50 protein-coding genes (2 of these 50 only partly in view) are annotated in these 57,671 nt (G+C 67.4%); 38 read left to right on the forward strand and 12 right to left on the reverse strand.

Translation table 11 applies throughout. The features are described 5' to 3' along the window. Positions 1–278 carry the end of a glycoside hydrolase family 94 protein gene (locus tag OVA13_RS15860; RefSeq protein WP_267791422.1) on the forward strand. 8,422 nt of this gene lie to the left of the window's left edge, so only the last 278 of its 8,700 coding nucleotides appear in the window; its start codon lies off the left edge, out of view; it ends in the stop codon at positions 276–278. Between the two features lie 258 nt (positions 279–536). Here OVA13_RS15860 and OVA13_RS15865 read toward each other — a convergent pair whose 3' ends face one another. Next, positions 537–1,355 (reverse strand): polysaccharide deacetylase family protein, encoded by an 819-nt coding sequence (locus OVA13_RS15865; protein WP_267791423.1) that lies wholly within the window; start codon positions 1,353–1,355, stop codon positions 537–539. An 11-nt stretch (positions 1,356–1,366) separates the two neighbouring features. Beyond that, positions 1,367–2,737, reverse strand: a complete 1,371-nt coding sequence (locus OVA13_RS15870) for a glycoside hydrolase family 30 protein (RefSeq protein ID WP_267793551.1) — start codon at positions 2,735–2,737, stop codon at positions 1,367–1,369. Between the two features lie 465 nt (positions 2,738–3,202). On the opposite strand from OVA13_RS15870, the gene OVA13_RS15875 reads away from it, so the two are divergent. The 5 genes from OVA13_RS15875 to OVA13_RS15895 all read left to right on the forward strand — a co-directional run bounded on the left by OVA13_RS15875 (position 3,203) and on the right by OVA13_RS15895 (position 10,927). Further along, the gene (locus OVA13_RS15875) at positions 3,203–4,213 is read left to right on the forward strand and encodes a LacI family DNA-binding transcriptional regulator (RefSeq protein WP_267791424.1); all 1,011 of its coding nucleotides are present in this window, start codon (positions 3,203–3,205) and stop codon (positions 4,211–4,213) included. Positions 4,214–4,569: 356 nt separating this feature from the next. Then, positions 4,570–7,554, forward strand: a complete 2,985-nt coding sequence (locus tag OVA13_RS15880; protein WP_267791425.1) for a TonB-dependent receptor — start codon at positions 4,570–4,572, stop codon at positions 7,552–7,554. Positions 7,555–7,699: 145 nt separating this feature from the next. Next, complete coding sequence (locus OVA13_RS15885) at positions 7,700–8,407, forward strand: SapC family protein (RefSeq protein WP_267791426.1); 708 nt, start codon at positions 7,700–7,702, stop codon at positions 8,405–8,407. Then, complete coding sequence (locus tag OVA13_RS15890) at positions 8,394–9,410, forward strand: cupin-like domain-containing protein (protein WP_267793552.1); 1,017 nt, start codon at positions 8,394–8,396, stop codon at positions 9,408–9,410. Before OVA13_RS15885 ends, OVA13_RS15890 begins: the two co-directional genes overlap by 14 nt. Before the next feature lie 11 nt (positions 9,411–9,421). Then, entirely contained in the window at positions 9,422–10,927 is a 1,506-nt protein-coding gene (locus OVA13_RS15895; RefSeq protein ID WP_267791427.1) for a tryptophan halogenase family protein, read from the forward strand. Between the two features lie 66 nt (positions 10,928–10,993). Here the strand turns inward: OVA13_RS15895 and OVA13_RS15900 are convergent, their stop codons facing one another. After that, the gene (locus OVA13_RS15900; protein WP_267791428.1) at positions 10,994–11,782 is read right to left on the reverse strand and encodes a hypothetical protein; all 789 of its coding nucleotides are present in this window, start codon (positions 11,780–11,782) and stop codon (positions 10,994–10,996) included. A gap of 200 nt (positions 11,783–11,982) precedes the next feature. On the opposite strand from OVA13_RS15900, the gene OVA13_RS15905 reads away from it, so the two are divergent. After that, entirely contained in the window at positions 11,983–12,528 is a 546-nt protein-coding gene (locus tag OVA13_RS15905) for a hypothetical protein (RefSeq protein WP_267791429.1), read from the forward strand. Positions 12,529–12,533: 5 nt separating this feature from the next. Here OVA13_RS15905 and OVA13_RS15910 read toward each other — a convergent pair whose 3' ends face one another. After that, on the reverse strand, positions 12,534–14,198 hold the full coding sequence (locus OVA13_RS15910; RefSeq protein ID WP_267791430.1) for an esterase/lipase family protein: 1,665 nt from the start codon (positions 14,196–14,198) through the stop codon (positions 12,534–12,536). A 133-nt stretch (positions 14,199–14,331) separates the two neighbouring features. On the opposite strand from OVA13_RS15910, the gene OVA13_RS15915 reads away from it, so the two are divergent. Continuing rightward, positions 14,332–15,165, forward strand: coding sequence for an NAD-dependent protein deacetylase (locus OVA13_RS15915; RefSeq protein ID WP_267791431.1), 834 nt, complete (start codon positions 14,332–14,334; stop codon positions 15,163–15,165). A gap of 63 nt (positions 15,166–15,228) precedes the next feature. On the opposite strand, the gene OVA13_RS15920 is transcribed toward OVA13_RS15915, so the two are convergent. Beyond that, complete coding sequence (locus OVA13_RS15920) at positions 15,229–17,430, reverse strand: sensor domain-containing protein (RefSeq protein ID WP_267791432.1); 2,202 nt, start codon at positions 17,428–17,430, stop codon at positions 15,229–15,231. A 329-nt stretch (positions 17,431–17,759) separates the two neighbouring features. Here OVA13_RS15920 and OVA13_RS15925 point away from each other — a divergent pair, with 329 nt between their 5' ends. From OVA13_RS15925 to hemC, 4 genes are all read left to right on the forward strand, one after another. Then, positions 17,760–18,740 (forward strand): energy transducer TonB, encoded by a 981-nt coding sequence (locus tag OVA13_RS15925; protein WP_267791433.1) that lies wholly within the window; start codon positions 17,760–17,762, stop codon positions 18,738–18,740. 36 nt (positions 18,741–18,776) lie between these two features. Beyond that, a complete protein-coding gene (locus tag OVA13_RS15930; RefSeq protein ID WP_267791434.1) occupies positions 18,777–19,463 on the forward strand; it encodes an alpha/beta hydrolase in 687 nt (228 codons plus the stop codon). A 94-nt stretch (positions 19,464–19,557) separates the two neighbouring features. Then, a complete protein-coding gene (locus OVA13_RS15935; protein WP_267791435.1) occupies positions 19,558–20,289 on the forward strand; it encodes a LytR/AlgR family response regulator transcription factor in 732 nt (243 codons plus the stop codon). Between the two features lie 38 nt (positions 20,290–20,327). Then, the gene (gene hemC / locus OVA13_RS15940; RefSeq protein WP_267791436.1) at positions 20,328–21,236 is read left to right on the forward strand and encodes a hydroxymethylbilane synthase; all 909 of its coding nucleotides are present in this window, start codon (positions 20,328–20,330) and stop codon (positions 21,234–21,236) included. A 33-nt stretch (positions 21,237–21,269) separates the two neighbouring features. On the opposite strand, the gene OVA13_RS15945 is transcribed toward hemC, so the two are convergent. Both OVA13_RS15945 and OVA13_RS15950 read right to left on the reverse strand, forming a co-directional pair. Continuing rightward, positions 21,270–22,181 carry a DUF481 domain-containing protein gene (locus OVA13_RS15945; protein WP_267791437.1) on the reverse strand — a complete coding sequence of 304 codons (912 nt, stop codon included), beginning with the start codon at positions 22,179–22,181 and terminating at the stop codon, positions 21,270–21,272. Between the two features lie 303 nt (positions 22,182–22,484). Then, a complete protein-coding gene (locus tag OVA13_RS15950) occupies positions 22,485–23,114 on the reverse strand; it encodes a hypothetical protein (RefSeq protein ID WP_267791438.1) in 630 nt (209 codons plus the stop codon). Positions 23,115–23,332: 218 nt separating this feature from the next. Between OVA13_RS15950 and OVA13_RS15955 the strand changes: the two genes are divergently transcribed. After that, positions 23,333–24,304 carry a helix-turn-helix transcriptional regulator gene (locus OVA13_RS15955; RefSeq protein WP_267791439.1) on the forward strand — a complete coding sequence of 324 codons (972 nt, stop codon included), beginning with the start codon at positions 23,333–23,335 and terminating at the stop codon, positions 24,302–24,304. A 171-nt stretch (positions 24,305–24,475) separates the two neighbouring features. On the opposite strand, the gene OVA13_RS15960 is transcribed toward OVA13_RS15955, so the two are convergent. Then, complete coding sequence (locus OVA13_RS15960; protein ID WP_267791440.1) at positions 24,476–25,060, reverse strand: lipocalin family protein; 585 nt, start codon at positions 25,058–25,060, stop codon at positions 24,476–24,478. 133 nt (positions 25,061–25,193) lie between these two features. Here OVA13_RS15960 and OVA13_RS15965 point away from each other — a divergent pair, with 133 nt between their 5' ends. The 13 genes from OVA13_RS15965 to OVA13_RS16025 all read left to right on the forward strand — a co-directional run bounded on the left by OVA13_RS15965 (position 25,194) and on the right by OVA13_RS16025 (position 37,775). Next, complete coding sequence (locus OVA13_RS15965) at positions 25,194–25,517, forward strand: hypothetical protein (protein ID WP_267791441.1); 324 nt, start codon at positions 25,194–25,196, stop codon at positions 25,515–25,517. Positions 25,518–25,593: 76 nt separating this feature from the next. Next, entirely contained in the window at positions 25,594–27,699 is a 2,106-nt protein-coding gene (locus OVA13_RS15970; RefSeq protein WP_267791442.1) for a prolyl oligopeptidase family serine peptidase, read from the forward strand. Between the two features lie 62 nt (positions 27,700–27,761). Then, a complete protein-coding gene (locus OVA13_RS15975) occupies positions 27,762–29,939 on the forward strand; it encodes a S9 family peptidase (protein WP_267791443.1) in 2,178 nt (725 codons plus the stop codon). A 215-nt stretch (positions 29,940–30,154) separates the two neighbouring features. Next, complete coding sequence (locus tag OVA13_RS15980) at positions 30,155–30,541, forward strand: YbaN family protein (RefSeq protein ID WP_267791444.1); 387 nt, start codon at positions 30,155–30,157, stop codon at positions 30,539–30,541. 58 nt (positions 30,542–30,599) lie between these two features. After that, a complete protein-coding gene (locus tag OVA13_RS15985) occupies positions 30,600–30,842 on the forward strand; it encodes an LPS translocon maturation chaperone LptM (RefSeq protein ID WP_267791445.1) in 243 nt (80 codons plus the stop codon). A gap of 25 nt (positions 30,843–30,867) precedes the next feature. Continuing rightward, the gene (gene dapF, locus OVA13_RS15990) at positions 30,868–31,698 is read left to right on the forward strand and encodes a diaminopimelate epimerase (protein WP_267791446.1); all 831 of its coding nucleotides are present in this window, start codon (positions 30,868–30,870) and stop codon (positions 31,696–31,698) included. Next, positions 31,695–32,369, forward strand: a complete 675-nt coding sequence (locus OVA13_RS15995; protein ID WP_267791447.1) for a DUF484 family protein — start codon at positions 31,695–31,697, stop codon at positions 32,367–32,369. The genes dapF and OVA13_RS15995 overlap by 4 nt, the downstream gene beginning before the upstream one ends. Positions 32,370–32,401: 32 nt before the next feature. After that, positions 32,402–33,280 (forward strand): tyrosine recombinase XerC, encoded by an 879-nt coding sequence (gene xerC, locus OVA13_RS16000; protein ID WP_267791448.1) that lies wholly within the window; start codon positions 32,402–32,404, stop codon positions 33,278–33,280. Between the two features lie 205 nt (positions 33,281–33,485). Continuing rightward, a complete protein-coding gene (gene hslV, locus OVA13_RS16005) occupies positions 33,486–34,037 on the forward strand; it encodes an ATP-dependent protease subunit HslV (RefSeq protein WP_267791449.1) in 552 nt (183 codons plus the stop codon). 87 nt (positions 34,038–34,124) lie between these two features. Then, complete coding sequence (gene hslU, locus OVA13_RS16010) at positions 34,125–35,516, forward strand: ATP-dependent protease ATPase subunit HslU (protein ID WP_267791450.1); 1,392 nt, start codon at positions 34,125–34,127, stop codon at positions 35,514–35,516. Between the two features lie 96 nt (positions 35,517–35,612). Next, positions 35,613–35,951 (forward strand): zinc ribbon domain-containing protein YjdM, encoded by a 339-nt coding sequence (locus OVA13_RS16015; RefSeq protein WP_267791451.1) that lies wholly within the window; start codon positions 35,613–35,615, stop codon positions 35,949–35,951. Positions 35,952–35,992: 41 nt separating this feature from the next. Beyond that, positions 35,993–37,309 (forward strand): SDR family oxidoreductase, encoded by a 1,317-nt coding sequence (locus OVA13_RS16020; protein WP_267791452.1) that lies wholly within the window; start codon positions 35,993–35,995, stop codon positions 37,307–37,309. 1 nt (position 37,310) lies between these two features. Further along, the gene (locus OVA13_RS16025; RefSeq protein WP_267791453.1) at positions 37,311–37,775 is read left to right on the forward strand and encodes a DUF2269 family protein; all 465 of its coding nucleotides are present in this window, start codon (positions 37,311–37,313) and stop codon (positions 37,773–37,775) included. 9 nt (positions 37,776–37,784) lie between these two features. On the opposite strand, the gene OVA13_RS16030 is transcribed toward OVA13_RS16025, so the two are convergent. Continuing rightward, complete coding sequence (locus OVA13_RS16030) at positions 37,785–38,915, reverse strand: hypothetical protein (protein ID WP_267791454.1); 1,131 nt, start codon at positions 38,913–38,915, stop codon at positions 37,785–37,787. 131 nt (positions 38,916–39,046) lie between these two features. Next, positions 39,047–39,502 (reverse strand): nucleoside deaminase, encoded by a 456-nt coding sequence (locus tag OVA13_RS16035; protein WP_267791455.1) that lies wholly within the window; start codon positions 39,500–39,502, stop codon positions 39,047–39,049. A 214-nt stretch (positions 39,503–39,716) separates the two neighbouring features. Between OVA13_RS16035 and OVA13_RS16040 the strand changes: the two genes are divergently transcribed. The 6 genes from OVA13_RS16040 to OVA13_RS16065 all read left to right on the forward strand — a co-directional run bounded on the left by OVA13_RS16040 (position 39,717) and on the right by OVA13_RS16065 (position 47,794). Then, a complete protein-coding gene (locus OVA13_RS16040; protein ID WP_267791456.1) occupies positions 39,717–41,282 on the forward strand; it encodes a metallopeptidase domain-containing protein in 1,566 nt (521 codons plus the stop codon). Between the two features lie 337 nt (positions 41,283–41,619). Beyond that, complete coding sequence (locus OVA13_RS16045; RefSeq protein ID WP_267791457.1) at positions 41,620–43,095, forward strand: metallopeptidase domain-containing protein; 1,476 nt, start codon at positions 41,620–41,622, stop codon at positions 43,093–43,095. A 75-nt stretch (positions 43,096–43,170) separates the two neighbouring features. Beyond that, positions 43,171–43,932, forward strand: a complete 762-nt coding sequence (gene ubiE, locus OVA13_RS16050) for a bifunctional demethylmenaquinone methyltransferase/2-methoxy-6-polyprenyl-1,4-benzoquinol methylase UbiE (RefSeq protein ID WP_267791458.1) — start codon at positions 43,171–43,173, stop codon at positions 43,930–43,932. Between the two features lie 170 nt (positions 43,933–44,102). After that, positions 44,103–46,019 carry a M1 family metallopeptidase gene (locus OVA13_RS16055; RefSeq protein ID WP_267791459.1) on the forward strand — a complete coding sequence of 639 codons (1,917 nt, stop codon included), beginning with the start codon at positions 44,103–44,105 and terminating at the stop codon, positions 46,017–46,019. Positions 46,020–46,022: 3 nt separating this feature from the next. Further along, on the forward strand, positions 46,023–47,000 hold the full coding sequence (locus OVA13_RS16060) for an alpha/beta fold hydrolase (protein WP_267791460.1): 978 nt from the start codon (positions 46,023–46,025) through the stop codon (positions 46,998–47,000). A 65-nt stretch (positions 47,001–47,065) separates the two neighbouring features. Next, positions 47,066–47,794, forward strand: a complete 729-nt coding sequence (locus OVA13_RS16065) for a hypothetical protein (RefSeq protein ID WP_267793553.1) — start codon at positions 47,066–47,068, stop codon at positions 47,792–47,794. 28 nt (positions 47,795–47,822) lie between these two features. On the opposite strand, the gene OVA13_RS16070 is transcribed toward OVA13_RS16065, so the two are convergent. Beyond that, positions 47,823–49,292, reverse strand: coding sequence for a GGDEF domain-containing protein (locus OVA13_RS16070; RefSeq protein WP_267791461.1), 1,470 nt, complete (start codon positions 49,290–49,292; stop codon positions 47,823–47,825). Between the two features lie 241 nt (positions 49,293–49,533). Next, the gene (locus tag OVA13_RS16075) at positions 49,534–50,466 is read right to left on the reverse strand and encodes a carbohydrate kinase family protein (protein WP_267791462.1); all 933 of its coding nucleotides are present in this window, start codon (positions 50,464–50,466) and stop codon (positions 49,534–49,536) included. A 318-nt stretch (positions 50,467–50,784) separates the two neighbouring features. On the opposite strand from OVA13_RS16075, the gene OVA13_RS16080 reads away from it, so the two are divergent. The 6 genes from OVA13_RS16080 to mltB form a co-directional block, all read left to right on the forward strand. Then, positions 50,785–51,831 (forward strand): rod shape-determining protein, encoded by a 1,047-nt coding sequence (locus tag OVA13_RS16080; protein WP_267791463.1) that lies wholly within the window; start codon positions 50,785–50,787, stop codon positions 51,829–51,831. Positions 51,832–51,950: 119 nt separating this feature from the next. Continuing rightward, complete coding sequence (gene mreC / locus OVA13_RS16085) at positions 51,951–53,084, forward strand: rod shape-determining protein MreC (protein ID WP_267791464.1); 1,134 nt, start codon at positions 51,951–51,953, stop codon at positions 53,082–53,084. Continuing rightward, positions 53,081–53,566 (forward strand): rod shape-determining protein MreD, encoded by a 486-nt coding sequence (mreD, locus tag OVA13_RS16090; RefSeq protein ID WP_267791465.1) that lies wholly within the window; start codon positions 53,081–53,083, stop codon positions 53,564–53,566. Before mreC ends, mreD begins: the two co-directional genes overlap by 4 nt. Before the next feature lie 6 nt (positions 53,567–53,572). Continuing rightward, on the forward strand, positions 53,573–55,576 hold the full coding sequence (gene mrdA / locus OVA13_RS16095) for a penicillin-binding protein 2 (RefSeq protein ID WP_324288292.1): 2,004 nt from the start codon (positions 53,573–53,575) through the stop codon (positions 55,574–55,576). Next, positions 55,573–56,709, forward strand: a complete 1,137-nt coding sequence (rodA, locus tag OVA13_RS16100) for a rod shape-determining protein RodA (RefSeq protein WP_267791466.1) — start codon at positions 55,573–55,575, stop codon at positions 56,707–56,709. The genes mrdA and rodA overlap by 4 nt, the downstream gene beginning before the upstream one ends. Positions 56,710–56,811: 102 nt before the next feature. Next, on the forward strand, positions 56,812–57,671 hold the 5' portion of the coding sequence (gene mltB / locus OVA13_RS16105) for a lytic murein transglycosylase B (RefSeq protein ID WP_267791467.1). The gene runs 274 nt beyond the window's last position; only the first 860 of its 1,134 coding nucleotides appear in the window; its start codon is at positions 56,812–56,814; the stop codon falls past the right edge of the window.

Consider the following 57,671-nt stretch of genomic DNA (forward strand, 5'->3'; position numbering starts at 1 on the left):
CCGGCTGGATGTATCGACTGCTGACGGAATCGCTGCTGGGCCTGCAGCGGCTCGGCGATGAACTGCTGCTCACCCCTTGCCTGCCCGCGGACTGGCCCGGATACACGCTTCGCTACCGCTTCGGCACCAGCCTGTATGCGATCCAGGTCAGCCAGCATGACGCGGGCCCGATGCGCGTCGAGGTGGATGGCGTCGCGCTGCCCGGGCCGCGCATCCCGCTGGTCGACGACGGCAGCGTGCACCATGTGCGGGTGGCGTGGCCGCGGGCCGTCGCGTGAACACGCGGGCGTCGCTGGATCGCGAACTGGACCGGTTGGCCGGCATGTTGTCGCCGTGGCTGTCGAGGCTGCGCCATCCGGCCCAGTTCTGGCCTCAGTTCAACGCGCTCGCCGACCGGATAGGCGAGGGCGCGTCCGCGGCAGACCGCAGGCACGTCGCGCAGCGGCTGCAAGCCATGCTGGCTGCGCATGGCATGGACAGGCGGGACGATCCCGCGTCCTGCGCCGACGATGCTGTTGCGTCCCCGGGAGTTGCGGTCAGCGTTGCCGGGAATCGGCGCGCTGATCCCGCACGTGGCGCATCAGGTTGACGAACGTGTCCACCCAGTAGCGGTCGCGGTGGCGCGCGAGGTAGGCAAGCAGCGCTTCGTGCGCTTCGTTGGACACGGCCAGGTGGTCGCCGCCGATGCCATGGAAGGTGAAGTTGACCATCGTGCCGCGCTTCGCCGCTTCCTCGACATGCGCGATGAGCTGCGCACCGGTGACACCCACGGGGACCATGACAGGCACGGCATGCAGGTCGAGCGTACGCATGTCGCCGATGACGTCCGCGTTGCCCAGCTTGATGGCGACGAACTGGTCGGCGACCAGGTCGATGTAGTTACCGTCGCGCGCCATCACGTCGCCGCAGGGAACGGTCAGGGTGCGTTCGCGCTGGCCGTCGATGGCGGCGAGCATGACGTTGGCGACCAGCACCTGGTCCTTCATCTGGGCGGCGGTGGTGGTGTCCAGGTCGCGCTGCGGTTCCACCCAGCCGCGGTCCGGCAGCGATGCCGAACACTGGTGGAACAAGGTGTGGTTGCCCAACTCATGCCCTTGCCGTGCCGCGTGGCGCCAGTCTTCCATCCGCAGGCGCACCGTGTCGCTTGAGAGTTGCAGGTAGAAACTGCCCTTCAGCCCATGGCGGTCGAGCGCGGGTATCGCGTTGTCCAGCTGCGAGTCCAGCGCATCGTCGTAGGCCAGGCTGACCGCTGCGATCTTCCCGTCCGGCCACGGGTAGGGGGTCGTCTGTGCCCGCGCCGGCGGGCCGGCCAGCACCCCGAGCAGCAGCAATCCGGTCGGCACGAGACGTCGCACTGCCGGGCGCCTCAGTGCTGCAGCGTCTGGATGGCATGCGCCGGGATGGTCACCTGCGCCGACCGGTCGCCCACGTAGAAGTTGTACGTGATGGGCTGGTCGGTACGGTTCATGACCACCGTGGCGAGCCGGTTGTCGCGGTTGAGGAAGGCGGTGGTGAGCAGGGTGCTGCGGCTGCTGACCGCGCTGACGCGCCGTGCTTCCGGACGGATGAACTTGGAAAAGTGGCCGATGTAGTAATAGCTGGGCGTGTAGATCAGTTCGCCGGTGGTGGTGTCGCCGTGGATGGGCGAGAAGCAGAAGTTGCCCACGTGGTTGGGGCCGCCGTGCTGGTCCAGCAGGATGTTCCAGTCGGTCCAGCCCTCCGCGCCATTGTTGAGGTCGTTGATGATGGCGGTGCCGTAGCGCTCGGCGTTCGGCCAGTGCTGGTAGCGGGCAGGGTCGAACTTCTCCACCGTGGCCTCGGTCAGCAGCAGGTGCTTGTCGGGATAGGCCTGCGCAACCGCGGCCACGTTGCCGAACATCGGGTCGAAGCCGGCCCAGGTTTCGTACCAGTGGAAACCCATGCCCCATGCGTACTTCGAGGCCTCAGGGTCGTCGAAGATGACGCGCGCCCGGTGCACCATCATGTCGCGGTTGTGGTCCCACACGATGATCTTCTTGTCCGCGTAGCCGGCGCGGTGCATCGTCGGGCCGAGGTGGTTCTTCAGGAAATCGCGTTCCTCCTCGGCGGTGAACAGCATGGACTCCCACGTCTGCTTGGCCATGGGTTCGTTCTGCAGGGTGATGCCCCAGATCGGGATGCCTTCCGCCTCGTACGCCTGGATGAACCTGGTGAAGTAGCGCGCCCAGGCATCGTTGTATTCCGGCAGCAACGCGCCACCGCGCAGCATGTGCCCGTTGGTCTTCATGAAGGCGGGCGCGCTCCAGGGGCTCGCATAGGTGGTCAGCTTGCCCCCGGCGGCTTCGATGGCGCGCTTGATCATGGGGATGCGCGCCTTGCGGTCGTGGTCGATCGAGAACGTCGACAAGGCCTTGTCGCCTTCGTCGATGTAGGTATAGCTGGATGAGCTGAAGTCGGAGCTGTGGATGGTGGTGCGCAGCAGCGTGTAGCCGATGCCTTCGCGCGGGTCGTAATAGGCCTTCAGGAACTCCGCCTGCGTGGCGGGCGACAGCGCGGCGAATACTTCCGCGCTGGAATCGGTGATGGCGCCGCCGATCCCCAGCATCGGCTGGAAGCGCTTGCCCGGATTGACGAACACCGACGTCTCCGCCTCCGTGAGCGGGTGGCCGGGCTTCAACGTCACCTCGCCGCTGTGTCCCAGCCGCTGGTCGGTGCCCTGCGCGGTGGTGAAGATGGTGACGGTATCCGAGGTATTCATGACGCTTTCCTTGGTGCCGGCATCCTTTGCGGAACAGGGCAGGCTTGCGAGCAGGGCGCCCAGCGTGGCGACGGCGAAGAAGGAGCGGTGGTTCATGGATGGACCTCGCGTTGTTCGAATGAGCGGCGCGGAAAATTTCACCCCGCCCTTTTGTGCGGACAGATAACGTGCGATTCTGACAGCGCTGTCATACATTCGACATGCCGAAGCTGTCAAACGCACGGTGTTCCGGCGGGCGTCAGCGCCGCGAAGCAGCGCGGAAGTGCGTCGCGTGGCGGAAACGTGTTGCCATGCAGCATGCCGGTTGCGCAGTCGGAGGCAGGGCGGCAAGGGCAAAGCCATCGACGTGCCTGTCCGCCGGCGCGATGGCGTCGGGATGGGAACGGGCGGTACACAAGCACTGGCGGCGCTGTCAGAATCTGCCGCACCCGCGGGCCGTGTCGAATCTGGAGCAGGAACTGCACTATGCGTAGTCGTATCGAGGATGTGGCTGCAGCAGCGGGTGTATCGATGAAGACGGTCTCGCGCGTGCTCAACAACGAGCCGAACGTGCGCGATGAAATGCGCCAGCGGGTCATGAAGGCCGTCGAGAAGCTGCAGTACCGGCCCAACCTGTCCGCACGAAGCCTGGCCGGCCAGCGCTCCTATGTCATCGCGCTGGTCTACAACAATCCGTCGCGCAACTACCTGATGGAAATCCAGAGCGGCATGCTGGATGCCTGCCGCGACAGCCATTACAACCTGGTGCTGGCACCGGTCGGCACGCCGAAGCAGCGCAAGGCGGACGACCTGAAGGTGGTGTTCGAACACTTCGCACCCGATGGCGTGGTGCTGATCCCGCCGCTGACGGACGATCCGGCCGTGATCGGGTTCCTCGAAGCGCAGGACGTGCCTTTCTCCTGCATCGCGCCCAAGCATGGCGAAGGCCGCATCGGCGTGATGATGGATGAGACCGCCGCCGTGCTGGAGCTGATGCAGGGCCTGATCGGCCAGGGGCATCGCCGCATCGGCCATATCAAGGGGCCACCGTCCCACGGCGCGTGCCATTGGCGCCACAAGGGCTACAAGGACGCACTTCGCAAGGCGGGCATCGCCTTCGACCCGGACCTCGTCGTGCAGGGTGCGTTCTCGTTCGAATCCGGCATCGAAGCCGCCAACGCGCTGCTGGATCTTCCGCGGCCACCCACGGCGATCTTCGCAGCCAACGACGACATGGCGGCGGGCGTCATCCGCGCCGCGTGCCAGCGCGGCCTGGTGGTGCCCGACGATGTTTCCGTCTGCGGATTCGACGACACGCCCATCGCCCGGCATATCTATCCGGCACTGACCACGGTGCGCCAGCCGACCTCGGAGATGGGCAAGCTTGCGACGCTTGAGCTGCTGGCCCGCATCCGCACGCAGGGTGGCGGGGCGATGGTGCATGTCGAGCACCAGGTGCTGTTCCGCGAATCCACGCGCGCACCCGACCCTGCGTGACGTCGACGGCGACGGCGCGTTTCCCGCGCGTCCGCTTCGCATGAAGTGAACAATGGACGACGTGCCGGCCGGCCCCGTCGCGTGACGTTGCGCGGCTCCGCCCGAGCGTCACGGGAAAAAATCCGTGCGAGAAATTTTCGGGTGCGAAAAAGCGAGAAAACGGTTTCAGCTGCGATGCAACATGAGCTCCGCAGCTGAAAACAAGGGATTTTTCTCCGATCACGACTTTCTGGCTGAAAAGTTGACAACGCTGTCAATCGGGCGTCCAATGCCGCCCAATGTGCGAGGAGAGGCCTCGAACGCGTTCCACAACTTCAAAAACTTGATTTCGTGAATTTCCGGAGAGGGGAAAATCCATGAAGAAACTGCAGTCCGTTCCCAGGAAGCGGGTGCTGACATCCGCGTTGCTGTTCGCCATGGCCGGTCCCGCATGGGCCCAGCAGTCAGCACAGGAAACCACCACCAGCACGCAGACCGCCGCTCCGCAGGCCGATGCCACCGAGCTGGACACGATCGTCGTGACCGGCATCCGGGCGAGCCTTGATGCGTCGATGAATCTCAAGCGGGATTCGCAGGGCGTGGTCGACGGCATCGTCGCCGAGGACATCGGCAAGTTCCCGGACACCAACCTGGCCGAATCGCTGCAGCGCATCAGTGGTGTGTCGATCGACCGCACGTCCAGCGGCGAGGGCTCCAAGGTCACCGTGCGCGGCATGGGTCCGGACTACAACCTGGTGCTGTTCAACGGCCGCCAGATGCCGGCATCCAACCTCGGCAGCGGTGGCGCGGGTTCGTCCACCTCGCGCTCGTTCGACTTCGCCAACGTGGCCAGTGAAGCGATTTCGGAGATCCGCGTCTTCAAGACCGGTCGTGCCGACAACCCCACGGGCGGCATCGGTGCCACCATCGACGTCAGGACGGCGCGTCCGCTGGAGGCCGATCCGGTCGCGACGTTCGGCCTGAAGGCGGTCAACGACAGCTCCAACGACAACCTGCCGAAGACCTTGCAGGGCAGCGATTTCACCGGTGAGATGTCGGGCATCTTCAGCCAGACCTATGCCGACGGCCGATTCGGCATCGCGCTGAGCGGCAGCTACCAGGAACGCGACTCCGGCTTCAACCAGGCGTCGGTGGCCGATGGCTGGCTGACGTTCTACGGCGACAACTCGAACAGCTGGCAGCGCCTGCCGCTGCCGGGCGAGACCTACTACGACCGCATCGATAACCGTCCCGGTCCGGATGACGTCTATGCGCGTCCGCAGAACACCGGCTACAGCGTCAACGGCGTGCAGCGCCAGCGCACCAACGGCCAGGTGACCCTGCAGTGGGCACCGACCGACAACGTGACCACCACGCTGGATTACAGCTACGTCGAGAACAAGGTGCAGCAGCAGCGCAGCGAGTTGTCGGTGTGGTTCAACTACGGACCGGGCGACAGCTCGTGGACCGATGGTCCCGTCGCCGCCCCGATCATCTATTCGGAAGACATGACGGGCGCCGACCTGTCGATGGGCGGCATGCAGCTGGCGACCAAGACCCAGGGCGATTCGCTTGGCTTCAACGTCGAGTGGGAAGTCACCGACAACTTCAACCTGGAATTCGACTACCACAACTCCAGCTCCGAATCGAAGCCGGACAGTCCGCTCGGGTCGGCCGGCGTGCTCGGCGTGGCCGCCTACGTGCGCGGCACCACCACGGTGGACTACAGCGGCGAGATCCCGATCGTCAACGTCGTGCTGCCGCCGGGCCAGACCGAGGTGCTTGCATCCCAGGCACTGGTCACCGGTTCGGTGTTCCAGAACAGCTACAACAAATCCGAGGTCGAGCAGCTGCAGGCCAATGGCCGCTTCGAGTTCGGCGAGTACTCCGGGCTGGATTTCGGCGTGTCGGCCATCGACGTGCAGAACCGCTCGGCATCGGCGGTGATGCAGCGCGACACGTGGGGCGGCGTGGGTACGCCGGCCGACTACGACGACAGCATCTGGTACACCGACCACATGTCGCGCTACTTCGAGGCGTTCGGCAACCACAACAACCCCAACTGGACCGATGCCTTCCTGGTGTTCGACTTTGAACGCCTGCGCCAGGCGGCGATCGCCGAATCCGGCTGTGCAAGCTGCTACCAGATGCCCACCGAGTTCACCGACGACATGCGCACGACCGAGAAGTCGAAGAGCGCGTACGTGCAGTGGACGACGATGTTCGACTGGTCCATGCCGCTGCACGTGGCGCTGGGCGTCCGTTACGAGAAGACGGAAGTCGTCTCCACCGCGCTCGAGCGCGTGGGCGAGACCATCTCCTGGGTGGCGGCGAACGAGCTGTACGTCAACTACGCCGCTGAGCAGACTTTCGGCCGGCGCGAGGGCGACTACGACTACTTCCTGCCGAACCTGGACCTGAAGCTGGATCTCAGCGACAGCATGGTGCTGCGCGGCAGCTACAGCCAGACCATCGGCCGCCCCGGCTGGGGTGCGATCCGAGGCGGCCAGCAGCTGGCCAACGTCGTGCGCATCACCGGCGGCGACGGCAGCCGTGGCGACCCGGCGCTGGAGCCGCTGCTGTCGGACAACTTCGACCTGTCGTTCGAGTGGTACTACAGCGAGGGCAGCTACTTCTCGGTGGGCTACTTCCGCAAGGACATCGAGAACTTCATCAGCGACACCATCGTGCGTGAAGAGCCGTTCTCGCTGCGTACGCCGGTGGGCGGTACCTACTGGAACAACGCGCTTGCGGCCGGCTGCCTGCCGACCGACGGCGACTGCATCCGGACCTACATCTTCGCCAACCATGCCGGTGATCCTGGCGTTGACGTGGCGGCAGGCACCATCACGGGCCAGCCGGGCGATCCGGTCGCGGGCTTCAACATCACCGTGCCGGCCAACCAGCGCTCGGATACGCTCGATGGTTGGGAAATCAACATCCAGCACCTGTTCTGGGACAGCGGCTTCGGCCTGGCGGCGAACTACACCAAGGTCGATTCGGGCCTGACGTTCGACAACACCGATCTGGGCGACCAGTACCCGCTGGTGGGCCTGAGCGACTCGGCCAACCTGGTGGCGTTCTACGACAAGGGGCCGTGGCAGATCCGTGCGGCATACAACTGGCGCGACGAGTTCTTCAACGGCGTGGGCGGGCAGGGCAACAACCCGAACTACGTCGAGGAGTACGGCCAGCTCGACATGAACGTCAGCTACCAGGTCACGCCGCAGCTCACCCTCAGCCTGGAAGGCATCAACCTGACCGACGAGACGATGCGCACGCACGCCCGCCACGAGAACATGGTGCGGTTCGCCACGCAGACGGGTCCACGCTACATGTTCGGCCTGCGCTACCGCTTCTGAGGCCTGCAACGCCGTAAACCGCCCACTGCTCTCCGGGGCGGCGGAAGGGCCGCTGGGAATACCAGCGGCCCTTCTTTCCTTGCAAACCGCGATCAGGCACGATGCGCTTGCCTGTCGCCCCCCGTCCGGAATGCGTCGATAGCGAATGAGCAACCACGTCCTGTTGAGCAACGTCGAGCACATGCACCTGCGGGTGGACGCTGGCCACGGGGCGGCCCTCGGCGATGAGGTGATGCAGGCGCTGACGTTCCCGGACGAGTTCCGCAACGTGCAGGCGCACTATCCCATCGTGTTCCGTCGCGATGCAGGCGGGGGCTTCCAGCCGCTGGCCCTGTTCGGCCTGCACGAAGGTGCCAATCTTTTCCTGCAGGGCGACCGCTGGGATGCGACCTACATTCCGCTGTCGGTGCAGCGGCAACCGTTCCTGATCGGCATCGCCGGCGAGGAACGCCTGATCCACATCGACCTGGACCATCCGCGCGTGCGCAGCGGCCAGGGCGAGGTGTTGTTCCGCGAGTACGGCGGAACCACCGAGTTCCTCGAGCGCATCAAGTCGGTGCTGTCGGGCCTGCATGACGGTGTCGTCGCCACGCCGTCCTTCATCGAAGCGCTGCTGCGGCACCAGTTGCTGGAGTCGTTCGTGCTGGATGTCCAGCTGGACGACGGGTCGCACAACCGGCTGGTCGGTTTCCATACCATCGACGAGGCACGGCTGCAGGCACTGGACGGCGCGGCGCTGGAATGCCTCGCGCGCGATGGGCACCTGTTGCCGATCTACATGGTGCTGGCCTCTGTGTCGCGTTTCCGCGACCTGATCGAGCGGATGAACCGCCGCCGTGCTGCCGGCCATTGAACCCATCGAGGAGGTCACCGGCATCGATCCGGGATCGTTGCCGGAGGAGCTGCTGCGTTCCTCCCGCCCCAGGGTGCTGCGTGGACTGGTGGCGCAATGGCCGATGGTGCAGGCCGCCCGCGCGTCGGCAAGCGCGGCCATCGATTATCTGAAGCGTTTCGACCATGGCGGCATGCCGGTGGTGGCGACGATCGCGCCACCCGAGGCCGCGGGCCGCGTGTTCTACAACGAGGACCTGAGCGGCTTCAATTTCCGCCGCGAACAGGTACCGCTGGCCGTCGCGCTGGACACGCTGCGCAAGTACCTGGAGGCCACGGCGCCGCCGTCCATCTACGTGGCTTCGACCACGCTGGATACGTTCCTGCCCGGTTTCCGCGACGAGAACAAGGTCGATCTTGGCGGGCGCGACCCGCTCGCCAGCATCTGGATCGGCAACCGCAGCCGCATCGCGGCCCACCAGGACGTGCCGGACAACCTGGCCTGCGTGGTGGCGGGACATCGGCGGGTGACCCTGTTCCCGCCGGAACAGTTGAAGAACCTCTATGTCGGCCCGCTCGACCACACGCCCGCCGGGCAGGCGGTGAGCCTGGTGGATTTCGCGGCGCCGGACCACGTGCGTTTCCCGCGCTTCGCCGAAGCCCTGCGACACGCAAGGGGTGCGTTGCTGGCGCCCGGCGATGCCGTGTTCATCCCGAGCATGTGGTGGCACCACATGGAGGGCCTGGATGCGTTCAACGTGCTGGTCAACTACTGGTGGCGGCAGTCGCCATCGTGGATGGACACGCCGATGAACGCGCTGATGCTCGCCATCATGAGTGTGCGCGACCTGCCGCCCGCCGAACGCGCCATCTGGAAGGACGTCTTCGCACACTACGTCTTCGACTACGACGAGGCCGAGGACGCAGGCCACATCCCCGCATCCGCGCGCCGCGTGCTCTCGCCCATCGACGAGGCCCGCGCCCGCCACCTTCGCGCGCTGCTGCTGCAGCGCCTCAACCGCTGAGTACGTCCCGCATGCAGAACCACGACACCGCCGTCAGTCCCCGCCCCGTCAAGCGCGTCGTCATCGCCGGCGGCGGGACGGCGGGCTGGATGGCGGCGGCTGCCCTGTCGAAGACATTGGGCAAGACCCTGGACATCACCCTGGTGGAGTCCGAGGAAATCGGCACCGTCGGCGTGGGCGAAGCCACCATCCCCACCTTGGTGGTCTTCCACCGGCTGCTGGACATCAAGGAGCAGGATTTCATGGCGGCCGTGCAGGGCACGGTGAAGCTGGGCATCTCCTTCGAGAACTGGAAGGACGTCGACCACCGCTACATCCACTCTTTCGGCATCAGCGGCAAGGACCACTGGTCCGCGGGCTTCCAGCATTTCTGGCTGCGCGGGCGGCAGGAGGGGCTGGCAAGCGAGTACAGCGACTACTGCATCGAACTGCAGGCCGCGCTGCAGGATCGTTTCTCCCATCTGCCGCGCTACCACGTCAACTACGCGTACCACATGGATGCGGCGCTGTATGCACGCTTCCTGCGCGATTTCAGCCAACGCCATGGCTGCAGGCGCATCGAAGGCAAGATCGTGGATGTGGCCAAGGACGAGCACGGTGGCGTCGCGTCGATCCGGCTGGAGCGCGGCGAGGTGATCGAAGGCGATCTCTTCATCGACTGCACCGGCTTCCGCGCGCTGCTGATCGGGCAGGCACTGGGCGTGGGCTACACGGATTGGTCGCAGTGGCTCTTCAACGACAGCGCGCTGGCCACGCAGACGACGGCGGTGCGCGACGCGGTGCCCTACACGCGAGCGATCGCCGGCACGGCGGGCTGGCAATGGCGCATCCCGCTGCAGCACCGCGTGGGCAATGGCATCGTCTATTCCAGCCGCTACATGAGCGATGACGAAGCGCGCGAGCAGTTCCTGTCCAGCGTGGAAGGCGAGGTCATCAAGCAGCCGTGGCCGATCCGCTTCAAGCCCGGCCAGCGCCAGCAGTGCTGGGCGAAGAACGTGGTGGCCCTGGGCCTGGCTGGCAGCTTCATCGAGCCGCTGGAATCGACCACCATCCACCTGATCCAGCGCGGCATCGTGCGCCTGCTGCAGACCTTCCCGCGCGTGATCACCCAGCCGGCGATCGACGAATACAACGCCCGGCTGGATGAGGAGCTCCAGCACGTGCGCGATTTCGTCGTGATGCACTACTGCGTCAGCGACCGTCGCGACACGCCGTACTGGCGCGACATCGCGGCGATGGAGATTCCCGCAACGCTGCGTCATCGCATCGAGCTGTTCCGCGAAACGGGGACGGTGTTCCACGTACCCGGCGAACTGTTCGGCGAGAACTCCTGGATCCAGGTGATGATGGGGCAGGGCATCGTGCCGCGGCAGCATCATCCGACCGCGGACGTCATGGCACGGGACGACCTGAAGCGCTTCCTCGACGACATCCGTGCCAACGTGCTCGGCACGGTGCGGCAGATGCCGGCCCACATGGACTACCTGCGCGCGTACTGTCCCGCCCCCAGGCCCTGACGCACGGCCGGGGAGCGAGATGTACCGGCCCGCCCCTGCGCACGGAGGCGGGCCGGCTGCGTAGTGTCAGAAATCGAAGCGCGCGGCCACCGACACCGGGACCGAGACCCGGCTGCCCGTGTCATTGATGGAGCCCAGGCCCAGGCCACCGATCGCACTGTCGTCGCCTTCCAGGTCCGCCACGTAACGGACGCCGGCCTGCGCGGTGATGCTGAAGCGCTCGCCGACCGGGATCAGCACGCCGACATCGACGCCGGCACTGGCAGCCCACTTCTTCTCGGTGAAGGGGACGTTCTCGATGGCGATCGCCGCATCGGGAATCTCGAATGTGGCGCGGATGTCATCGGTCTGGGTGGCACCCAGGCGGCCGGCGATGAAGGGGCGCGTCGCGCCGGGTTGCATGAAGTAATGCCGGTAACCGACTTCAACGGTCAACGCCTTGTACTTGCTGAAAGTGCCGTACACCGGCAACTCGGTGTTGAGCGCGGGAACGAAGGCGCCGCCGACCTGGACCGTACCATCGTCGGTCTCGGTATAGCGCAGCTGTCCGAACACCTCGGAGCGGTCACTCAGTCCATAGGCGAATTCCAGGCCGTAGCCGGTGGCGAGGTCATAGATCTCGTCGTGCCCGCGCGACTGGATGCGCAGTTCGGCACTGACGCCGGCCAGGGCGGGATTCAACGGACCCAGGTCCGGTACCGGCGCGATCGCACCGTCATGCACGTCGCCGCTGGCGGGTGCATCGATGCCGCCGAACACGGACAGCGAAAGTTTTCCCGGCTGTGGTCCTGCCGCGAGCGCAGCAGGGCTGGCGAGTGCAAGCGAGAGGGCGGCGACGATCGACAGTTTCTTCATGATGTCCTCCAGGGATTGGTGGTGATGCGGCGCGGGGGCGCCGACCCACGCATACGCGCGTAAACACGCGTCGGATGCACCGCGGCGACAATCGGCGCGCGGTTGCATCCGGTGCGGCATGGTCTTCGTATGGAAAGGGACGAACACTTTCACATGCGCTTCACGCGTAGCGCTGCGCGTGGGCGCATCCCCGCCCAGGAATGCCTGTCATGAAGAAGAGAGTGCTGTTGCTGGCGGCATGTTGGCTGATAGGTCCCGCTGCATTGGCGGCCCACGATCCCGCACCGGGTGAGATGCTTTCGGCAATCGAGGGGACATGGGAAGGACGGTTGTCGTATCGCGACTACCAGCCGCCGCACGCGATGGTGGAGCTGCCCACGCGACTGTTCGTGGCAGCGGAAGCCGCCGATTCTCTGGTGCTGCATTTCGTGTACGAGGATGGTCCCGGCAAGATCGTCCACGGTTATCAGCAGATGCGCTTCGACCTGGAAGGCGGCACGCTGGCGTGGCGCAGTGGTTCGGTGACACCGGAAAGCGTCACCTGTGCGATTGAAGAGTTCGAACAAGCCGGCGGTCGCTGGACGGTGTCTTTCAAATGCCCGCCGCCGCCCGGGGAAGACGGCGGCCCATCGCGCCACCGGATGGAAGCATCGGCGGGTGCGTGGACGCTGCAGAAGCAGGAGAGGACGACGGAAGGCGCGTGGCTGCTGCGCAACCGTTACGAATTCCGTCGCGGTCCCGGATGAACCTGCTAGTCCTGCGCCGCGAGGTCCTCGCGCAGGATGCGCAGCACTTCCGCGATCGCGGCCTCGGATTGGTACAGGTCATGTCCTGATGCCACCACCCTTGTCGAGGCGGCGCCCGGGATGATGGCGCTGGCGAGCGGCACCACGCCGTCGCCTTCCGGCACGCGCCCCGGCAACCTGCCGGCGATGGTGTGGTAGGGAATGTGCGCGGCGGGCATCAGGTGTTCGCCCGCACGACGGACCGGTTGTGCGGTCTGCAGCGTGGCGATGCTGTTCAGCCGCGCCTGCTGGTAGGTTTCGCGCACCTCCTCCCGGACGGCCTGCGGATGCTCGCGCGCCACGCGCTGCAGGGATTGGATCTCCGGCGTGCGCCGCCCCACCAGCGAGCGCATCAGTCGCCCATACCAGCGATCAGCACTGGGACTGCCAAGATGGGGTGCGGCCAGGAAGATGGCGCGCGAGACGCCCGGATACGGCGCGAAGCGGAACGTCGTATCGATGATCGCCACATCCGCGGCGTTCCCGGGCAGTTGCCCGGGCGGCACGGCGAATGCCGCCGACCAGAGCACGTCGCCGCTTTCCACGCACAGCAGCCGCGACAGCACGCCTCCCATGCTGTGGCCGATCAGCACCATGCCCTCGCGCGCGGGATCGTCCTGTTCCGGATCCAGCGTGGCCCAGGCGGCATCCAGATAGGCCTGCACGCGCCGGCGCGTGACCAGCAGCGGTGCGTTGGTCTGGTACACCACGTGCCAGACCTGGAAATGCCGGCGCAACGCGGGATCGGCCCAGATGTCGTTGGACAGTCTGGCCCAGGCCAACGGACTGCTGCCCAGGCCATGCAGCATCACGATGGGGCGCTTGTCGGGATCGTAGTCCTCGAGCAGGTAGAGCCCGGCGCGCCGGCCGACTTCATCGCCACCCAGCAATCCCCAGATCCCCAGCCGCTTCAGCGACGAGCTGCCGGCGCCATGGGCGTAAAACGCGGACGTATCCGCGGCGAGCGCCAATGTCCGCGTTCCCACCATGACGTGCGCGCTGCGCAGCGGATTGCCGACTACCAGGCGCGGAGGCGACGCCGGCTCGCCATCCCACTCGATCCAGGCGGTGGCGGGCCGGAACACGCCTTCCGGCGGTTGCAGCTCGCACAGGGGCTGGTGCGTGCAGCGCGGGGTGATGGCGGCCAACGGAATGCCCCAGCCATCGGTGACGTGCCGCGTGCCGCCGTAGAGCTGCGCGGACACGTCGGCGGCACGAACCAGCGTGAGCGGTGGATTGAAATACGGCGACAGGTCGCGGAACTCCACCTGCACCGTGCCGCGCGAGAGGGTCAGCGGACCCGCGCGCCAGGCAGGCGTGGTCTGGAGCATCTGCGCCAGCCACGCATCGGTGCAGTGATTGGACAGCGCGGTGATGTCATCGAGCGGTACCTGGCCCGACGCGGCCGCACGGTAGGCGTATTGCGCGCAGCGCAGCCAATGCGGCGCGGCGCGCGCACCCGCTTGCCGCCGGGCCTGCTGGGCCGATGCCAGGGCGCGTGCGGGCCAATCCTCCGCGGCAGGGGGCCCTGCGGACGCCCGGTCGGCATCGTCGGCGGGCAGCGTGCGACACCCGGCCAGTGCGAGCAACGACAGGAGGGCGATGCCGGCGGGGAACAGGCGACGGTGCATGAGGACTCCGTGGCATGGGGCGGCGACGCGTCGCCTTCGCGCATTATCCCGGGTCCTGGTGGCGATGCCATGCATCCGCGTGCCCCACCCCCTCGCTGTCCGCGCCGGCATGCCGCTGGACTATGCTTGATGGATGATCGACGAGCGACTGGAAAGTTTCATCACCACCCACCGGCGCATCTTCGTGCTGACCGGCGCGGGCTGCAGCACCGATTCCGGCATCCCGGATTACCGCGACGCCGAAGGCGGCTGGAAGCGCGCGCAACCGGTGACCTACCAGGCTTTCATGGGCGAGGCCGCCACCCGCCGGCGCTACTGGGCGCGCAGCCTGGTCGGCTGGCCACGCATCGCGTCGGCGCGGCCCAACGTCGCGCACCGCGCCCTCGCGCAGCTGGAAGAGCGGGGCCAGTGCGAGCTGCTGCTGACGCAGAACGTCGATGGCCTGCACCAGGCTGCCGGCAGCCATGCGGTCGTGGATCTGCACGGCCGGCTGGACATGGTGCGTTGCATGGCCTGCGAACAGCGCACGCCGCGCGCCGACCTGCAGCGGCGGCTGGTGGAGCGCAATCCGGCCTGGGCCGCTCTCGTCGCGGACACCGCACCGGATGGCGACGCCGACCTGGAGGGCCGCGACTTCGATGCCTTCGATGTTCCCGAATGCGAGGCCTGTGGCGGCGTGCTGAAGCCGGACGTGGTGTTCTTCGGTGAGAACGTGCCGCAGGAACGGGTGAGAACCGCGATGGACCACCTGCAGCAGGCCGACGCGATGCTGGTGGTCGGGTCCTCGCTGATGGTCTGGTCGGGGTTCCGCTTCGTGCACGCGGCGGTGCGGGAAGGCATCCCGGTGGGGGCGGTCAACCTGGGGCGCACACGCGGGGATGACCTGCTCCGCTTCCGGGTCGCCGCGCCGTGCGGGCCGGCGTTGTCGTTCCTGCTGGAGGCGGCGGCCAGCGCACCCGCGCGATGACGCCCGACCCGTTGGCGGGTGGGCGCGACGGGCAGCGGCAGGCATACACGCCTGCCGTGCACGTCATTCGGTGCTGTTGAGACTGATCCAGCGCTCGAGCGAATGCGGCGAGAGCGGACGCGAGACGAAGTAGCCCTGCAGCACCGCGCAGTTAAGCGACGCCAGTACCGCGCGCTGGGCTTCGTTCTCGACGCCTTCGGCCACCACCTTCAGCGACAGGCTTTCGCCGATGCGCAGCACCGACGTGGTCAGCGAACGTGCCGCCGCACTGTGCTCCAGGTCGCGCACGAAACTCATGTCCAGCTTGACCTCGCTGACCGGCAGGCGGTGCAGGTGGCTGAGGCTGGAATAGCCGGTGCCGAAGTCGTCGATGGACAGCGGCACGCCCATCCGGTGCAGGGCATCGATATTGCCGAGCACCTCGGGCTTCTCCGCCAGCATCACGCTCTCGGTGACCTCGATCATCAGTTCCGCCGGCGTCAGGCCCGACTTGCCCAGCACGTTGCCGATGAAGGCGGGCAGGTCCTGCTGTTCGAAGTTGATCGCGGAGAGGTTCACCGACACGCGCGGCACGGCCACGCCGCGTCGCCGCCAGTCGGCCATCTGCGTGCAGGCTTCCTCCAGCGTCCAGCGGCCCAGCTCATCGATCAGTCCGCATTCTTCGGCCATCGGCACGAAGGTGCTCGGCGAGATCTCGCCGATTTCCGGGTGGCGCCAGCGCAGCAGCGCTTCCACGCCATGCAGCCTGGTGTCCGGGCCCATCTCCACCTGCGGCTGGTAGTGCAGCCGCAGCTGACCACTGCGCACGGCGTCGCGAAGTGCGGATTCCAGCGCCAACCGTTCCTGCATGGCCTGGTTCATTTCCAGGCTGTAGAACACGATGCGACTGCCGCCTTCCGATTTGGCGCGGTACATGGCGATGTCGGCATGGCGCACCAGCGAATCCACGTCCCAGCCATCGCCGGGGAACATCGCCACGCCCACGCTGGCCTGGGGCGTCATCATCATGCGGCCGGCGTTGACGGGTTGCGAGAGTCGCGCCAGCAGGCGGTCGGCCAGGTTGGCGGCCTCTTCGGCGCTGCATTCGGGCAGGGCGATGATGAACTCGTCGCCGGCCAGGCGCGCCACCACGTCGCCGTCGCCGAGCTCAGCGCCCAGGCGCCTGGCCAGTTCGCGCAGCAGCGCGTCGCCGGCGGCGTGTCCCTGCGTGTCGTTGACGATCTTGAAGCGGTCGATGTCGATGAACAGCACTGCGGCCGTCGCGTCGTGCCGCGCGGCCGTCAGCAGCATCTGCTCGGCCTTGTTGTTGAAGAGCATGCGGTTGGGCAAGCCGGTCAGCGTGTCGTAGAACGACAGCTTGTGCATGTGGGCGCGCGTGCGCTCGCGCTCCAGTGCCAGGGCGCACAGGTGCAGGCAGACGTCGGCCACGCGCTGGTGGAAATCGTCCGGTGCGCGGTTTTCCCAGTAGTACAGCGCGAACGTACCGAGCACGCGGCCGTCGTGCGCCTTGATGGGGCTTGACCAGCACGCGCGGATGCCGAGTTTCAGGAACGGCGCCTTGTAGGCCTGCCAGCGCGGATCGCGTTCGATGTCCGTGCTCAGCACCGGCTGCCCGCTCCACGCGGCGCTTCCGCAGGCACCGACCATCGGGCCCGCCATCTCGCCTTCGATCACCGCGGCGATCTCGTCCGGCAGGCTGGGGGCGGCGAGCGGATGCAGGCGCCCGTAGTCGTCCAGCCCGATCACCGTGGCCACGGCCTCCGGCATGATCTTTTCCACTTCGCGGCAGACCTGCGTCAGCACCTCGCCGATCGGCTGTTCGCGGACGATCGCGCCCAGTACCTTGCGGTGCAGCTCTTCGTGCAGCTTGCTGTGGGTGATGTCGGTGTAGATGCCGAGGATGTTGCGCACCTTGCGTTCGGCGTCGTAGACCGGATTGACCACCGCCGAGATCCACAGCGGCACGCCGCTCTTCGCATAGGCCAGCAGCTCGGTGCGGTATCCCTGCTGCGAGTGCAGTTGTCCGCGCACCCATTCCAGCGTGTCCGGATCGGTGTGCGGGCCCACCAGGAAATCGCTGGGCCGGCGGCCGATGACTTCGTCGGGCGTATAGCCCAGCATCCGCACGAAACCCTGGTTGACGTAAGTGATGCGGGCGGCGTCGTCGCAGACGACCACGGCGTTGTCGCTGTGGTCGACGACCATCAGCGCGTCCTGCACGGACGTCGGAACGAGCGGCTCGATGACAGCTGCGGTTGGCCTCACGGTTACGACTTCCCCAGGATCGGTCCGGACAGATAGAAAGAAACCGCCGCAGCTCGCGCCACCGCGGAAATCCCCTGATACATGTAGCGATACGTTGCCGTATCGGCCCCCAATCGAAGCACTTTACCCGAACTGCCGGCGCATCGGCGCCGCTGCGCGCATGCAAGCGATTACAGGGCAGGCGCACGCTTGAAGCGTGATGCGCGTCACGCTGTCCGGTGGCCTTGTCCGGGCAATCCAGGGCTGCAAACCTGCGCAACACCGCTGACGCATCACCGTCATCCCGTCTCCGTAAGCTGCGGCCCGCACTTCAGGGGGCTGTAGACAAGATGAAGCGAACGACGCAGGTGGCCATCGTGTTGGCCATCTCCATGCTGCTGGTTGCCTGCGGGGAGCAGGCACCGCAGCCCGGCATAACGGCATCGCCTGCGGTCGACGCGGATTCGCTGCCCGAACCGGTGGGCGACGATGACGCGGGATCCCTGCACGAGCGCGCCGCGCAGGCATTGGCCGACCATCGCATGGTGTCGCCGGCGGGGCGCAATGCGGTGGAGTACTACCTGGCCGCCCGCCAGGAAGAGGCGGCTGATGGCCGCGCGCAGGCCGCCCTGCTGGAACTGCAGCCCTATCTGCTGATCGCGGTGGAGCAGGCATTGGGGCGCGGGGATGCCCCCGAGGCCGCCCGCCTGCTGTCGCTGGTCGCGCGCATCGACACGCATGCCCCTGCCTTGCCACGCTTGAAAGCGGCGCTGGCCGGCCTGCAGCTTGAGCAGATGGAGAAGGCGCAGCGCGAAGCCACGGCGGATGCGCCATCGCCAACGCTTCCCGCAGCGGGGCTTGCACCTGTACCCGCTCCCGTCAGCGCCACTACCGCCGTGACCACCTCACCTGCGCAGAGCGCCCCGCTGTCGGCCGCGCCGCGCGAGGCAGCCAGCGTGGATGCCGTACCCGCAACAGCGGCGCCCGCATCGCCGGCGCGTGCGCCAGACGTCGGCGCCAGTGCCGCGCCCGCCGTGACGCCCCGCGCCGTGGCGACGCGTACGCCGCGCCTGCTGCAGGATGTGCCGCCGCGCTATCCGTTGCCGGCCCTGCGCGCCGGCATGGAAGGCCAGGCCGAAGTGGCCTTCACCATCCAGCCCGACGGCAGTGTGCGCAACGTGCAGCTGGTGTCTTCCACACCGCCCGGCGTGTTCGATGCCTCCGCCGTGGCGGTGGCGCAGCGCTGGCGCTTTGAAGCCACCGGACAGGTGCATGCGCTCCGCCGCACCGTGCTGTTCCGCCTGCCCGCCGGTGAAGCCGGCGGCGGCTGATTGGTGTCCGCCGCCGGATGCGGCGAGAATGGCGGCATGAACGACATCACTGCTGCTTCCCTGCTGGACACGGTCGAACAGGAAACCGGCCCCTCACCGCAATGGTCGGTGTTGTGGCTGCATGGCCTGGGCGCGGACGGACACGATTTCGCCCCGCTGGTGCCGGAACTGGTACGCCCCGGCTGGCCCGCGCTGCGCTTCGTGTTCCCGCACGCACCCGTGCGCGCGGTGACCATCAACAATGGCGTGCGCATGCGCGCCTGGTACGACATCGTGGGCATGGATTTCCCGACCCGCGCCGACAGTGCCGGCATCGAGGAATCCATCGTGCAGGTGGAGGCGTTGATCGCGCGCGAACAGGCGCGCGGCATCGCCCCCGAACGCCTGCTGCTGGCGGGCTTCTCGCAGGGTGGCGCCATCACGCTGGCGGCCGGCCTGCGCAGGCAGGTGCCGCTGGCGGGCCTGATCGCGTTGTCCACCTACCTGCCCGCTGCGGGCAGTGCCGCCGCACACCTGGCACAGGGCGCCAACACGCAGCCGGTCTTCATGGCCCACGGCACGGGTGATCCCGTGATCCCGCTGATGTATGCCGAACAGAGCGCGCAGGCGCTCAAAGGGCTCGGTTTCGATACGCAATGGCAGCGGTATCCGATGGCCCACCAGGTCTGCGCGGAGGAAATCCGTGACCTGGGTGACTGGATGCAGCGGCGTTTTGCGTTGTAATCCACCAGGACTCCCCGGCAGGTGACGCACGGCCGTGGCCGTGGTTACCATGCGCCCGGGGGATCACGCCAACGTTCAACGAGGACGAACTGCCGTGAAAGTGGTCATTGCCGACGACGAACCCCTGGCCCGCGAACGCCTGCGCGCGCTGCTTGCCGAGCACGACGGCGTCGAACTGGTGGCGGAGGCCGAGAACGGCCTGGATGCGCTGCAGGCCTGCGCCGAACACCGCCCTGACATGGTGCTGCTGGACATCGCCATGCCAGGCGTGGACGGGCTGGAAGCCGCGCGTCACCTGGCGGCGTTCGATCCGCGCCCGGCGGTGGTGTTCTGCACGGCGTACGACGCGCATGCGCTGTCGGCCTTCGAAGCCGCGGCCATCGACTACCTGATGAAGCCGATCCGCGCCGAGCGCCTGGCCGCCGCGCTGGAGCGTGCGCGCACCTTCATCGCCGGCCGCGAGAGCCAGGCCCCGGCCTCGCCCAGTTCGCAGCCGCGCACGCACCTGTGTGCCCGCCTGCGCGGCAGCCTGCGGCTGATCCCGGTCGACGAGGTGCATTACCTGCAGGCGGAAGAAAAGTACGTGGTGGTGCACCACGCGCGCGGCGAGGACCTCATCGAAGAGTCGCTGAAGTCGCTGGAAGAAGAGTTCAACGGCCGCTTCGTGCGCATCCACCGCAACTGCCTGGTCGCGCGCCATGAACTGGTGGAGATCAAGCGCGTCGGCGACGGCCACGTGCAGGCGATCCTGCGGCATGGCAAGGCACCCCTGGAGGTCAGCCGCCGTTGCGTGGCCGGCCTGCGCGAAACGGTGAAGATGCTCTGACGCTGCCGCCCGCGGCCGCCATGCGGGATAATGCCCGCATGACCACGCTGCGCATCGCCACCCGCAAAAGCCCGCTTGCCCTGTGGCAGAGCGAACACGTCGCCGACCTGCTGCGCGCGGCACACCCGGCGCTGTCGGTCGAACTGGTGCCGATGAGTACCCGCGGCGACGAAGTGCTGGACCGCTCGCTGGCGGCCATCGGCGGCAAGGGCCTGTTCCTCAAGGAACTGGAACTGGCGATGCTGCGCGGCGAAGCGGACTGCGCGGTGCATTCGCTGAAGGATGTGCCGATGGAGCTTGAGGGCCCGTTCGCACTGGCCGCCATCCTGGAGCGCGCGGACCCCGCGGACGCCTTCGTGTCCAACCATTACGACGACATCGCCGCGCTGCCGCAGGGCGCGCGCGTCGGCACCTCGTCGCTGCGGCGGCAGGCGCAATTGCAAGCGCTGCGTCCCGATCTGGAACTGCTGGACCTGCGCGGCAACGTCAACACGCGCCTGGCCAAGCTGGACGCGGGCGACTACGACGCCATCGTGCTGGCCTGCGCCGGCCTGCAGCGCTTGGGGTTCGATGCGCGCATCAGGGCCAGGCTGGACGCGCCGCACTGGCTGCCCGCGCCGGCACAGGGTGCCATCGCGGTGGAATGCCGTGCGGAAGACCCGGCCACGCACGCACTCTTCGCCGTGCTGGACCATGCCGACACGCGCCGGTGCGTGGAGGCCGAGCGCGCGATGAACCGCGCGCTGCATGGCAGCTGCCATGTGCCCGTGGCGGCTTTCGCGCGCCTGCACGGGAGCATGTTGTCGTTGTCTGGCCTGGTGGGTTCGGCGGCCGAAGGACTGGCGATCCGCGCTGAAAGCGACGGGCCGGCAGCCGATCCGGAATCGCTCGGCCGCGCCGTGGCCAAGCAGCTGCTGGAGCAGGGCGCGGGCGAATTCCTCGCCTGAGGCGGCGCACCGTGTGCGCCGGCCCGCGGCCGCTTACTTGAACCGGTAGACCACGTTCATCGTGGTCAGGGTGTCAGTCTTCTTGATGTCGGGCGCCACGTCGCTGTTGTGGCGTGCCTGCCAGCCGGCCTTCAGCGCCAGGTGCGAATTCATCGTGACCGAGACGCCCAGGTCGTTCTGGGCGAAGGTGTTGTATTCGCCGGATTCGATCAGCAGCTTGTTGACGATGTCGGTGTTCTCGCTGAGCGAATAGCGCAGGTCGATCAGGCCGCGACCGATCAGGCTGGCCTCGGTGCGGTTGTCCAGCGTGTCGTGCGCGCGGCGGTAGCCCGGCCCCACCTGCAGGTCCAGGTGCGCGCGTTCGCTCTCGATCACCCGGTTGCCGTAGCTGACGCTGACCGACTGCTGGCGGCTGTAGGTGCCGAAGTCGTCCTCCTCATGGCGGAGCGCGGTGTTGATGGTGCCGCGTTCGTCCATCAGGTAGGCGCTGTTGGCATTGATCGTGTAGCGGTTGGCGGTGGTGCGGCGATCGCGCACGACGCTGCCGTCTTCCCGCGTCTCGCTGTACTCCGAACGCGAGCGCAGACCGAACAGGTTGGCGCTGTGCCGCCACGCGCCGCCTTCGGCGTAGGTCAGGTCCAGCCGGCCGTTGAAGCTCTCGGTATTGCTGTTGCCATGCGAGGAAGCGAAGCCGACTTCGCCACCCCCCGTCAGCTTCGGCGGGGGCGGGACCACCGGTGGCGGCGGCGGCGGGGGCGGGCGGACGGCGATGGAGGCGACGGGGGCCGCCGCTCCCTCCTCCTTGCTCAAGGCCTTCGCGGCCGCAGGCTTGGCCAGCGGCACGTCGAGCTTGTCATTGCGGGGCAGGGCATTCATGGCCTGCGCAGCGGGCACCGCAGCGATCAGGGCAACAGCGAGCAGGGACGGCATAAGGGGGCGGGGCATGGGGGGCCTCGAAACGACGAATCAGGATGTAACCGGTTACATGGTAGATGGCCCATGTGACAGCTACAACCCAAGTGGTTGTTTGTATTCAGGTTTGCGACATGGATTCTGCCATGGAAGCGCCGGCATTCAAGCAGGGCGGTCACGTCGGCAGCGCTTCCTGTCCAAGGCCATTCCCATCCAGCGGCCACCGGCCGTCATTCCACGACCATGGCAACGCGTCTGCCCGCCGTCCCTGCCTCATGCGGTGACACCGCATGCCATCGGAAGGATCAACTCGCCCACGGATCGAACGGCATCCGCTCAGCGCGGAACATCGATGGTGATGGTCGGGTCGTTGTAGCGCGAGTAGGTCTGCAGCACGGTGTAGGGCTGACCGTCGTCACCAGTGCCGGCGTGGCGCAGCTGAAGCGGCAGTCCGTCGGTGCCGATCCAGTAGTCGAAGACGACGGATTCCGGCAGGGCGTGCCGCACGCGGTACCGCGTGGCGGCCTGGCCATCGATCGTATCGGTACCGATGCGTTCGGCCGACAGGCCCGCCTGCGATTGCTGGAGCTTCAAAGGGTCGCGCCAGGGGGCGAGCGTTTCCTTCGGCAGGGGCACCTGGGTCACGCGCCCCTGCACCTGCATGTACAAGGTGTCGCCGATGACCGTCTGGGTGCCCACCGGCAACAGGATGCGGTAGCGGTCGGGCGCCACGTAATCCATCTCGCTGGTCATCGGCCTGCTGCCTTCCACTGCCATGCGGGCATGGAAGCTGCGCGCGGACAGGAAACGGTTCATCGATGCCTTCACCTCCTGCACGGCATCCGCGGTGGGTGCGGGAGACGTGGCGGTGGGCGCGGGAGTGGCCGGTGCGGGTGGCGCCTCGGGCTGGCAGGCGGCCAGCAGGCACAGCGCGGCAACGGAAAACGCAGGAAGGCGACGCTTCATCGTGGGGTTCCCGGGGGAAGGAACGCGGCACGCCGACGGCTTGGGTCCGTGCGTTGGGGGTGCTGCAGCGGCGAGACACGCCGCGGCACCTGGCACCGCACGGGCCCAAGCCACCGGCGTACGGCAGGGCTTGTTTCCTTGTCCAACGCAGGACGGGCGGTGAAAACGGCCAGCACTCGGCGATAATCCGGCCACGCCCCGCCGTTGCCGCAGCCCCCATGGACAAGATCGAACGCATCACTGCCCTGCACCGCATCCTGAAGGCGGCGCGCTACCCGGTGACGGTGAAGCGCCTGCAGGAAGAACTGGGCTGCTCGCGCGCCACGGTCTATCGCGATCTTGCCTACCTGCGCGATGCCCTGATGGCGCCGATCGAAGGCGACGGCGAAGCCGGCTTCCGCTATCACGCGGCGGAGAGCGACCGCTTCGAACTGCCCGGCCTGTGGCTGAGTTCGGAAGAACTGTATGCCTTGCTCGCCGCCCAGCAGCTGCTGGTGCGCACGGGTGGGGGCGTGCTGTCGGGTGCGCTGGCGCCGCTGCAGAAGCGCATCGAAGGCCTGCTGGCCGATCATGCCGGCGTCGACCACTGGCCGGTTGACCGCGTTCGCGTCATTCCGCACCGCGGCCGCAAGCTGGATGAGGCGAGCTTCCGCACCGTCGCCTCGGCGGTGCTGGAGCGCAAGCAACTGCAGTTCGAATACCGCGCGCGCTCCACCGACGAGCGCACGCGCCGCACGGTGTCGCCGCAGCGCATCACCCACTACCGCGATAACTGGTACCTGGATGCGTGGGACCACGAGCGCAATGGGCTGCGCAGCTTCGCGGTGGACCGCATCGGCGGCGCACGGCTGGGCGAGGAGCCTGCGCGCGACCTGCCCAACGAAGAACTCAACCAGCACCTGGCGTCCAGCTACGGCATCTTCTCGGGGGAGCCGAAGGGTTGGGCGACCATCCTGTTCAGCGCCAAGGCCGCGCGCTGGGTGGCCGACGAGCAGTGGCATTCCAAGCAGCAGGGCCGCCATCTGCCGGATGGCCGTTACGAGCTGAAGATTCCCTACAGCGTCTCGCGCGAACTGCTGATGGACATCCTGCACTACGGCGCCGACGCCGAGATCATCGAGCCGGCCGTGCTGCGGGAGCAGGCCAAGTCGCTGCTGGAACTGGCGCTGTCGAACTACGACAAGAACTAGCGACCTGCCCGGTGGGAGCGACGTGAGTCGCGACCGCAGGCGGAAAGGTTCGCCTGGCCGTTTGAACAACTGCGACGCAGCATCGCGAATGGCGTGACGGCACGGCAGAAGCGACCTGCGAATGCTGTCGCGACTTGCGTCGCTCCACCCAGCGTCCAGCCCGCGGATCACTCACGGCACTTTCGGCGGTGCGAATCCTTCCTTGCCCACCTGTTCCGGCACCTGCGGCACGCGGACCAGTTGGCGCGCGTTGACGCCGTGGTCGCGCATCTTCTTGACCAGTTCCGCATACAGGGCGTCGTCCATCACGGGTTCGCGGCCGAAGATCCAGCCCATGTCGCGACCGGGATAGTCGATCAGCGCCCACGAGTAGTCGGGTGCCACTTCCAGGATCCGCAGCTTGGCGGGGATCACGGCGTAGAAGCGCAGCGTCCACTCGCGGTTGCCGGTACCCGCCTTCACCGAGCCCCGCGACTCCAGTTCCTGCACCGGCTCGTTGAACCCTTCCTGGTACACGTAGCGCACGGCGATCTTGTCGCTGTCGCGCAGGGTGTATTCCTCGCGGCTGGCGACGTGCCCGCGTTCGGCGAAATACGGGATGTGGGCGATCACGTGCCAGGTACCCATGAAGCGGGGCAGGTCCACCGCGTTGCGCGTGGCAACGGTGGGCTGGCTGGCGCAGGCGGCCAGCACCAGCAGCGCCACGCCCGCGATCACCACACGGAAGAATGTTCGAACAGGGCGTGGCATGGACATGCGGGGTTCCTTCTCCCTTGGCATCGGCGACAGGCTACTGGTGAGTGTGCGAGCGGGATGTTAACCGGGGATGTCGCAATCGGTGAGATGGGGGTGCGCCAGTGTGACGGGCAACCACAACGGAGCCCGCCCCATGTCGATCCCCAGCGTTCATGTCTCGTCCCCCGCGCGGCACGCACCTGCGCCGCAGCTCGACCACGCACTGCGCAGCCTGCTGCTGGCCGGCCTGGCGCTGGTGCTGCTGTTGCCCGTCGCGCGGGCCAGTACCGCGTGGCTGGGCTGGATGCCGTTGTGGCTGGTGGGCATGCCCGCGGTGGCGTGGTGGGCGCTGCATCGCTTCCGCCTGCCGGCCTGGCCGGCGCGGGCAGGCGGCGTGTCCGGCCGTCGCCGCCGCGGCCAGGCGCAGGCGCGCCGCCGGGCCCGGCCGGCGCGCATCGCCCTGGCACGGGCGGCCTGACCTTCGGCAGGGGGTGCCCTCCGGGCCTTGTGCTAGGTTTGCAGGCTGATGAATTGCATCCCCGGAGCCGTATTCGATGTCCAAACTCGCCCATGCCTGCCTGGCGGCAGGCCTCGCCGTTGCCGGCGCCGTGTCAGCCCCCGCCCACGCCAAGGAGAACGACGTGGCGCATGACCCGTACGCATGGCTGGAAGAGGTGGAAGGCCAGAAGCCACTGGACTGGGTGAAGTCCCTGAATGCGAAATCCGAGGCCGAGATCGCCTCCACGCCGGCGTTCAAGCAGCTGGAGTCGGACATCCGCGCCATCCTCGATTCGGACGCCAAGATCCCCGGCGTGCAGAAGATCGGCGACTACTACTACAACTTCTGGAAGGACAAGCAGCACGAACGCGGCCTGTGGCGCCGCACCACGCTGGCCGAGTACCGCAAGGCGCAGCCGCAGTGGGAAACGGTCCTCGACCTGGACGCGCTGAACAAGGCCGAAGGCAAGAACTGGGTCTGGCACGGCGCCGATTGCCGCAAGCCCGACTACACCCGCTGCCTGATCGCGCTGTCGCGCGGCGGCGCCGATGCCGACGAGACCCGCGAGTTCGACCTGGTCAACAAGAAGTTCCTGGCCGACGGCTTCTATCGTCCGGAAGCCAAGGGCGGGCTGGGCTGGAAGGACGCCGACACCGTCTACGTGTACAGCGACTTCGGCGCCGGCAGCATGACCAGCTCCGGCTATCCGCGCATCGTCAAGGAATGGAAGCGCGGCACCCCGCTGGCCGAGGCCAGGGTGGTGTACGAAGGCAAGCCGGACGACATGTACATCGCTGCCTACCACGACGACGAGCCGGGCTATCCGCGCGACTTCGTCAGCCGCACGCTGGCCTTCTACAACGACGAGCTGTACCTGCGCGCCGCCGACGGCACGCTCACCAAGATCGATGCCCCCAATTCCGCCAACAAGGGCGTGCACAAGGAATGGCTGACGCTGGAGTTGCGCGAGCCGTGGACCGTGGGCGGGAAGACCTACCCGGCCGGCTCGCTGCTGGCGGCGAACTTCGATGCCTACATGGCCGGTGAGCGGAAGTTCGACGTGCTGTTCGCGCCGACCGAGAAAACCTCGCTGGCGGGTTTCAGCTGGACCAGGAACCACCTGGTCCTGAACGTGCTGGAAGACGTCAAGAACAAGCTGAGCGTGCTGACCCCGTCGGCAGGCGGCTGGAAGACCAGCGCTTTCACCGGCGCGCCTTCGTTCGGCACCATCGGCATCGGCGCGGTGGACAGCGACGAAAGCGATGCGGTCTGGCTGACCGTCACCGACTACCTGACCCCGACCACGCTGTCGCTGGCCGAGATCGGCAAGCAGCCGGAACAGCTCAAGGCGATGCCGGCCTTCTTCAATGCGGAAGGCAAGGTCATCGAACAGCACTTCGCCACGTCGAAGGACGGCACCAAGGTGCCGTACTTCCTCGTGCGCCCGGAAGGCCTGAAGTACGACGGCAGCACCCCGACGCTGCTTTACGGCTACGGCGGCTTCGAGATCTCGCTGACCCCCGGCTATTCCGGCGGCGTCGGCAAGGGCTGGCTGGAGAAGGGCGGTGTCTACGCGGTGGCCAACATCCGCGGCGGTGGCGAGTACGGTCCGCGCTGGCACCAGGCCGCGCTGAAGGCCAACCGCCACAAGGCGTACGAGGACTTCGCCGCGGTCGCCCAGGACCTGGTGGCCCGCAAGATCACCTCGCCGAAGCACCTGGGCATCCAGGGTGGAAGCAACGGCGGCCTGCTCACCGGCAACATGCTGACGCAGTACCCGGAGCTGTTCGGCGCCGTGGTCGTGCAGGTGCCGCTGCTGGACATGAAGCGCTACAGCCACCTGCTGGCCGGCGCCTCGTGGATGGCGGAATACGGCAATCCCGACACCGCCGACTGGGAATTCATCAAGACCTTCTCGCCGTACCACCTGTTCGACGCGCAGCAGGACTATCCGCCGACCCTGTTCATGACTTCGACCCGTGATGACCGCGTCCACCCCGGCCATGCCCGCAAGATGGCCGCCAGGATGCTGGAAGCCGGCAAGGACGTGCGCTACTACGAGAACATCGAAGGGGGCCACGGTGGCGCGGCCAACAACGCCCAGGCCGCGCACATGAGCGCGCTGGCCTACACCTTCCTCTGGCAGCAGCTCGCCAGGTAAGCGTCCGACGCCCCTCTCCGGAGGGGCGTCGCCATTGCATCCCGCGTTACCGGACCCCATCCATGAGACCGACTTCCCTTTTTCTTGCCGCGACCGTCCTGATGAGCGCCCCCACTGTTTCCGCCCTTGCCGCCACCGCCACGCCGCCCGATGCGGCCAGGAAGCCGCACGTGGTGAAGGCGCCGCACGGCGCCGAGCGCAACGATGAGTACTACTGGCTGCGCGACGACAAGCGCGAGGACAAGGAGATGCTGGCCTACCTCAACGCCGAGAACGCCTACACCGACACGGTGATGGCGCCGCTGAAGCCGGTCGAGGAGGCGCTGTACAACGAGGTCGTCGCGCGCATCAAGCAGGACGACAGCAGCGTGCCCTACCGCGAACGCGGCTGGTGGTACTACTCGCGTTTCGTGGCCGGCAAGGATTACCCGGTGCACGCGCGCCGCAAGGATGGCGCGGGCATCGATGCCACCTCCATCCAGAAGGCCAACGAGGCCGGCGACTTCACCGGCGAGCAGGTGCTGCTGGACGTCAACGCGCTGGGCGCGGGCAAGGATTACTACAACGTCGGCGATTACGAGGTCAGCCAGGACAACCGTCTGCTGGCCTATGCCGACGACACCAACGGCCGTCGCCAGTACACGATCCGCTTCAAGAATCTCGAGACCGGCGAAGTGCTGGCGGACACGATCACCAACGCCGAGCCGAACCTGGTCTGGTCCGATGACGGCCGCACCCTGTTCTACGTGGACAAGGATCCGGAAACGCTGCTCAGCAAGCGCGTGAAGTCGCACGTGCTGGGGACGCCGTCCAGCCAGGACAAGCTGGTCTACGAAGAGGAAGACGACAGCTTCTACATGGGCATCGGCCGCTCCCGCGACGATGCTTTCATCTGCATCACGGTGGAAAGCACCGTGTCGTCGGAAATGCGCTGCAGCCCGGCCGCCAGCCCGGGGGTGTTCACCGTGCTGGCGCCGCGCGAGCGTGACGTGGAATACCAGGCTGACCACCTGGGCGGCCGCTGGGTCATCCGCACCAATGCCGACGGCGCGACCAACTTCAAGCTGGTCACTGCGCCCAGCAATGCCACCTCCCGCAAGGAGTGGAAGGACTGGGTCGCCCACCGCGACGACGTGTTCGTCGAAGGCTTCGAGCTGTTCGACGGCTTCAGCGTGGTGGCCGAGCGCGCCAACGCGCTGGAAAGCCTGCGCGTGCTGAAGGCCGATGGGAGCAGCGAGTACGTGAAGGCCGACGAGCCGGCGTATTCCATGGGTCTGGCCGCCAATCCCGAGACCGGCACCGACTGGCTGCGTTACACGTATACCTCCATGACCACGCCGGCCACGACCTACGAAATCAACACGAAGACCGGCGAGCGTCGCCAGCTGAAGCAGCAGCCCGTGCCCGGTTACGACCCGTCGCAGTACGTCACCGAGCGCGTGTGGGCGCCGGCGCGTGATGGCCGCACGAAGATCCCGGTGACGCTGGTGTACAAGAAAGGGGTGCAGCGCAACGGCAAGGCACCGCTGCTGCAGTACGCCTACGGCAGCTACGGCGCCTCGATGGATCCCAACTTCAGCATCACCAACGTCAGCCTGCTGGACCGGGGCGTGGTCTATGCGCTCGCGCATATCCGCGGGGGCCAGGAGATGGGCCGCAAGTGGTACGACGACGGCAAGCTGTACAACAAGATCAACACCTTCACCGACTACATCGATGTCACCGACTACCTGGTGAAGGAAGGCTACGCGGCACCGGATCGCGTGGCCGGCTTCGGCGGCAGCGCCGGTGGCCTGCTGATGGGTGCGGTATCGAACATGGCGCCGGAGAAGTACAAGGTCATCCTGACGCTGGTGCCCTTCGTCGACGTGGTCACCACCATGCTGGACCCCAGCATTCCGCTGACCACCAATGAATACGACGAGTGGGGCAATCCGGAAGAAAAGGGCTACTACGACTACATGCTGACGTATTCCCCCTACGACAACCTGCAGGCCAAGGCCTATCCGTCGATGTTCGTCGGCACGGGCCTGTGGGATTCGCAGGTGCAGTACTGGGAGCCGGCCAAATACGTCGCCCGGTTGCGCGACCTCAACACCGGCAAGGGTCCGGTGGTGTTCCGTACCAACATGGAAGCCGGTCACGGCGGCAAGTCCGGCCGCTTCCGCCAGTACCGCGAGCGGGCCGAGATGTTCGCCTTCATGCTGGACCAGCTGGGCGTGGCGCCGGCCGCCAGGTAAGTCGCCGCACGCAGCGTGGATCGGAAGGAGCCGGGGAAACCCGGCTCTTTTCATGTTGGCGTGCGTATGAGCGGGATCACCATCGCATGCGATTCCTCCCGCGACCATCGTGGATGCGACGATTCGTCGCCCCGTCGCGACTTACGTCGCTCCCACGATTAGGGTAAAACGACGGCGTGGAAGCCCCCCGCCCATCCCATCGCCCGCCGCCGCCGATGCGCAGCCGCTTCCGCTGGGCGTGGTGGCTGCTCGCCTACGTCAGCCTCGGGATCGGCATCGTGGGCGTGTTCGTGCCGGGATTGCCGACCACCGTCTTCATCCTGGTGGCGGCCTTCGCCGCCTCGCGTGGTTCCGAGCGCCTGCATCGTTATCTGATGACGCATCCCCGCTTCGGGCCGGCGATCCAGGACTGGCAGCGCAACGGCGCGGTGTCGCGTCGCGGCAAGTGGGCCGCCACATGGACCATGCTGTTCTGCGCCGCCGTGCTGCTGGGGATCATGGTGTGGACAGGCTCGCATCGCTGGTGGATGGCGGCCCTGCCCATTGCCTGCATGACCCTGGTGGCCCTCTGGCTCTGGTCCCGTCCCGAACCTCGGCGTTGAACGCCACCCACAAGGCCGCGGCCGTTCGTGTTCATCGCGGTCTGGCTATACTGCCGCCATGAGCCAGAACGCACGCCTTCTTACTGCCGCCGCCCTGATGGCGGTCCTCTCCGCCTGCGGTGCCAAGGGGCCGTTGTTCCTGCCGGAAAAGCCGGTCGAAGCGCAGGCCGCGCCAATCGAGCCCGCCGCGCCGGAAACGCCGGAGCCTGCCACCGACGGCACCGCTCCCGTCGACGCACCGCTCCCGGCCGAGCCGCCGATTGATCCGGCCACGGTGCCGTCCAGCACCGGGAATGGCTGACGCCACCGCAACGAGGGCCACCCCGATGCGTTTCACCAAGATGCAGGGCGCCGGCAACGACTTCGTCGTGCTGGACCTGCGCGATGGGCGTCGCCCGCCTGACGCGGCCTTGGCCGCACGGCTGGCGGACCGTCATTTCGGCGTGGGTTGCGACCAGATCCTGACCATCGAGCCGCCGCGCGATGCGCAGTCGGTGGCGGCCTATCGCATCTGGAATTCCGACGGGTCGCAGTCGCAGCAGTGCGGCAACGGCGCGCGCTGCGTGGCTGCGTGGCTGGTGCGCGATGGCGCGGCCACGGGCGATGCGTTCCGGGTGGACAGCCCGCTGGCGACGCATGAGGTTGCGCGCCTGGGCGAGGACCGTTACGCCATCGCGATGGGGGTTCCCGAGTTCACGCCGGCGAGCATCCCGCTGCAGGGTTTCGCCCATGCGCAGGACGAGTACGAAGCCGATGTCGATGAAGGCGTGCGCCTGCGCTTCGGTGCCGTGTCGATGGGCAATCCGCATGCGGTCATCGAGATGCCGTCGGTCGCCAACGCACCGGTCGCCCACTACGGCACGCTGCTGCAGCAGTCGCCGCACTTCCCGCAGTCGGCCAACATCGGCTTCGCCGAGGTGCTGTCGCGCGGGCACGTGCGCCTGCGGGTGTTCGAGCGCGGGGTCGGCGAAACACTGGCCTGCGGCAGTGGCGCGTGCGCCGCGGCGGCGGTGCTCATCCGGCGCGGCCGCATCGACCGCGACGTGGTCATTTCGCTGCCGGGCGGCGACCTGCATATCCGCTGGCCGGATGATCGCGCGCAGGTCATCATGGCCGGGCCGGCGGCATTCGTATTCGAAGGGGAATGGAAGGCATGAGCGAGACACTGGAAAAAACGGGCGCCCACGAGATCGCCGCCTGGCTGCGCCGCCATCCCACGTTCCTGAAGCAGTTCCCCGACCTGGCGCTGAGCCTGGTGGTGCCACGCGACGAAGGCCCCACCGCCTCGCTCGCCAGCTACCAGCTGGACGTCCTGCGGGACAAGAACCGCGAACTGTCCAAGCGCCTCAATGACCTGTTCGCCAACGCCCAGGAGAACGAACGCCTGGCCGTGCGCACGCACCAGTTGGCGCTGGCCCTGATGAAGCAGGACAGTGCGGCCGACACGCTGCGCGCGATGGCGGCGTCGCTGGCCGAGGATTTCAACGGCGACCGCGTCAGCATCGTGATGCTGGCCCCGGTGCTAGGCCTGGAAGAAGGCGAGTGGCTGCAGTACGTCGCGCCGGACAGCCCGCACCTGGCCTCGTTCCGCGACTGCCTGCGCGATGGCGAACCCATCTGCGGCCGCCTGCAGCCGGAAAAGAACGCACTGCTCTATGGCGCGCGCGCCGACGAGATCGCCTCCACCGCCTTGTTGCCGTTGCCGGGCGTGGGCCTGGTGGCCGTGGGCAGCCGGGACGGCAACCGCTTCTATCCGGGCATGGGCACGCTGTTCCTGCGCATGGTGGGTGATGCGCTGGTGACAGCCCTGAAGCGGTTCGATGCCTGACGGCATGCCGGCCGCGATGACGGATCGCCCGCATGCAGGCCGTCGATGACTTCCTCGCCTATCTTGAAGTGGAGCGCCGCGTGTCGGCGCATACGCTGGATGCGTATCGTCGCGACCTGACCGCGTTGTCGGCGTGGGCCGATGCGCAGGAGATCGCCGACCTGGCCGATGTGCAGGCCGAGCAGCTGCGCAGCTTCGTGGCCAGCGAACATCGTCGTGGCCTGTCGCCGAAGAGCCTGCAGCGGCGGCTGTCCGCGTGCCGCAGTTTCTACCAGTGGCTGCTCAAGCATGGCAGGATCACCGCCAGTCCCGCCGCCGTGCTGCGCGCGCCCAAGGCGCCGCGCAAGTTGCCCCAGGTACTGGACGCCGACGAGGCGGTCAGGCTGGTCGAAGTGCCGACCGACGCACCGCTGGGCCTGCGTGACCGCGCACTGTTGGAACTGTTCTATTCCTCCGGTCTCCGCCTCAGCGAACTGTGCGCGCTGCGCTGGCGGGACCTGGACCTGGCCAGCGGCTTCGTCACCGTGCTGGGCAAGGGCAACAAGGAGCGCAAGGTGCCGGTGGGCTCGCATGCACGCAATGCGTTGCAGGCCTGGCGACAGGAACGCCCCGCGGGCAACGAAGCGTTCGTGTTCCCGGGACGGGGTGAAGGTGCATTGTCGCAGCGCGCGGTGCAGATACGGTTGAAGCAGCTGGCGCAGCGGCAGGGGCTGTTCAAGCACGTGCATCCGCACATGCTGCGGCACAGTTTCGCCAGCCATATCCTGGAGTCCTCCGGCGACCTGCGCGGTGTGCAGGAACTGCTCGGCCATGCCGACATCGCCACCACGCAGATCTACACCCATCTGGATTTCCAGCACCTGGCGAAGGTGTACGACGCGGCGCATCCCAGAGCGAAGCGCAAACGCTGAGCCGCCTGTAGGAGCGACGTGAGTCGCGACCGGGATCCCCTAGCCACCGGGCACCCACCGCAAGGTCACACCTGATGTGGCCATCCTGTTTATGCGGACGTGCGGTCGCGACTCACGTCGATCCTACGGCGAGCCAGTCAAGCCGAAAGTCATGCTTGAACCGTGAATCGGCGTCCCCACCTCTGAGGAACACCCCGGAGGCCCCATGGACCCCAGCCAGAATCCCAACGTTTTCCACGCCACCACCATCATTTCCGTGCGCCGCGACGGCCATGTCGCCGTTGCCGGCGATGGCCAGGTGACCCTGGGCCACACCGTGATGAAGGGCAACGCGCGCAAGGTGCGCCGGCTCGGCCGCGATGGCCAGGTGCTGGCGGGATTCGCGGGCGCGGCGGCCGATGCGTTCACCCTGTTCGAGCTGTTCGAAGCCAAGCTGGAAAAGCACGGCCAGCTGCAGCGCGCCGCCGTGGAGCTGGCCAAGGATTGGCGCACCGAGCGCCGTCTGGGCAAGCTGGAGGCGCTGCTCGCGGTCGCCGACCGGGAGACCTCGCTGATCATCAGCGGCACCGGCGACGTCATCGAACCCGAGGACGGCATCATCGCCATCGGCTCCGGCGGCTCCTATGCGCTCTCCGCGGCGCGTGCGCTGCTGGCGCACACCGCGATGGATGCGAAATCCATCGCCGTCGAAGCGCTCAACATCGCCGGCGACATCTGCATCTACACCAACCGCAACGTGGTGGTCGAAGAGCTCTGAGGGTGATCCGCGACGGCTGATGCGCGTAGCGCAACCCGGCCGAGCCTTCCCCAGCCATCAACGCCACTCCCAACGAATCCCCATCCCATGAGCAAGCACAGCCCCACATCGTCTTCCATGACCCCGCGCGAGATCGTGCAGGAGCTCGATCGCCACATCGTCGGCCAGCAGGCCGCCAAGCGCGCGGTCGCCATCGCGCTGCGCAACCGCTGGCGCCGCATGCAGCTGGACGAGGACCTGCGCAACGAAGTCATGCCGAAGAACATCCTGCTGATCGGCCCGACCGGCGTGGGCAAGACCGAGATCGCGCGCCGCCTGGCCACGCTGGCCAACGCGCCGTTCGTGAAGGTGGAGGCCACGCGCTTCACCGAGGTCGGCTATGTCGGCAAGGACGTCGAGCAGATCGTCCGTGACCTGGCCGACACGGCCGTGAAGATGTATCGCGAGCAGGCCAAGGTGCGCGTGCGCACGCAGGCGGAAGAGCGTGCCGAGGACCGCATCGTGGATGCGCTGCTGCCGCGCCGCGAGGCATCGGGCGGCGGCTTCGGCTTCGGCAGCGCGTCGACCACGGTCGATATCGGCGCCGATCCCTCTTCGCAGGAATCCGAGACGCGGCAGAAGCTGCGCCGGCAGCTGCGCAAGGGCGAGCTGGACGAGCGCGAGATCGAGCTCGAACTGGCCGCCAATGTCGGCGTGGACATCATGACGCCGCCCGGCATGGAAGAGATGGGCCAGCAGCTGCGGCAGATGTTCTCCAATCTCGGCGGCGGCAAGACCCACAAGCGCACCGTGACCATCAAGGCAGCGCGCCCGCAGCTGATCGAGGAAGAGGCCGCCAAGCTGGTCAACGAGGACGACATCCGCGCGGCGGCGATCGAGGCCTGCGAACAGCACGGCATCGTCTTCATCGACGAGATCGACAAGGTCGCCAAGCGCGGCGACAACATCGGCGGTGGCGACGTCTCGCGTGAAGGCGTGCAGCGCGACCTGCTGCCGCTGGTGGAAGGCAGCAACGTGTCCACCAAGTACGGCACGGTGAAGACCGACCACATCCTGTTCATCGCCTCCGGTGCGTTCCACCTGGCCAAGCCCAGTGACCTGATCCCGGAACTGCAGGGCCGCTTCCCGATCCGCGTGGAGCTGTCGGCGCTGAGCAAGGAGGATTTCATCCGCATCCTCACCGAGCCGCGCGCCGCGCTGGTCAAGCAGTACGAAGCCCTGATGAAGACCGAAGGCGTGGAACTGGCCTTCACCGCGGATGCGGTCGAACGCCTCGCCGCGATCGCCGCCCAGGTCAACGAGCGGCAGGAGAACATCGGTGCGCGTCGCCTGCACACCGTGCTGGAGCGCCTGCTCGACACGTTGAGCTACGAAGCGCCGGACCGCGATGGCCAGCGCCTCAGCATCGACCGGGCCTACGTCGACACGCACCTGGGCGAACTGGTGCAGGACCCCGACCTCAGCCGCTACATCCTGTAACCCGTGGAGCCCGCCGCAAGGCGGGTTCTTCGTTTCCGGGCGATGGGGACGCGTCGGCTACAATCGCACCATATCCCGCACCTCGCCTTCGCTTCCATGAGCATGCTGCCCCCCTGCCCGCAATGCGCCTCCGCCTACACCTACGAGGACGGCGCGCAGTTCGTCTGCCCCGAGTGCGGCCACGAATGGTCGGCCGAGCCAGCGGTGGCCGGCGATGACGCACGCGTCATCAGGGATTCGAACGGCAACCTGCTGCAGGACGGCGACACCGTCACCGTCATCAAGGACCTGAAGGTCAAGGGGTCTTCGCTGGTGGTGAAGGTCGGTACCAAGGTGAAGAACATCCGGCTGGTCGACGGCGACCACGACATCGACTGCAGGATCGACGGCATCGGCGCGATGAAGCTCAAGTCGGAGTTCGTCCGGAAAGCATAGGCCTGCGTTTCCCATCCCCTCCACGGACAAGGAACGACCGCATGGAAATCCCTTTGCAAAACTCACCGGTGGGCGACGCACGAACGGTGCTGGTGGTGGGGGGCGCTGGCTTCGTCGGCGGCTATCTGGTCGCGGCGCTCCGCCGCCATGGCTGGCACGTGTTGCGTGCGGTGCGAGCGAAGGAGCGCCAGCTTGCGGCCGATGAGCGCGCCTGTGATCTGAAGACGATGCTGCTTCCGGAGGATTGGGTGCCGCTGCTGGATGGCGTCGATGCGGTGGTGAATGCAGCGGGCATCCTGCGCGAGCAGGAAGGACAGACATTCGAAGCGGTGCACGTCGCAGCGCCGCTCGCATTGGCGCAGGCTTGCGCGACCCGGGGCGTGGCGCGTTTCGTGCAGGTCTCCGCGCTTGGCCTGCCCGAGGACGGACCCTTCATCGCCTCCAAGCATCGCTTCGACGAACAACTTTGCGATGTCGCGGTGTCCTCCGTCGTGCTGCGTCCTTCGGTCGTCTACTCCGTCAGCGGTTCCTACGGCGGCACGTCACTGCTGCGCGCACTGGCGGGCTTACCCGGCGCGCAATGGCTGCCCGGCGAGGGCCGATGGCAAGTGCAGCCCGTCGCGGCGGAAGATCTAGGCGAACTGGTGGCGCGTGCCGCGGCCAGCACCACGACCGGCATCTACGAGGTCGGCGGTCCAGTCCCGATGACACTTCGCGAGTACCAACGGCAGTGGCGGCGCTGGCTCCGCATTCCCGGTGATCGCGTGGTGGCGGTACCGGCAAGCTTGGTTTCGTTCGCGGTGGCAGTGATGGAAGCGCTGGGCCGTGGACCGGTAGGGCGGACAATGTGGCGCATGCTGCAACGTGGCAACACGACCGCGACGGATGCCGCCGATCGCCTGCATGCCGACTTCGGCCTGCGGCCGCAGGCGCTTGCCGAAGCATTGCAGCAGGCACCCAGCCAGGTGCAGGACCGTTGGCAGGCGCAGCTCTACTTCCTCGCACCCGTTCTGCATTGGGCCGTGGTGGCACTGTGGCTACTGTCGGCGCTGGCCGGTTTCATGACGCCAGCGGATGACATCCTGCGTTTGGCGAGTGGCACGCCGCTGGTGACCTGGGATCCGGTGATGCTGGCGCGCGCGGGTGGCGGGGCTGATCTCGTGCTCGGCCTGTGGCTGGCCTGTGGCTGGCAACCCCGCGCTGCTGTCGGGGCAATGGTGGTTCTGCTGTTGGCGTACACGCTGGTGCTCGGCGGTATGGTGCCATCGCTGTGGTGGGATCCGCTGGGCGGACTGGCGAAGAACCTGGTGTTGCTGCCAGCGCTGGCGGTGCTGTGGGTCCTGGCGGATCGACGCTGAGATGACGTACCTGTGGGTGAAGTGGGTCCACATCCTGGCTTCCACGCTGTTGTTCGGCACCGGGCTGGGCATCGCGTTCTTCATGTGGCTGGCGCACCTGCGCGGCGATGCACGCGTGATCGCGTCGACCGCGCGCACCGTGGTCATCGCTGACACCTGCTTCACCGCGCCAGCCGTCGCGATGCAACTGGGCACCGGACTTTGGCTGACGCACCTGCTCGGCCTGCCGCTGGATGTCTTCTGGTTGAAGTCGGCGCTGCTGCTGTTCTTCGTGGTCGGTGCGTGCTGGCTGCCGGTGCTGTGGCTGCAGATCCGTGCACGTGACCTGGCCGTGCAGGCCGTGGCGACAGCGCAGCCGCTGCCACCGGCCTACTACCGTGCCATGCGCTGGTGGTTCTGGCTCGGATGGCCAGCCTTCATCAGCGTGATCGCGATCTTCTGGCTGATGGTGATGAAGCCGGGCTGATGGCGCCTCTCAGCGCGCAGTTGCCACCTTGAGCCGGGTGGCAGCAAGGTTCTGCTCAATGGCGGTCCGGTGCTGCGCGTACAGGGTGTCGAAGTCTTCGGTCATCACCACGGTCACCACTTCCAGCATGTCCTTGTCCAGCATCCGCATCATCACCACGTTGCGGCCGCCCTTGTCACCCATGGCGTGTGAATAGACCCGGTAGCCGGGTGCCTGGATGTCTTCGAAGGGCGCGAAGGTCGTCACGTCCACGCCCGTATCGCCCAGGCGCTCCAGGAATGGCGGCAGGTAATCATCCAGGTTGTCCACGGGTTGACCGAACTCCTGCACCAGCAGGTCGATCTCGAACCTCATGCCCATGCGGTAGCGCAGGTCGGTGCGGGGCTCGAGGACGCTGGCGTAACGGGAGTTCATCTTCGTCTGCTTCCAGCCATCGACAGGCTTGAAGGTGTAAGTGAAGCGATCCTCGTTCTGCTTGAGTATCGTGGATACGTTGGGCACTTCACCGCCGCGGCCGATCGAGGTCGCCATGGCGTGCAGCGTATCGGTGCGGAAAAGATTGCCCACGAGCTGCGTCGCGATTCCCTGGGCGATCTGCGGATAGGCATCCACGAACAGCGCACGGTCCCCGGGAGCCTGGGCGATGTGCTTCTTGGTCATCCCGTTCTGCGCCGCCATGCCCTTCAACAACTGTTTGCGACTGTTGGCCTCGTACACGCGATAGCGGATGTTCACCATCGGCGCAACGTCATCGCTCCGGGTCGCCATCAGGTTGAGCATCGACAGGCCGCTAAATACCTCTTCGATGGTGATGACATACCGGTAGCCCGCCTGTGCGGCGGCCGTCCCCAACTGTTCGCCGGGCAGGAAGCGGGCAGCATCGGTGGTGGCTTCGACCGTGAACATCGGCGAGCGCTGGCCGAAACTCTTGCGCAAGGCTTCTTCGAGGACCGCGTAGCGGTCGTAACCCGCCAGCGTGGCGTCGAGCTGCGCACCCAGCGTGTCGCTGCGCTTGCGGAGGTTGGCGCTGTTGGCGATGGCAGCGAAGGGGATCAGCAGTCCGCGGCTGAACTCGCCATCGGTTGCGAAGTACACCTTCGACGGCGTGGGGGTCTCCGGGAATACCACGAGCACCTTCACGTCCTTGCTCTCATCCTGGGCACACACCGCGCCGGGCAGAAATACAAGAAAAATGGCGAGGAGCGCGCCGAGGAGGGCAGGGAAGCGCGTCATGAGAGTCCTTTCAAAGTAAGGGTGGTGACAGAGGCAGGTCAATCCTCGCCGATGTCCTCGTTCCACACCTCGGGATTGGCGCGGATGTAGTCGCCGAGCATCGTGATGCATTCCTCGCTCTGCATGTCGATGACATCGACGCCGGACTCGCGCAGCCAGTCGATGCCGCCCTGGAACGTCACCGATTCGCCGACCACCACGGTGCCGATGTTGAACTGGCGCACCAGGCCGCTGCAGTACCAGCAGGGGGCCAGCGTGGTGACCATGATGGTGTCGCGGTAACGACGCTGGCGGCCGGCCTTGCGGAAGGCATCGGTCTCGCCATGCACGGACGGATCCCCTTCCTGCACGCGACGGTTGTGGCCGCAGCCGAGCAGGCGACCGTCCTGATGGTAGAGCGCCGCGCCGATGGGAATGCCGCCTTCGGCCAGCCCCTTCCGGGCTTCGGCGATGGCGGTTTCGAGGAGTGCACGGTAGTCGGGGCGATCGCTCATGGGCTTCTTCGAAGATGCGCAGCGTGACGCTGCTCAAGGAAATCAGCATCACACATCATCGAGTGTGATGCCACTCACGGCGCGTCGTGCGCGTACCCACTAGAAGACACCTGTGGCACGCCGTGCGTGCCGGCAACCGATGGAGCTTCAGGGGAGCATGAGGATGGAAAAGGGCGCAGCGGCGCGGTGTGTGTTGGCGATCGTCGCATGGGCAATGTGGGGAGTCGCGGGCATCGATGGTGCGCATGCGCAGACCATCGAACAGGGCCTGCTGCAGCTGGAATGGGGTGATCCGCCGCGCGTGTCGCCAGGCCAGCCGCGGTTGTCGCCGCGTTTCAACGCGCACCTGGTGAAGGATGACGGTACCCGCATCGTGCTGGATCCCGCGCAGGCGCGGCTGGCGGCGGGTGACCTGTATGCGCTGGCCAACCGGCGGGTGGCGGTGTCGTTCGACGCGCCAGGCCGGGTGATGTCGGCCGCGCCGGCGATCAAAGCGATCGTGCCGGCCGACCGCGTGGTGCAGGGTGCGCCGGCGATGGCGGCCAGCGGTCGCGTGATGGCCTCCGCGCCCGTCAGTGGCAACACCCGCTGGGTGACGCTGATGTGCAAGTTCGGCGACATCGCCACGGAACAGAAAGCTCTGGCGTTCTTCCAGTCGCAGTACGGGGAAGCCGTCGGCCAGCTGGGGCATTACTGGCGCGAAGTGTCGTACGGCAAGATCGACCTGTCGGGCAGCAGCGCCTATGGCTGGTTCACCCTGCCGCAACCTCGCAGCTATTACGTCACCCAGGAGAACGGCAAGGACAAGGCAGACCTGAAGAAGCTGTTCGCCGATTGCGGCGCGGCGGCGGATGCGACGGTCGATTTCGGCAGCGTGCAGGGCGTCAACATGATGTTCAACGGCGACCTGGATGGCTTTGCCTGGGGCGGCAGCAGCTGCGCGCCGCTGGAGGGCAGGACCAACTTCTGCACGCGCGTCACCTGGAATCCGCCGTGGTCCTTCAACAACCTGGCGCCGCTGGCGCACGAGATGGGGCACGGCTACGGGCTGCCGCACTCGAACAATTCCGATGGCGACGACGACACCTACGACAACCCGTGGGACGTGATGAGCGATGGCTGGAGCAACGCCGTGCGCGACGCTACCTATGGCGCGCGACCCAAGCACATCAACATCTTCCAGCGCCATCGCCTGAGCTGGGTGAATGCCGCGCGCCAGCTGGTCATCCCGTACGGCAATACGGCGACGCGACAGGTCGACCTGGATTTCGCGCACCTGCCGGGCTCGGTCAATACGCAGATGCTGGTGCTCTCGCTGTCGCCCCAGCCTGATCCCTATGCCACCGTGGTGTACACGCTGGAAGCGCGCAAGCCCGAAGGGGCTTACGAAGGCGCGCTGGCCGGCACCGCGGTGATCCTGCACAAGCTGGAGCGCTCCGGCACCGCCTACAGCATCGATGCGGATACGCCGGCGGCAAACACATCGAACAACGAAGGATCGATGTTCAAGGTAGGAGAGCGCTGGGTCACGCCGGACGGGTCGCATGCGATCCGGGTGGACGCAGTGACCGCCACGGGATTCCGCCTGACGGTGGGTCCCGGGGCGCCGCCCCGGGTGATGAGCAGTCCGCTGCCTCCCCTGGTGAAGCCCGGCACCGCCGCGGCATCCACGGTTGCCGGTGTGCGCCCGATGGCCGCGCCGGCACCCGCGGTGGCCGTGGACAGGTGCCGGCAGGCGCGTGGGCTACGGGCGTGGATCGCGAGCTGCATCCTCCGCTGAAGCCGCTGCTCGCATGCGGCACGGAAACGGGAACTGCATCGCACTCCTGGATGCCAAGGCGGCCACTCCGGAAAGAAAGACTCAAGCCGAAGGCGACGCCGGCCGACACCCCTTGGAGGCGTTGCCATGTCGGTGCACGCAAGGCAGGCGTGGAGTCGTACGTGCAACAGCAGCGATCGGTACGCATGGGGGATGCACGTCTTCGTTCATGGATGGCAGGCCTCGCGCTGGCCTTGGCGGGCGGACTGAGCGCTACGCCTGCGCTCGCGCAGACGGAGACGGTGGTACAGGGAACCCTGCAACCCTGCAACTGCAATGGGGCGATCCGCCGCGCGCGTTGCCGGGCAGGTCGCGCCTCGCACCGCAGCTACGTGTATTCCTCGACCAGGGGCCGCAGCAGCGGCATGAACTGGATGCCACGCAGGCACGCCGCGCCGCCGGCGACCTGTATGCGCTGGCCAATCGTCGTGTCGCCGTTTCGCTTTCCTCGCCCGGACGCGTCATGTCGTCCGCGCAGGCGGTCACGGCCATCGTGCCGGCCGACCGTCTTGCCCCGAAAGCGTCCGTGGTGGGCACCGATGGCCGCGTCATGGCGGCGGCACCGGTGCTGGGCAGCACGCGCTGGGTCACGCTGATGTGCAAGTTCAGCGACATCGCCACCGAGCACAAGCCGCGCGATTACTTCCATGCGCAATACGGCAATGCCCCGGGACAGCTGGGGCATTACTGGTCCCAGGTGTCCTACGGCAAGGTGAACCTGGCCGGCAGCGCCGCCCACGGCTGGTACAGCCTGCCGTCGCCGCGCGCGGAGTACGTGAAGATGGTGAACGGCAAGAACAAGGCCGAGTTGTCGCGGCTGTTCGCCGATTGCGCCGCCGCGGCCGATGCGGAAGTGGATTTCTCGGGCGTGCAGGGCGTCAACCTGATGTTCAACGGCGAACTGGACGGCTATGCATGGGGCGGCGGTGCCTGCACCACGCTGGATGGAACCTACATATGCACCCGCGTGACCTGGAATCCACCGTGGTCCTTCAACAACCTGTCACCGCTGGCGCACGAGATGGGGCATGGCTATGGCCTGCCGCATTCGGACAACGCGGATGGCGACGGTGATACCTACGACAACCCGTGGGACCTGCTGAGCGATGCGTGGCGCTACGCCGCCACTGACGCCACCTATGGCATCTTGCCCAAGCACCTGAGCATGTACCAGCGCGAACGGCTGGGCTGGGTGGACGCCGCGCGCAGGCTGACCGTGCCGGCGGGCAACCAGCAGAGCCTCCTGCTGACGCTTGATGCGGGCAGCGTGGAAGGGTCCGCCCATGTGCAGCTGGTGGTGCTGGCGATGCCGGCGCAGCCCGACCCATACAGGACCGTGATCTACACGCTGGAGGCGCGCCGCCGCACCGGCACCTACGAGGCCCGCCTGGCCGGCGACGCGGTGATCATCCACAAGCTGGAGAACTACGGGATCGCCTACAGCGTGGATACCGATGTGCCGGCGGCGGACGTATCCGGCAACGAGGGCTCCATGCTGAAGGTGGGCGAGACCTGGAGCACTCCGGACGACTTCCACTGGGTGCAGGTGGTATCGGCCACCGCCGAGGGCTTCGTGGTGCGGGTGGGGCCGCGCCCGCGGTCGATGAGTTCGCCTTCGCAGGTGCTGGTGAAGCCATCCCCGGTCACCGCCTCTTCCCGGCCACCCGCCGTGGCGACGCCCGCCACCGTGACGCCGCGCAGGCAGGCGTTGCACAGCCGCTGTGCTGGCAAGCCCGGGCTGGTGCGCCTGCTGGCGTTGTGCGACGTGCTCTAGTCGCGTGGGCCGTCAGTCCTGACGGCGTGAAGCCCAGGCGGGACCCCGCGCAGCCGGGAATGCGATAATCGGGCCATGAGCGAATCCCCCTACAAGAACGGCACCACCCACTTCGGCTTCCGCGACGTGGCGGCCAAGGACAAGCAGAAGCTGGTGGGCGAGGTGTTCACCTCGGTGGCCGGCAAGTACGACCTGATGAACGACCTGATGAGCCTGGGTATCCACCGGGTCTGGAAGCGTTACTTCGTCAGTACCTGCCAGGTGAAGCGCGGCGACCGCGTGCTGGACCTGGCGGGTGGCACCGGCGACATCGCGGCGCTGCTGAAGGATCGCGTGGGCGACACCGGGCAGATCGTGCTGGGCGACATCAACGCCGGCATGCTGACCGTGGGCCGCGACCGCATGACCGACCGCGGCGTGGTGCAGGGCCTGGAATATGTGCAGTGCAACGCCGAGGCGCTGCCGTTCCCCGACGCCAGCTTCGACCTGGTCACCATCGCCTTCGGGCTGCGCAACGTCACCGACAAGGAAGCCGGGCTGCGCGAGATGTACCGCGTACTGAAGGTCGGCGGGCAGGCGCGCGTGCTGGAGTTCTCCGAGGTGACCGTGGACTGGTTCAAGCCCGTCTACGACTTCCACTCGTTCAAGGTGCTGCCGAAGCTGGGGCAGCTGTTCGCGCAGGACGCCGGCAGCTACCAGTACCTCGCCGAAAGCATCCGCAAGCATCCGCCGCAGGACGCCCTGAAGGGCATGATGGACGAGGCCGGCTTCGCCCGGACCAGCTACAAGAACCTGTCCGCCGGCATCGTGGCCATCCATACCGGCTACAAGGTCTGAGCGCGCGTCCCTGGTAAGGCTGCTTCGGCCCCGGACGCGCTCTACCAGGAGCCGGCGTCCGGCGGTTCAGTGTCGCCGGGCGTGTGGTAGCGCGTTTGTGGGCCCTGACAAGGGCAACACCAGCGCGGCGCGGTAAACTTGCGGCTTCCCCCGATCGCTGGAAGTCCCTGATGCGTTCACTGGCTTTGCTGCTGTCCTGCGCCGCCGTCCTGGCCGCAGGTTGTTCCAAGGAACCCGAGACCACTGCCGTGGCCACGCCCAAGAAACCCGCTGTCGCCAAGGTCGTGGACCAGGACGAACACTCCTACGCCGAGCCGCAGAAGGTCGTCATCACCGACCTGGCGCTGGACATCGCCGTCGACTTCGACACCAGGACGATCGGTGGCTCCGCCACCTACACCCTGGACTGGAAGGACAAGGCCGCCACCCAGCTGGTGCTGGATACGCGCGACCTGACCATCGACAAGGTCGAAGGCGAGGCGAACAACGCCTGGGCGCCGCTGCAGTACGCGCTGGCCGCCAAGGATCCGGTGCTGGGCAGCAAGCTGACCATCGAGACGCCGGCACGCAACGCCAAGGTCAAGGTCACCTACAAGAGCTCGCCGGAGGCCTCGGGCCTGCAGTGGCTGACGCCGGAGATGACCGAAGGCAAGCAGCTGCCCTTCATGTTCAGCCAGTCGCAGCAGATCCACGCGCGCAGCTGGGTGCCGCTGCAGGACACACCGCAGGTGCGCTACACCTACAGCGCGCACGTGACCTCGCGCCCGGACGTGATGGTGCTGATGAGCGCCGACAACGATCCGACTGCCGCGCGCGATGGCGACTACACGTTCAAGATGCCGCAGAAGATCCCGTCGTACCTGATGGCGATCGCCGCCGGCGACCTGGTGTTCAAGCCGATCTCCGCGCGCAGCGGCGTGTGGGCCGAGCCGGCGATGGTCGACAAGGCCACCAAGGAATTCGAAGACACCGAGAAGATGATCGCCACCACCGAACAGCTGTACGGCCCCTACCGCTGGGACCGCTACGACATGCTGGTGCTGCCGCCGTCGTTCCCGTTCGGCGGCATGGAGAACCCGCGCCTGAGCTTCATCACGCCCACCGTGATCGTCGGCGACAAGTCGCTGGTGTCGCTGATCGCGCATGAGCTTGCGCACAGCTGGTCGGGCAACCTGGTGACGTTCTCCAGCGCCAAGCACGGCTGGTTGAACGAGGGCTTCACCAGCTACGTGGAGAACCGCATCGTCGAATCCCTGTATGGCAAGGAACAGGCCAGCATGGAATACGCCATCGCGCGCAACGGCCTGAAGAAGGAAATCGGCACGATGCCCGAGGCCACCCAGGCACTGGCGGTGAAGCCGGGCACGAAGCTGGATGCCGACGACGCGCTCAGCGCCGTGTCCTACGACAAGGGCGCCTGGTTCCTGCAGATGCTCGAGGAGCGTTTCGGCCGGCAGGAGTTCGACGCTTTCCTGCGTGGCTATTTCGACCACTTCGCCTTCCAGAGCATCACCACCGAGACCTTCCTCGACTACGCGAAGAAGAACCTGTTCGACAAGCATCCCGACCTGGTCACCGAGGCCGAGATCCAGGCCTGGGTCTACGGCCCGGGCATTCCGGCCGGTGCGCCGCAGGTGCAGTCGCGCGGCTTCTCCAGCACCGACACCGCGCGCATCGCCTGGATGGGCAGCGGCCAGCTGCCCAACCCGCAGGTCACCGGCGAATGGGTGACCCAGCAGTGGGTGCACTTCCTGGAAGGCATGGGCGACACGCTGACCGTCGAACAGCTGGCGCAACTGGACAAGGCCTACCAGTTCACCGGTACCGCCAATGGCGAGATCGCGATGCGCTGGTATCCGCTGACGGTACGCAGCGGTTACGTGGAGGCACGGCCGGCGATCGCGGCGTTCATCGAGCGCGTCGGTCGCCGCAAGCTGATCATGCCGATCTACGAGGAACTGGTGAAGACGCCCGATGGCCTGGCGTTCGCGCAGGAATCCTTCGCGCGTGCGCGTCCGGGCTACCATCCGATCACCACCGCTTCGGTCGAGGCCTTGCTGGCCAAGTCGGCGCCGGCGGCCAGGTAATCCATGCCACCCCGGTTCATCCGCAAGAAGACGGTCGCCCTGGGGGCGGCCGTTCTTGTCTGCGTGCTGGCGATCATGCTCTGGCGCGACCCGATGCTGCCGGTGCGCGTGTCGTTCGCGGTGCAGGGGTGGTGGATCGGCCTGTCGGAGAAGCGGGTGACGGTCGACGACCACCGCTGGGCCTACGACGAACGCGAGGCGAAGCAGGCCAATGCGGCCACCGTGGTGATGGTGCACGGCTTCACCGGCAGCAAGGAAAACTGGTATCCACTGGCCGAACGGCTGGGCGGACACTTCAGGCTGGTCATCCCCGACCTGCCGGGGTGGGGTGAGAGCCAACGCATCGCGGGCGCCGACTATGGCTTCGACGCCCAGGCGGGGCGGCTTGCGAAGTTCCTGCAGGCGATCCGCCGCGATGGCAGCCCCATCGTGCTGCTCGGGCATTCGATGGGGGGCGGCATCGTGGCGATCACCGCCGCGGACCATCCGGAACTCGTCGCGCGTGTCGGCCTGATGGATGCCGCGGGCGTGCGGTTCCGCGACAACGTGTTCGGTGCCGAGGTCCTGGCCGGCAAGAACCCCTTCGCGGTCAGTGATGCGGCGTCGCTGCAGCGCTATCTGGACACCGTCTTCCACGACAGGGCCGTGCAGCCGGCCATTCCGTGGCCGGCATCGCGCGCGGTGATCGCCTGGCGCATCGGCCAGGCCCCGTTCGAGCAGCAGGTGCTGGACCGCATCGGCCGCAGCGAGGAACGCTTCCTGCCCGGCCAGGCCGCCGCAGCCATCCGCCAGCCCGCCTTGTTGCTCTGGTGCCGGCAGGACCGCGTGATCGACCACAGCGCGATGGCGCTGTACGCGGCGCAGATGCCGCAGGCGCTGCAGGTTTCACTGGATGGATGCGGACACATGTCCATCATCGAACGACCCGACGACGTGGCGGCCGCGGTCGCCCTGTTGATCAAGCGAGGAGTGCCCCGATGAAGCGAGCCCCGATGAAGCGAGCACCGATGAAGCCCCTGCTGGAACCCGCCCTGGCGAAGCATCCGATGCTGAGGCAGACCCTGCTGGTCGCCGCCACGGTTATGGCGTTGTCCGCCTGTGGTGACCGCGAGGCCGAGCGCCAGGCCGCCGCGGCTGCGCAGGCCGCCGTCATCGAACAGGAAGCCGATGCGTTGGCGCAGAAGTACGACAGCGCGGTGGCCTCGAGCGACTGGGACATGGCCCGCATCCATGGCGTGGCGCTGGTGTCGCAGTACCCGCAGAGCAGCGCTGCCGCCCGGATCGAGCCGGCGCTGGAAGCGGTGAAGGCCAAGGCTGTGTCCGCGCGCGAGCAGCGTCGCATGGAGGCCCTGTGGGATTACGCGCAGGTTGCAGCCAAGGGCGGCACGCAGCGGTCGGCGTCGATCCTCAGCCAAGCGCCGGTGGACGTGGATGGCAGTGGCGCCAAGCCCGTGCAGCTGGTGTTCCGCGACCACCCCGAATGGAAGCGCAGCAGCTATCTGGTGTTGCAGGCGAGCGACTTCGCCAGGGCCTGTTACAAGAGCTGCAGCGTCACGGTCGTGGCCGATGGCGCGCCGCCCAGGCGCATGGCCGCGCACCGCCCCGACACCGATGAGGCCACCGCGATGTTCATCGACGACAACAAGGCGCTGTGGCGCCTGCTTCGCAAGACGAAGGTCGTTTCGATCGAGTTCCCGGTCAAGGCCGGCGGCACGCGCACGGCGGTGTTCGAGACCGGTGGGCTGGACGGCAGCCAGATGCCCGGCTGGGATTGAGGCACGTCGGCCTTCGCCGGCGAAGGGATCAACCCTTCAGGCGCGGGTCCATCACCACGCGGTTGCGTCCCATCGCCTTGGCACGATAGAGCGCATCATCCGCGTGCTTGAGCATGACCTCAAGCGGAAGGTCATCCTCGTGCGGTTGCTGCAGCGTCACGCCGACGCTCACCGTGATGTCCAGGACGCGTCCATCTTCCAGCGCAAGCAGATGGCTTGCATGCGAGCGCAGGCGTTCGGCCACGAGCGTCGCGTCATGCAGGCCGGTCGCCGGCATCAGCACCGCGAATTCCTCGCCGCCCAGCCGCCCCAGCATGTCTTCCTCGCGCAGCAGTCCGCGCGCGCGCTGCACGAAAGCGACCAGCACCGCATCGCCCGCGGCATGCCCGTGGCGGTCGTTGACCGACTTGAAGTGATCGATGTCCAGCATCATGGCGACGGCCGGTGCCTGCTCCCTCGCGACGTCCTGCAGCAGCCGGCGGCCGCGCCGCAGGAACGCGCTGCGGGTCAGTGCGCCGGTCAGCGAGTCATGGTCGGCGGCGTGGTTGAGTGCCGCCAGCAGATGGTTGCGCGCCGCATTCACGCCCGCCACCGTCAGCGGCGCCACCACCAGCAGCGCCATGCCGATGCGCAGTGAAATGACCGGCAGGGCACTGTCGCCCTGCAGGCCCAGGTCGATGATGCCGTTGGCGATCGCGATCAGGGTCCAGACGCACAACAACAGGGTGACCAGCGCGGTGGTGAACAGCCGGTACGCCAGCGCGCACCAGAGCAGGGCGGGCACCGGGAAGGCAATGGCGCCCGGTCCACCGATCACGACGCCCAGCAGCATGGCGATGGCCAGCCCCACGAGGGGCAGCCACATGCCGGGAACACGCCGGACCCGCAGCAGGTATTGCTGGAACTCGCGGGCCAGTGCCCGGGGCGAAGGCGCGAGCAGCACCACCGGGAGGATCGCCACGTAGCTGACCAGTTCGGCGGAGAACCAGATCCCGACGGCCTTGGCCAGGTTCATGTGGACCAGCAGATGGGCGGTCACGCTGCCGACCAGCGTGGCGGCCGCCGCGGCCACGGCAGAGGCCAGCAGCACCCAGAGCATCGACAGGGGGCGCTGCAGCAGCCGGTCTTCGCGCCGGATCTGGCGGAAGGCCAGCCAGCCCGCGATCACCCCGGCCAGGTTGGCGGCGGTCAGTCGCAAGGTGGTGGGCAGGCTGTTGCCGGTCAGCAGGTCGGCCGCGATGAAGCCCAGCGCGGCTGCCGCCCAGCCGACCGGCGATGCCAGCGCGGGTCGGCGCACCAGCAGGCCCAGCAGCAGGGCGTTGGCTGGCCAGAACGCGGCCAGTTGATGATCGGGGCGGGTCAGGATGCCCAGCACGCAGGCAACCAGCACCACGCCCGCCACCAGCGTGGCGTTCAGCAGATGCTGGCGGGGGGCGGGCACGGGCGCTGCAGCGGCGATGTGTTCCTGCGCGCTGGATTCCGGCGACTGCCCGTACATGCTGCCCCTGCGTTGCTGCCCATCAGCGGCGCGTGGCGTCAGCCCCGCTGCCTGATGGCTACCTTACGCCAGTTTCGCGCCGGGAGTGGAGGCGCGGGGTGCGATGCGGCCAACCGGTCGAACAGCCAGGTGGACTGCCCCGCCTCGGCGTGCTGGTCCGTACCGGTAGCAGGCAGGGCGCGCCCGCGATGCCGGCGCCGTCGCCACGGCGGGAGGCCCGGCCGCCCGCCCGGCGTTCCGCTTACAGCGCGTAGCCGAACTGCTGCTTGAACTGTTCGTTGAACTCGTCGAAGTCGAAGCGCTGGTTCTGTGTGCCCGGATGCTCGACCTTCAGCGCGCCCATCAGGTTGCCCATGCGGCCGATGGTCAGCCAGTCGTAGCCCTTCTCGATGCCGAAGATCAGGCCGGCGCGGAAAGCGTCACCGCAGCCGGTCGGGTCGACCACGCGGCGCTCGTGCGCGGGCGGGATGTCGTAGGTCTTCCCCGGCGTGTGCACCAGTGCCCCCTTGGGGCCCTGGGTGGTGATGTAGGCCTTGACCCGCTGCACGATGTCCTGCTCACCCCAGCCGGTGCGCTCCTGCAGCAGGTTCGATTCGTAGTCGTTGACGACGACGTAGTCGGCCTGTTCGATGAAGTTGCGCAGTTCCTCGCCATTGAAGAGCGGCATGGCCTGGCCCGGGTCGAAGATGAACGGCACGCCCATCTCACGGAACTCCACCGCATTCTGGAGCATGCCCTCGCGCCCGTCCGGGCCCACCAGGCCAAGCGTCACTCCGGGCACGTCCCGGGCATGGTTCTCGTAGCTGCGCATCATCGCGCCCGGGTGGAAGGCGGTGATCTGGTTGTTGTCGTGGTCGGTGGTGATGAACGCCTGCGGAGTGAACAGCTCGTCGATCACCTTGACCCGCGACAGGTCGATGCCCAGTGACTCGAAGTGCTCCCGGTACGGGCCGAAGTCCTGTCCCACCGTGCCCATCGGGATCGGGTGACCGCCCAGCAGGTGCAGGTTGTAGGCGATGTTGCCCGCGCAGCCACCGAACTCGCGGCGCATGCGCGGCACCAGGAACGACACGTTCAGGATGTGCACCTTGTCCGGCAGGATGTGGTTCTTGAACTGGTCCGGGAACACCATGATGGTGTCGTAGGCAAGGGAACCACAGATCAGTGCGGACATCGGAAGACTCGGCTGGAAGAGAGTAGGGTGCGGCCGCCCCGGCCGCCCTGGAAAACGGGACGTGCGCCGCATTCCGGGCGCGCCGGTGCGAAGGTTACCGGCTGCCGCGGGCGCGGGCCAGTCTTGACCGCCGGGGCGGGTGGGCGCATGCATTCGTTCGCGGCGGCGCGCAGCATGGCGCGAACCGGCGCAAAGTCCGTAATTCACGCTATTTTTCCTTGCCCGCACCCAGGTGGGTTGTTAGTCTAGCCGACCCCTTTTTTGCCCAAAAAATCGCCAGATCCCGGCGATCCTCCTCCAGCAGGAATCCTTCCCCCGATGTTCAAGAAGCTCCGCGGCATGTTCTCCAATGACCTGTCCATCGACCTGGGCACGGCCAACACCCTCATCTACGTGCGCGGACAGGGCATCGTGCTGAATGAACCTTCGGTCGTGGCGGTGCGCCAGGACCGTGCCATCGGCGGCTCGCGCTCGGTCGCGGCGGTGGGTGCCGAAGCCAAGCAGATGCTCGGCCGCACGCCCGGCCACATCACCACCATCCGCCCGATGAAGGACGGCGTCATCGCCGACTTCACCTACACCGAGGCGATGCTGAAGTACTTCATCAAGAAGGTGCACAAGTCGCGCTTCCTGCGCCCCAGCCCGCGCGTGTTGGTCTGCGTGCCGGCCGGCAGCACCCAGGTCGAGCGCCGCGCGATCAAGGAATCGGCCGAAGAAGCCGGTGCCCGCGACGTCTACCTGATCGAGGAGCCCATGGCCGCGGCCATCGGCGCCGGCATGCCGGTGACCGAAGCGCGTGGCTCGATGGTCATCGACATCGGCGGCGGCACCACCGAGGTGGCGGTGATCTCGCTCAACGGCATCGTCTACTCGCAGTCGGTCCGCATCGGCGGCGACCGTTTCGACGAATCCATCACCAACTACGTGCGCCGCAACCACGGCATGCTGATCGGTGAGGCCACGGCCGAGCGCATCAAGCTGGAAATCGGCTGCGCCTACCCGCAGCCGGAAGTGCAGGAACTGGAGATCTCCGGCCGCAACCTCGCCGAAGGCGTGCCGAAGATGATCAAGATCAACTCCAACGAAGTGCTCGAAGCCCTCCACGAGCCGCTGTCCGGCATCGTCAGCGCGGTCAAGCTGGCGCTGGAACAGACCCCGCCGGAACTGTGTGCCGACGTCGCCGAGCGCGGCATCGTGCTGACCGGCGGTGGCGCGCTGCTGCGCGACCTGGACCGCCTGATCTCCGAGGAAACCGGCCTGCACGTGCAGGTGGCCGATGATCCGCTGACCTGCGTGGCCCGTGGCGGCGGCCGCGCGCTGGAGCTGGTGGACATGCACGGCAACGAGTTCTTCGCGCCGGAGTGACCTGAAGCCGTGATTTGTGATTCGTGATTCGCGCGGGGCGGTCTCGCAACCGCCCCGGGCCACTTACGGATCTCAGCTTGGGCGTTGCGGATCACCACTCACGAATCACACATCTCGAGATGCCTTCCTACGCCGGTCCTCCCGTCGCTTCCCGCCCCGGTGATGTCGCCAGCACGCTGCGCCTGTTGGCCTATCTGGCGCTGACGATCGCATTGCTGGTGCTGGACCACCGTGGCGGCTGGCTGTCGCAGGTGCGCGCACAGGCCAACGTGGTGACGCAGCCGTTGTGGTGGCTGGCGGGCCTGCCGGGCCGCGTGACCACGCGCGTGCAGGACGATGCCGCCACGCGCAGCGGCCTGATGGAAGAGAACCGCCGCCTGCGCAATGACCTGCTGGTGGCCAACGCCCGGCTGGCGCGCCTGCACACGGCAGCCGCCGACAACGCCCAGCTGCGCGCACTGCTGGGGGTCAAGTTCACCCGCGGGCTGGACGTGCAGCTGGCCCCGATCCTCGACATCGACCTGGAACCGGGCCGCCAGCGGCTGGTACTGGATGCCGGTACCCGCGACGGCGCGCGCGTGACGCAGGCGGTGATCGATGCGGGCGGATTGATGGGGCAGATCATCGAGGCCACGCCCGCCCATTCCACCGTGCTGCTGCTGACCGATCCGGACCACGCGGTGCCGGTGGTGGTGGCGCGCAACGGCGTGCGCCTGATCGTGTACGGACGCGGGCGCAGCGACCTGCTGGAACTGGCCGACGTGCCGCTGAACAGTGGCGTGCAGGTCGGCGACATGCTGGTCACCTCCGGGCTGGGCGGGCGCTTCCCGGCCGGCTTCCCGGTGGGGACGATCTCGGCGCTGCGTCCTGACGATACCCACGCCTTCCTGGTCGGTGACGTGACGCCGGCCGCCCGTCTGGACCGCGGCCGCGACGTGCTGCTGCTCAAATCCGCACCGCCCACGCTGCTTCCGCCGGCGGATCCGGCGCGGTTCCTGCCGGAGGCGGCCACGGCCGGGGCCGCTGGCTCACGCCCCGCTCCCTCCGGGGGAGGGGTTGGGGTGAAGGGCAACGAAGTCGGCATTCCTGAGGCCACGCAGCCCGAACCCACGTCCGCGACGATGTCTCCGCAAGCGCCACGCCCCGCGAACGTCCCGACCCCCACCCCGACCCCTCTCCCGGCGGGAGAGGGGCGAAATGCGCCGCGCTCGACAGCCCCTGCGGCACCCGCGCCACAGGAGCCGCAGCGATGAGTCGCGCGCGTACCGGCTGGCTGATGCCGCTGAGCTTCGTCGTGGCCCTGTTGCTGGGCCTGCTGCCGTTGCCCGACCTGCTGCAGCCGCTGCGCCCGTACTGGCTGGCGCTGGTGCTGGCGTACTGGGTGATCGAAGCGCCGGACAGCGTCGGCCTGGGTTTTGCGGTCATCGTCGGGCTGATCGCCGACCTGATGTTCGGCACGCTGCTCGGCGAACAGGCGCTGCGCCTGGTCATCATGGCGTTCATCCTGCAGCGCTTCCGCGCGCGGCTGCGCTTCTTCCCACTGTCCCAGCAGGCGTTGGCCGTCGGCGGCCTGCTGGTGAACGACCGCATCGTCACCGCCGCGGTGCACCTGGCCCTGGGCGAACCCACGCTGCCCTGGCAGTACTGGTGGGCACCGGCGGTCGGCATGCTGCTGTGGGCACCGCTGTTCCTGCTGATGGACGTGTTGCGGCAGGGCAAGGGTCGGCGTGGCTGAGCCGTGATCGCACCGCGCCGCCGCAGCAAGAATCCGCACGCCGAGGCCGAGCAGTTCCGCCGTCGCGCGGTGCTGGGTTTCGTGGTGGTGGCGGTGTGCCTGGTGGGCCTGGCCGGCTGGTACTTCAAGCTGCAGGTGCTCGACCACGACGAGTACGCGACGCGTTCTGAAGCCAACCGCATCCGCCCGCGTCCCGTGGTGCCGGGCCGCGGCACCATCTACGACCGCAACGGCAAGCTGCTGGCGGAAAACGTCCCGGCCTTCCGCCTGGACGTCACGCCCGACAAGGTGAAGGACCCGGCGAAGCTGATCGCCGACCTGCGCGCCATCATCGAGCTGACGCCGGAAGACATCACGCGCTTCGAGGCCACGCGCAAGGCCACGCGCGGTTTCCGCCCGATCACGCTGAAGCTGCGGGTCAGCGAGGAAGAGATGGCGCGCTTCGCGGTGGACCGCTGGCGGTATCCCGGCGTGGAGCTTGTGCCTTACCTGACGCGGCGCTATCCGTATGGCGACCTGTTCGCGCACGTCGTCGGCTACGTGGGCCGCATCGACGAGAAGGATCTGGAAGCGCTGGGCGAGATCAATGCCGCGCTCACCCACATCGGCAAGACCGGGCTGGAGCGCTACTACGACGAAGAGCTGCGCGGCCGCATCGGCTACGAGAAGGTCGAGACCAACGTGGAAGGCCGTGCGTTGCGCGTGGTCGGGCGCGTGCCCGCGCAGGCCGGCACCGACCTGCGGCTCAGCGTGGATGCCGACCTGCAGCAGGCCATCGTGCATGCCTTCGGCGAACTGGAGGGCGCGGCGGTCGCCGTGGATCCGCGCACCGGCGAGATCCTGGCCATGGTCAGCCTGCCCAGCTACGACCCCAACCTGTTCGTCAACGGCATTTCCAGCAAGGACTTCAGGACGCTCAACGAGAACCCGTCGCGGCCGCAGTTCAACCGCCTGGTGCTGGGCGGCGTGGCGCCCGGCTCCACGCTGAAGCCACTCATTGCGCTGGCGGGGCTGGACAGCGGCAAGCGCAAGCCCGAGGACACCGTGGTGTCCACCGGCATGTTCTACCTGCCCGGCACGAGCCGCGGCTGGGGCGATGCCAGCCGTCGCGGCCATGGCGTGACCAACCTGCGCAAGTCGATCTCGCAGTCGGTCAACACGTACTACTACCGGTTGGCGCTGGACCTGGGCATCGAGCAGTTCGACCAGTACATGGAGCACTACGGGTTCGGCACACCCACGGGCATCGACCTGCGCGGCGAGATCGGCGGCATCCTGCCGTCGCCGCAGGCCAAGCTGAAGTCGCGCAAGGAGCGCTGGTATCCCGGCGACACCGTCAACGTCGCCATCGGCCAGGGCGACTGGAAGGTCACGCCATTGCAGCTGGTGCGCGCCACCGCCGGCCTCGCCGACGGGCAGCTGCGCAGGCCGCACCTGGTCAGCCAGACGCGCGTCGGGTTCGATCGGCCATGGGAATCGCTGCCGCAGCCCGCATCCATCCCGATCAGCCCCAATCCTGCCAATGTCGAGGTCGTCCGGCTAGGGATGATGGACACCATGCAGCCCGGTGGCACCGGCTGGCGCGTGGCTTCCGGCGCGCAGTACCTGATGGCGGGCAAGACCGGTACCGCGCAGGTGGTCAGCCGCCGTGGCACCGCCGCGGTCGATCCGCGCAGCCTGCCGATGCACCTGCGCCATCGCGCGCTGTTCGTCGGTTTCGCGCCGGCGGACAACCCGACGATCGCCATCGCCATCGCGGTGGAGGGCGGCGGCTACGGTGGCAGCACCGCCGCGCCGATCGCGCGCAAGATCTTCGATGCCTACCTGCTGGGCATCATGCCGGAGCCACCGGTGCCTGCCGCGGAGAGCGCAACGCCGGGGGCCGCGGCACCGTCGGCCTCCGCTGCGCCAACGTCTGTGCCACCCGCACCCGCAACGCCGAAACCCGCCACGCCCGCGCAAGCCACGCCAGCCCAGGTGCCGCCTTCGACGCAGGAGCCGCGCCGATGAGCGACCTGCTTCGCTGGGCGTTCGATGTGATGCGGCATCTGCTGCGCACGCTGGACTGGCCGCTGCTGCTCGCGCTGTCGGCGCTGATGGGCGTCGGCCTGGCCGTGCTGTACAGCGCGGGCGGTGAAGCGCAGGGCACGCGGTTGATGCTGGCGCAGGGCGCGCGGTTCGCCGTGGGCATCGCGGCGATGTGGGGCCTGTCGCGCGTCTCGCCGGTGCGCCTGCGCGGTTGGACGCCGGGCGTGTTCGCGGCCACGCTGGTGCTGCTGGTGCTCGTGCTGTTCATCGGTACCGGCAAGCACGGTGCGCACTGGATCGACCTGAAGGTGTTCTACCTGCAGCCTTCCGAGCTGCTGAAGATCAGCCTGCCGATGATGATGGCGTGGTACCTGCACCGCGAGCCGCTGCCGCCGTCGTTCCGCACGGTGCTGGTGGCCGGGCTGATCGTGGGCATCCCGACCGGCCTGATCCTGCTGCAGCCGGATTTCGGCACGGGCATGCTGGTGGTGGCCAGCGGTGCCTTCGCCCTGCTGCTGGCGGGCCTGCCCTGGTGGTGGGTAGGCACGGCGGGTGTCGTCGGCACCACGTTGGCGGCGCTGGCATGGTTCGCGCCCATCGAATGGTTCTCGATGCTGCGGCCGTACCAGCAGAACCGCATCCTGACGTTCCGCGATCCCGAGAACGATCCCCTGGGCATCGGCTGGAACATCATCCAGTCGAAGATCGCCATCGGTGGTGGCGGACTGACCGGCAAGGGCTGGGGGCAGGGTTCGCAGTCGCACCTGGACTACCTGCCCGAGCACACCACGGACTTCATCTTCGCCGTGCTGAGCGAGGAGTTCGGCTGGGTCGGGGTGGCGGTGGTGCTGGCGCTCTACCTGTTCGTGGTGGGTCGTTGCCTGTGGATCGCGATGGATGCGCGCGACACGTATTCACGCCTGCTCGCCGGAACCCTGGGCCTGGCGTTCTTCGTCTACGTCATCGTCAACGGCGGCATGATTTCGGGCCTGCTGCCGGTGGTCGGCGTGCCCATGCCGCTGCTGAGCTATGGCGGCACGTCGGCGGTGGCGCTGCTGGCCGGACTCGGCCTGGTGATGGCGGTTCGCGCGCATCGTCCCGTTCACGGATATTGATGCGTTGGGGGCGCGAAACGCGCATGCGAACATGTCATGCGATGCTTTTCCAGACGCTCGACCATTCACGATTCAAGGCATTGCCGTGCTACCCTCGCGCCGATGATCCGACGCGCACTTCTCTGCCTGTTCATGCTCGGCCTGGTGTCCTGCGCCACGCCGCAATCCCCGACACCTGCGCAGACGGCCACGCCGCCGCCTGCCACGCCCCCCGCACCTGCTGAAACATCGGTGGAGCGCGTCGCGGAAGCACCGCCGCCGCCGCCGGTCGACTTCGCCACCGCGCGTGCGCAGTTCGTCAGCGACACCGCGAAGAAGTACGGCATTGACCCCGCGCAGATCGAAGCGACGCTGGCCAAGGCGCAGTTCCTCGACAGCGTGGTCGCGGCGATGTCGCGGCCGGCCGAGCGGGTAAAGCCGTGGAGCGAATACCGCGTGGGGTTCCTGACCCAGGCACGCATCGACGGCGGGCGCGCGTTCATCGCCGCGCACCGCGACGAGCTGTCGCGCGTGGAGCAGCAGTACGGCGTGCCGGCCGAGGTCATCGTGTCGATCATCGGCGTGGAGACCAACTATGGCGGGTTCACGGGTCGGCACAAGGTGCTGGACGCGCTCTACACTCTCGCGTTCCGTTATCCGCGCAGCGGCAATCCCGAACGTGCGGCCTACGAGCACCGTCGCGAGCAGTTCTTCCGCGACGAGCTGGCGCAGCTGTTCGCACTGGGCCGCGAGGAAAACCTGGACATCGCGTCGCTGACCGGCAGCTACGCAGGCGCGATGGGGCTGGGCCAGTTCATGCCGTCGAGCTATCGCGAGTTCGCGGTGGACGGCAACGGCGACGGCCGGCGCGACCTGTTCACCACTTATCCCGACATCTTCGCGTCCATCGCCAACTACTTCCGCAAGAAGGGTGGCGAGCGCGGCGGTTGGGTGCCGGGCGGCCCGGTGGTGGCCCGCGCGGA

Origin of the sequence: Pseudoxanthomonas sp. SL93, from assembly GCF_026625825.1 — a bacterium.
Classification (GTDB): Bacteria; Pseudomonadota; Gammaproteobacteria; order Xanthomonadales; family Xanthomonadaceae; genus Pseudoxanthomonas_A.

What these genes read in the sequence shown, in the direction of transcription:
- OVA13_RS15995 (WP_267791447.1), top strand. Translation starts at nt 31,695, where the DNA reads ATGAGCGAGACACTGGAAAAAACGGGCGCCCACGAGATCGCCGCCTGG.
- OVA13_RS15970 (WP_267791442.1), top strand. Translation starts at nt 25,594, where the DNA reads ATGTCCAAACTCGCCCATGCCTGCCTGGCGGCAGGCCTCGCCGTTGCC.
- ubiE (WP_267791458.1), top strand. Translation starts at nt 43,171, where the DNA reads ATGAGCGAATCCCCCTACAAGAACGGCACCACCCACTTCGGCTTCCGC.
- OVA13_RS16025 (WP_267791453.1), top strand. Translation starts at nt 37,311, where the DNA reads ATGACGTACCTGTGGGTGAAGTGGGTCCACATCCTGGCTTCCACGCTG.
- hslV (WP_267791449.1), top strand. Translation starts at nt 33,486, where the DNA reads ATGGACCCCAGCCAGAATCCCAACGTTTTCCACGCCACCACCATCATT.
- OVA13_RS15915 (WP_267791431.1), top strand. Translation starts at nt 14,332, where the DNA reads ATGATCGACGAGCGACTGGAAAGTTTCATCACCACCCACCGGCGCATC.
- OVA13_RS16070 (WP_267791461.1), bottom strand. Translation starts at nt 49,292, where the DNA reads ATGTACGGGCAGTCGCCGGAATCCAGCGCGCAGGAACACATCGCCGCT.
- OVA13_RS16020 (WP_267791452.1), top strand. Translation starts at nt 35,993, where the DNA reads ATGGAAATCCCTTTGCAAAACTCACCGGTGGGCGACGCACGAACGGTG.
- OVA13_RS15945 (WP_267791437.1), bottom strand. Translation starts at nt 22,181, where the DNA reads ATGCCCCGCCCCCTTATGCCGTCCCTGCTCGCTGTTGCCCTGATCGCT.
- OVA13_RS15875 (WP_267791424.1), top strand. Translation starts at nt 3,203, where the DNA reads ATGCGTAGTCGTATCGAGGATGTGGCTGCAGCAGCGGGTGTATCGATG.
- OVA13_RS15955 (WP_267791439.1), top strand. Translation starts at nt 23,333, where the DNA reads ATGGACAAGATCGAACGCATCACTGCCCTGCACCGCATCCTGAAGGCG.
- OVA13_RS16015 (WP_267791451.1), top strand. Translation starts at nt 35,613, where the DNA reads ATGAGCATGCTGCCCCCCTGCCCGCAATGCGCCTCCGCCTACACCTAC.
- OVA13_RS15880 (WP_267791425.1), top strand. Translation starts at nt 4,570, where the DNA reads ATGAAGAAACTGCAGTCCGTTCCCAGGAAGCGGGTGCTGACATCCGCG.
- OVA13_RS15925 (WP_267791433.1), top strand. Translation starts at nt 17,760, where the DNA reads ATGAAGCGAACGACGCAGGTGGCCATCGTGTTGGCCATCTCCATGCTG.
- OVA13_RS15885 (WP_267791426.1), top strand. Translation starts at nt 7,700, where the DNA reads ATGAGCAACCACGTCCTGTTGAGCAACGTCGAGCACATGCACCTGCGG.
- hemC (WP_267791436.1), top strand. Translation starts at nt 20,328, where the DNA reads ATGACCACGCTGCGCATCGCCACCCGCAAAAGCCCGCTTGCCCTGTGG.
- xerC (WP_267791448.1), top strand. Translation starts at nt 32,402, where the DNA reads ATGCAGGCCGTCGATGACTTCCTCGCCTATCTTGAAGTGGAGCGCCGC.
- OVA13_RS15895 (WP_267791427.1), top strand. Translation starts at nt 9,422, where the DNA reads ATGCAGAACCACGACACCGCCGTCAGTCCCCGCCCCGTCAAGCGCGTC.
- rodA (WP_267791466.1), top strand. Translation starts at nt 55,573, where the DNA reads ATGAGCGACCTGCTTCGCTGGGCGTTCGATGTGATGCGGCATCTGCTG.
- OVA13_RS16075 (WP_267791462.1), bottom strand. Translation starts at nt 50,466, where the DNA reads ATGTCCGCACTGATCTGTGGTTCCCTTGCCTACGACACCATCATGGTG.
- OVA13_RS15975 (WP_267791443.1), top strand. Translation starts at nt 27,762, where the DNA reads ATGAGACCGACTTCCCTTTTTCTTGCCGCGACCGTCCTGATGAGCGCC.
- OVA13_RS15985 (WP_267791445.1), top strand. Translation starts at nt 30,600, where the DNA reads ATGAGCCAGAACGCACGCCTTCTTACTGCCGCCGCCCTGATGGCGGTC.
- mreD (WP_267791465.1), top strand. Translation starts at nt 53,081, where the DNA reads ATGAGTCGCGCGCGTACCGGCTGGCTGATGCCGCTGAGCTTCGTCGTG.
- OVA13_RS15950 (WP_267791438.1), bottom strand. Translation starts at nt 23,114, where the DNA reads ATGAAGCGTCGCCTTCCTGCGTTTTCCGTTGCCGCGCTGTGCCTGCTG.
- OVA13_RS15900 (WP_267791428.1), bottom strand. Translation starts at nt 11,782, where the DNA reads ATGAAGAAACTGTCGATCGTCGCCGCCCTCTCGCTTGCACTCGCCAGC.
- OVA13_RS15910 (WP_267791430.1), bottom strand. Translation starts at nt 14,198, where the DNA reads ATGCACCGTCGCCTGTTCCCCGCCGGCATCGCCCTCCTGTCGTTGCTC.
- OVA13_RS15930 (WP_267791434.1), top strand. Translation starts at nt 18,777, where the DNA reads ATGAACGACATCACTGCTGCTTCCCTGCTGGACACGGTCGAACAGGAA.
- OVA13_RS16035 (WP_267791455.1), bottom strand. Translation starts at nt 39,502, where the DNA reads ATGAGCGATCGCCCCGACTACCGTGCACTCCTCGAAACCGCCATCGCC.
- mreC (WP_267791464.1), top strand. Translation starts at nt 51,951, where the DNA reads ATGCCTTCCTACGCCGGTCCTCCCGTCGCTTCCCGCCCCGGTGATGTC.
- OVA13_RS15960 (WP_267791440.1), bottom strand. Translation starts at nt 25,060, where the DNA reads ATGTCCATGCCACGCCCTGTTCGAACATTCTTCCGTGTGGTGATCGCG.
- hslU (WP_267791450.1), top strand. Translation starts at nt 34,125, where the DNA reads ATGAGCAAGCACAGCCCCACATCGTCTTCCATGACCCCGCGCGAGATC.
- OVA13_RS16065 (WP_267793553.1), top strand. Translation starts at nt 47,066, where the DNA reads ATGCTGAGGCAGACCCTGCTGGTCGCCGCCACGGTTATGGCGTTGTCC.
- OVA13_RS15905 (WP_267791429.1), top strand. Translation starts at nt 11,983, where the DNA reads ATGCCTGTCATGAAGAAGAGAGTGCTGTTGCTGGCGGCATGTTGGCTG.
- OVA13_RS16060 (WP_267791460.1), top strand. Translation starts at nt 46,023, where the DNA reads ATGCCACCCCGGTTCATCCGCAAGAAGACGGTCGCCCTGGGGGCGGCC.
- OVA13_RS15870 (WP_267793551.1), bottom strand. Translation starts at nt 2,737, where the DNA reads ATGAATACCTCGGATACCGTCACCATCTTCACCACCGCGCAGGGCACC.
- dapF (WP_267791446.1), top strand. Translation starts at nt 30,868, where the DNA reads ATGCGTTTCACCAAGATGCAGGGCGCCGGCAACGACTTCGTCGTGCTG.
- OVA13_RS15980 (WP_267791444.1), top strand. Translation starts at nt 30,155, where the DNA reads ATGCGCAGCCGCTTCCGCTGGGCGTGGTGGCTGCTCGCCTACGTCAGC.
- OVA13_RS15965 (WP_267791441.1), top strand. Translation starts at nt 25,194, where the DNA reads ATGTCGATCCCCAGCGTTCATGTCTCGTCCCCCGCGCGGCACGCACCT.
- OVA13_RS16055 (WP_267791459.1), top strand. Translation starts at nt 44,103, where the DNA reads ATGCGTTCACTGGCTTTGCTGCTGTCCTGCGCCGCCGTCCTGGCCGCA.
- OVA13_RS16040 (WP_267791456.1), top strand. Translation starts at nt 39,717, where the DNA reads ATGTGGGGAGTCGCGGGCATCGATGGTGCGCATGCGCAGACCATCGAA.
- OVA13_RS16080 (WP_267791463.1), top strand. Translation starts at nt 50,785, where the DNA reads ATGTTCAAGAAGCTCCGCGGCATGTTCTCCAATGACCTGTCCATCGAC.